The organism is Pontimicrobium sp. MEBiC06410 (genome assembly GCF_053601615.1).
Genome location: NZ_JBSHNT010000134.1, coordinates 57,672 through 100,296 on the forward strand (window position 1 = coordinate 57,672; position 42,625 = coordinate 100,296).

The 42,625-nt window shown below is 30.0% G+C and carries 39 protein-coding genes, 1 other RNA gene and 1 pseudogene (1 of these 41 running past the window's edge); 20 read left to right on the forward strand and 21 right to left on the reverse strand.

All coding sequences use genetic code 11. From position 1 onward, the window contains the following. Both ACVC08_RS03255 and ACVC08_RS03260 read left to right on the forward strand, forming a co-directional pair. Positions 1-71 carry the final stretch of a serine hydrolase gene (locus ACVC08_RS03255; protein WP_452600971.1) on the forward strand. It extends 868 nt beyond the left edge of the window, so the window shows 71 of its 939 coding nt (coding positions 869-939); its start codon lies beyond the left edge, outside the window; its stop codon occupies positions 69-71. Beyond that, entirely contained in the window at positions 68-2,902 is a 2,835-nt protein-coding gene (locus ACVC08_RS03260) for an Npt1/Npt2 family nucleotide transporter (protein WP_452600972.1), read from the forward strand. Before ACVC08_RS03255 ends, ACVC08_RS03260 begins: the two co-directional genes overlap by 4 nt. A 14-nt stretch (positions 2,903-2,916) precedes the next feature. On the opposite strand, the gene ACVC08_RS03265 is transcribed toward ACVC08_RS03260, so the two are convergent. The 6 genes from ACVC08_RS03265 to ACVC08_RS03290 all read right to left on the reverse strand — a co-directional run bounded on the left by ACVC08_RS03265 (position 2,917) and on the right by ACVC08_RS03290 (position 10,967). Then, positions 2,917-4,218, reverse strand: coding sequence for a serine hydrolase (locus ACVC08_RS03265; RefSeq protein WP_452597451.1), 1,302 nt, complete (start codon positions 4,216-4,218; stop codon positions 2,917-2,919). Positions 4,219-4,220: 2 nt separating this feature from the next. Then, entirely contained in the window at positions 4,221-7,118 is a 2,898-nt protein-coding gene (locus tag ACVC08_RS03270) for a PEP/pyruvate-binding domain-containing protein (protein WP_452600973.1), read from the reverse strand. 306 nt (positions 7,119-7,424) lie between these two features. Continuing rightward, positions 7,425-8,006: a tRNA isopentenyl-2-thiomethyl-A-37 hydroxylase MiaE gene (gene miaE, locus ACVC08_RS03275; protein WP_452600974.1), complete on the reverse strand. Its 582-nt coding sequence runs from the start codon at positions 8,004-8,006 to the stop codon at positions 7,425-7,427. Further along, positions 7,993-8,562 carry a hypothetical protein gene (locus tag ACVC08_RS03280; RefSeq protein ID WP_452597163.1) on the reverse strand — a complete coding sequence of 190 codons (570 nt, stop codon included), beginning with the start codon at positions 8,560-8,562 and terminating at the stop codon, positions 7,993-7,995. Before ACVC08_RS03280 ends, miaE begins: the two co-directional genes overlap by 14 nt. A gap of 74 nt (positions 8,563-8,636) precedes the next feature. Beyond that, complete coding sequence (locus ACVC08_RS03285) at positions 8,637-10,367, reverse strand: DNA polymerase III subunit gamma/tau (protein WP_452600975.1); 1,731 nt, start codon at positions 10,365-10,367, stop codon at positions 8,637-8,639. A gap of 309 nt (positions 10,368-10,676) precedes the next feature. Further along, entirely contained in the window at positions 10,677-10,967 is a 291-nt protein-coding gene (locus ACVC08_RS03290) for a hypothetical protein (protein ID WP_452600976.1), read from the reverse strand. A gap of 232 nt (positions 10,968-11,199) precedes the next feature. Between ACVC08_RS03290 and rnpB the strand changes: the two genes are divergently transcribed. The 13 genes and pseudogenes from rnpB (at position 11,200) to ACVC08_RS03355 (ending at position 25,277) form a co-directional block, all read left to right on the forward strand. After that, positions 11,200-11,506, forward strand: an RNA gene (gene rnpB, locus ACVC08_RS03295) — RNase P RNA component class A. 362 nt (positions 11,507-11,868) lie between these two features. Further along, positions 11,869-13,209, forward strand: coding sequence for a microtubule-binding protein (locus ACVC08_RS03300; protein WP_452596917.1), 1,341 nt, complete (start codon positions 11,869-11,871; stop codon positions 13,207-13,209). Positions 13,210-13,450: 241 nt separating this feature from the next. After that, a complete protein-coding gene (locus ACVC08_RS03305; RefSeq protein ID WP_452600977.1) occupies positions 13,451-14,506 on the forward strand; it encodes a hypothetical protein in 1,056 nt (351 codons plus the stop codon). A gap of 88 nt (positions 14,507-14,594) precedes the next feature. Next, a pseudogene (locus ACVC08_RS03310) lies at positions 14,595-14,918 on the forward strand (four helix bundle protein). Positions 14,919-15,067: 149 nt separating this feature from the next. Continuing rightward, positions 15,068-17,026 (forward strand): AAA family ATPase, encoded by a 1,959-nt coding sequence (locus ACVC08_RS03315; protein ID WP_452600978.1) that lies wholly within the window; start codon positions 15,068-15,070, stop codon positions 17,024-17,026. A gap of 28 nt (positions 17,027-17,054) precedes the next feature. Next, on the forward strand, positions 17,055-17,501 hold the full coding sequence (locus ACVC08_RS03320) for a hypothetical protein (protein ID WP_452600979.1): 447 nt from the start codon (positions 17,055-17,057) through the stop codon (positions 17,499-17,501). A gap of 84 nt (positions 17,502-17,585) precedes the next feature. Further along, on the forward strand, positions 17,586-18,821 hold the full coding sequence (locus tag ACVC08_RS03325) for a DUF6638 family protein (protein ID WP_452600980.1): 1,236 nt from the start codon (positions 17,586-17,588) through the stop codon (positions 18,819-18,821). Between the two features lie 82 nt (positions 18,822-18,903). Then, positions 18,904-20,055 carry a hypothetical protein gene (locus ACVC08_RS03330; RefSeq protein WP_452600981.1) on the forward strand — a complete coding sequence of 384 codons (1,152 nt, stop codon included), beginning with the start codon at positions 18,904-18,906 and terminating at the stop codon, positions 20,053-20,055. Positions 20,056-20,113: 58 nt separating this feature from the next. After that, positions 20,114-20,638 carry a hypothetical protein gene (locus ACVC08_RS03335; protein ID WP_452598463.1) on the forward strand — a complete coding sequence of 175 codons (525 nt, stop codon included), beginning with the start codon at positions 20,114-20,116 and terminating at the stop codon, positions 20,636-20,638. A gap of 58 nt (positions 20,639-20,696) precedes the next feature. After that, on the forward strand, positions 20,697-22,469 hold the full coding sequence (locus ACVC08_RS03340; RefSeq protein WP_452600982.1) for a hypothetical protein: 1,773 nt from the start codon (positions 20,697-20,699) through the stop codon (positions 22,467-22,469). After that, complete coding sequence (locus ACVC08_RS03345; protein ID WP_452600983.1) at positions 22,470-22,976, forward strand: hypothetical protein; 507 nt, start codon at positions 22,470-22,472, stop codon at positions 22,974-22,976. 118 nt (positions 22,977-23,094) lie between these two features. Next, on the forward strand, positions 23,095-24,738 hold the full coding sequence (locus ACVC08_RS03350) for a MutS-related protein (RefSeq protein ID WP_452600984.1): 1,644 nt from the start codon (positions 23,095-23,097) through the stop codon (positions 24,736-24,738). Between the two features lie 50 nt (positions 24,739-24,788). Continuing rightward, on the forward strand, positions 24,789-25,277 hold the full coding sequence (locus ACVC08_RS03355; RefSeq protein WP_452600985.1) for a hypothetical protein: 489 nt from the start codon (positions 24,789-24,791) through the stop codon (positions 25,275-25,277). A gap of 7 nt (positions 25,278-25,284) precedes the next feature. On the opposite strand, the gene ACVC08_RS03360 is transcribed toward ACVC08_RS03355, so the two are convergent. Both ACVC08_RS03360 and ACVC08_RS03365 read right to left on the reverse strand, forming a co-directional pair. Continuing rightward, entirely contained in the window at positions 25,285-26,238 is a 954-nt protein-coding gene (locus ACVC08_RS03360; protein WP_452600986.1) for a bifunctional helix-turn-helix transcriptional regulator/GNAT family N-acetyltransferase, read from the reverse strand. Between the two features lie 602 nt (positions 26,239-26,840). Next, positions 26,841-27,863: a formimidoylglutamase gene (locus ACVC08_RS03365; RefSeq protein WP_452600987.1), complete on the reverse strand. Its 1,023-nt coding sequence runs from the start codon at positions 27,861-27,863 to the stop codon at positions 26,841-26,843. Positions 27,864-27,973: 110 nt separating this feature from the next. Here ACVC08_RS03365 and ACVC08_RS03370 point away from each other — a divergent pair, with 110 nt between their 5' ends. Beyond that, positions 27,974-28,861: a chromosome partitioning protein ParA gene (locus tag ACVC08_RS03370; protein ID WP_452600988.1), complete on the forward strand. Its 888-nt coding sequence runs from the start codon at positions 27,974-27,976 to the stop codon at positions 28,859-28,861. A 68-nt stretch (positions 28,862-28,929) separates the two neighbouring features. Here ACVC08_RS03370 and ACVC08_RS03375 read toward each other — a convergent pair whose 3' ends face one another. Together ACVC08_RS03375 and hutI are read right to left on the reverse strand one after the other, a co-directional pair. Beyond that, entirely contained in the window at positions 28,930-29,493 is a 564-nt protein-coding gene (locus tag ACVC08_RS03375; protein WP_452597867.1) for a hypothetical protein, read from the reverse strand. Beyond that, the gene (hutI, locus tag ACVC08_RS03380; RefSeq protein ID WP_452600989.1) at positions 29,477-30,712 is read right to left on the reverse strand and encodes an imidazolonepropionase; all 1,236 of its coding nucleotides are present in this window, start codon (positions 30,710-30,712) and stop codon (positions 29,477-29,479) included. The genes ACVC08_RS03375 and hutI overlap by 17 nt, the downstream gene beginning before the upstream one ends. 193 nt (positions 30,713-30,905) lie before the next feature. Here hutI and ACVC08_RS03385 point away from each other — a divergent pair, with 193 nt between their 5' ends. Beyond that, positions 30,906-31,625 carry an OmpA family protein gene (locus ACVC08_RS03385; protein ID WP_452600990.1) on the forward strand — a complete coding sequence of 240 codons (720 nt, stop codon included), beginning with the start codon at positions 30,906-30,908 and terminating at the stop codon, positions 31,623-31,625. After that, entirely contained in the window at positions 31,600-31,818 is a 219-nt protein-coding gene (locus ACVC08_RS03390; protein WP_452600991.1) for an OmpA family protein, read from the forward strand. Before ACVC08_RS03385 ends, ACVC08_RS03390 begins: the two co-directional genes overlap by 26 nt. A 17-nt stretch (positions 31,819-31,835) precedes the next feature. Here ACVC08_RS03390 and ACVC08_RS03395 read toward each other — a convergent pair whose 3' ends face one another. Together ACVC08_RS03395 and ACVC08_RS03400 are read right to left on the reverse strand one after the other, a co-directional pair. Further along, positions 31,836-32,132 carry a hypothetical protein gene (locus tag ACVC08_RS03395; RefSeq protein ID WP_452597870.1) on the reverse strand — a complete coding sequence of 99 codons (297 nt, stop codon included), beginning with the start codon at positions 32,130-32,132 and terminating at the stop codon, positions 31,836-31,838. Between the two features lie 63 nt (positions 32,133-32,195). Further along, the gene (locus tag ACVC08_RS03400) at positions 32,196-33,659 is read right to left on the reverse strand and encodes a TlpA family protein disulfide reductase (RefSeq protein WP_452600992.1); all 1,464 of its coding nucleotides are present in this window, start codon (positions 33,657-33,659) and stop codon (positions 32,196-32,198) included. A 246-nt stretch (positions 33,660-33,905) separates the two neighbouring features. Here ACVC08_RS03400 and ACVC08_RS03405 point away from each other — a divergent pair, with 246 nt between their 5' ends. Then, positions 33,906-35,525 (forward strand): ABC-F family ATP-binding cassette domain-containing protein, encoded by a 1,620-nt coding sequence (locus ACVC08_RS03405; RefSeq protein WP_452600993.1) that lies wholly within the window; start codon positions 33,906-33,908, stop codon positions 35,523-35,525. A gap of 204 nt (positions 35,526-35,729) precedes the next feature. Here the strand turns inward: ACVC08_RS03405 and ACVC08_RS03410 are convergent, their stop codons facing one another. The 6 genes from ACVC08_RS03410 to ACVC08_RS03435 form a co-directional block, all read right to left on the reverse strand. Continuing rightward, positions 35,730-35,969 carry a DUF2007 domain-containing protein gene (locus ACVC08_RS03410; RefSeq protein ID WP_452599379.1) on the reverse strand — a complete coding sequence of 80 codons (240 nt, stop codon included), beginning with the start codon at positions 35,967-35,969 and terminating at the stop codon, positions 35,730-35,732. A 306-nt stretch (positions 35,970-36,275) separates the two neighbouring features. Next, complete coding sequence (locus ACVC08_RS03415) at positions 36,276-36,749, reverse strand: hypothetical protein (protein WP_452600994.1); 474 nt, start codon at positions 36,747-36,749, stop codon at positions 36,276-36,278. 69 nt (positions 36,750-36,818) lie between these two features. Further along, complete coding sequence (locus ACVC08_RS03420) at positions 36,819-37,382, reverse strand: hypothetical protein (RefSeq protein ID WP_452599377.1); 564 nt, start codon at positions 37,380-37,382, stop codon at positions 36,819-36,821. Positions 37,383-37,428: 46 nt separating this feature from the next. Continuing rightward, positions 37,429-38,160, reverse strand: coding sequence for a hypothetical protein (locus ACVC08_RS03425; protein WP_452599376.1), 732 nt, complete (start codon positions 38,158-38,160; stop codon positions 37,429-37,431). A gap of 301 nt (positions 38,161-38,461) precedes the next feature. Then, complete coding sequence (locus ACVC08_RS03430; RefSeq protein ID WP_452600995.1) at positions 38,462-39,103, reverse strand: hypothetical protein; 642 nt, start codon at positions 39,101-39,103, stop codon at positions 38,462-38,464. Positions 39,104-39,145: 42 nt separating this feature from the next. Beyond that, positions 39,146-39,673, reverse strand: a complete 528-nt coding sequence (locus ACVC08_RS03435) for a hypothetical protein (RefSeq protein WP_452600997.1) — start codon at positions 39,671-39,673, stop codon at positions 39,146-39,148. Here ACVC08_RS03435 and ACVC08_RS03440 point away from each other — a divergent pair. Further along, positions 39,663-39,812, forward strand: a complete 150-nt coding sequence (locus ACVC08_RS03440; protein ID WP_452600998.1) for a hypothetical protein — start codon at positions 39,663-39,665, stop codon at positions 39,810-39,812. The two genes, ACVC08_RS03435 and ACVC08_RS03440, sit on opposite strands and share 11 nt — an antisense overlap. 522 nt (positions 39,813-40,334) lie before the next feature. Here ACVC08_RS03440 and ACVC08_RS03445 read toward each other — a convergent pair. The 3 genes from ACVC08_RS03445 to ACVC08_RS03455 form a co-directional block, all read right to left on the reverse strand. Continuing rightward, positions 40,335-40,496, reverse strand: coding sequence for a hypothetical protein (locus tag ACVC08_RS03445; protein WP_452600999.1), 162 nt, complete (start codon positions 40,494-40,496; stop codon positions 40,335-40,337). 92 nt (positions 40,497-40,588) lie between these two features. After that, positions 40,589-41,131: a hypothetical protein gene (locus tag ACVC08_RS03450; protein WP_452601000.1), complete on the reverse strand. Its 543-nt coding sequence runs from the start codon at positions 41,129-41,131 to the stop codon at positions 40,589-40,591. 88 nt (positions 41,132-41,219) lie between these two features. Then, positions 41,220-42,625, reverse strand: a 1,406-nt coding sequence (locus ACVC08_RS03455; RefSeq protein WP_452601001.1) for a hypothetical protein, incomplete at its 5' end; no start/stop codon positions are given.

Genomic DNA, 42,625 nt, shown 5'->3' on the forward strand with positions numbered 1-42,625 from the left:
AGCCATTAGATAAAATTTTGAAAAGAACAATAAAAAATAAAAAAGCTAAAACCCATAAGATTAAAAATTGATACTTAAAAAGCTTTTAAATAAAACATTTGGATTAAGAGATGGTGAAATACACATCTCTTTTTTAATGCAATTATATATTTTTTTAATTATAACTGTATTACTAATAGTAAAACCTACAGTTAATGCTTTATTTATATCTCAATTAGGGGCAGACCACTTACCATATGGATATCTACTATTAGCAATAGTAGCGGTAGTCGCTTCTTATTTTTATAATAAAGCTATTCGGTTATTTTCACTAACAAAAGTTACAGTTTCTACTTTAGTTTTCTTCAGTTTAGGCTTTTTGTCCCTAAGTGTTTTACTACACTTTTCTATGCTTAATAATTGGGTGCTTTATATCTATTATTTAGGAGTTTCACTATTTGCAGTAATTGCAACGTCTCAATTTTGGATACTAGCTAACATAGTGTACAATTCTAGAGAAGCAAAACGATTGTTTGGTTTTATTGGAGCAGGAGCTATTGCAGGAGGTGTTTTTGGAGGGTATTTAACAAGCTTAGTCGTTTCAACTTATAGTAACAAAGTTGTAATGGTATTGGCCGCAGTTTTAATTTTGTGTTGTATTCCTATTTTGCACAAAGTATGGACTTTAAGGCTTAGGGTTATGAATATTTATGTTAGAAAACAACGTAAATTTAATGATACAAATACAGTACAATCCTCACTTAAAATAATATCGAACTCTAAACACTTAACGTACTTGGCATGCATTACAGGAATAGGAGTAATGGTTGCAAAATTAGTAGATTTTCAATTTAGCGACTTTGCAAGTCGTACAATGCCTAACTCTGAAGATTTAGCCGCTTTTTTTGGGTTTTGGTTTTCAACATTTAATGTGTTAGCACTTATTTTACAATTATTTTTTACCAATCGAGTATTGAGTAGGTTAGGAGTATCATCTACTTTACTCATTTTACCACTTGGTATAGCTTTTGGGAGTTTATTATTTTTAACGTTTCCTGAGTTATGGGTACTCGTAATAATAAAAGGTATAGATGGTAGTTTTAAACAATCCTTAAATAAAGCTGCTTTCGAGTTATCTATAATGCCTATCCCTTTAAATATAAAAAAACAAGCTAAATCATATATAGACGTTGTTGTAGATAGTATTGCTACGGGAATATCTGGTTTTATGCTTATTTTTCTTATAAGAAAGTTAGATTTAAGTACATCCTATATTAGTGTAATTGTTCTACTCTTGGTTTTTATCTGGATTATACTAATCTATAAATTAAGAGAGGCATATTATAATTCATTCAGAAAAAATATACAAACCACAATATTAAAAAGCGGAGATGCTTTAAATGAAAACCGAAAAACAGAAACAACTATCACTGCAGCTAGGCGGATTTTAAACGGAAATAACGAAACAGCTATTTTGAACCTGTTAGACCGTTTAAGCAACTACAAAATGAAAACCTTAAAAAGTAGTGTCGTAAACCTATTAAGTCACCCTTCTAATACTATTAAAAAAGAAGCAATTAAACAGTTATACCTCTACGATAAAATAAATGAAATTGAAAAAGTAAAGAAATTAATTAATGAAAATGATGACGATTTGGTATATGTAGCTTTAGAGTATATTTTAAACCATGAATCAACCTCAGAAACAGAGTTCTTTAATACTTATTTAAATCATGAGAAAGATTATATAGCAAATGCAGCATTATTATGCTTAGCCAAAGAAGCCTCAGATGATAAAGTTTTGGCGGTTAAATTTAATTTAAAAGAAAGACTAACCGAAAAAATAGATACATATAATAGAACCGAAAAAACTAGAGAAGAATCTATAGCCGAGTTATTAATTGCTATAGCATATTCTGGTTTAATAGAGCACTTTTCATTTATTGAAACACATTTAAAAAGTGAAAATGTTTACTTAAAAGCATATGCTATAAAAGCGGCAGGAATTAGTAAGTATGAAAATTTTATAGAATCAATATTATTATGTGTTTCTGAAAAACAATACCGTAAACGAGCAATAAAAGCTCTTAAACGATTTGGACCAGAAATAACAAATACAATACTAAGTTTAGATAAAACCCAAGAATTAAATCCCAAAATAAAACGTTACATACCTAGAATTGTTGAATCGTTTAAAACGCAAAGTGCAGTATATGTGTTAATGCGTTTAATGAGAAGTCGAGACTTTATGACACGCTGTGAAGCCTCTCGTTCTTTACTTAAATTAAAAGGTAAACAAGTAAAACTTATTTTTAATCCTAGACAATTAAAAGGTTTTGTTTTAAAAGAAATTAAACAATATAAAAATGCTCTAATAGCAATCGATTCGTTAAATATGCTACTAGATAAGCAAAGCCTTCAAGACTCTAAAACAGATAAAGAGATAGAACTTTCGATAGCTAGACAAAATATTGTAGATATTTTGCAAGAACAGTTAGAAACAAGTTTAAAAACTATTTTTGAATTATTAGCAGTTTTATACGATACAACAGATATAAAAATGACTTATTCTGGCTTATTAAGCGATGTAGAAGACGCTAAAATAAATGCAATAGAGTTTTTAGATAATCTACTTAAAAGCCAATTAAAATTTAAGTTAATTCCAATATTAGAACATTATGTTTTAGGAAATATTGGAGCACAATCTCCATTAAAATTAAAAGTATTAAATGAAAAAGCTTGCCTAACATTATTAGTAAAAAGTAGAGGTAAACGCATAAAACTAGAAGTATTATACTTAATTAATATTTTAAACGATAAAAGCTATAAAGGATTAGTTAAGTCTATGCGAAAGCATCCTAACGCCGAAGTAAAATTCTTTACTTTTGAAACCTTAAACAAGCTAAATGGCTTTAAAAATTAATTTTCATTACAGCTTTAATCCTCTTCATCTTTATAGTTTTCATCTAAAGCATCAATATCATTTTCGTTATTTTTTGTAATTAACGCATCAATTTTGCTTGCTAAGTACATGTGTGCACCTGCAGAGTTTTTATTTAAAACATTAGACATTAAACAAACAATATATTTAGTTCCGTTTGGATGTTCTACTATAATTACAGAGTTCATGTAGTTAAAGACGTTACCAGCATAACTTTTACAATTAGGGTCTTTTTCTCGGTCACATTTATAATAACTTCCAGATTTAAAATACACGGCAGCACTATCTAAACGACTAGATTTAGCATAGCGAATACGACGATCTGTTAAATATAACATGCGCTTCATTTCTAAACTAGACTGTTTATCTACTATTTTACCTTGTTCTAACTTTACCAAATATTTCATTAAACCTTTAGGCGTACCAATACTACCACCTTTTCTGCCAACATATTTTCCAGCAGGTCGTGTAAACATACCACCTAATCTCCAATCATCTTCATTAATACCTAAATCTCTTAGAGGCTCGTTTACAACACTATTTGCTAAATTAGTTAAAGAGTCTCGAGGTGTTTCTTTAAAGTAATTTTCCCCTTCTTCTTCGGTTAAATTCACGTAATCTGGCCCATAAGCAGCCATAAGCATAGCTTCGCGGTACATAACGCTTGCAGCGCCATTATTACTTACAGAAACCATGTGGTCTAACCATTCAAATAACGAAAATTTGTCACTAGCGCGAACTTGTCTTTTTGTTAATTTATCATTTTCAATATCATAAATAGGAACAGTATGATGATCTCCTGTTCCCCAATAACGAGATGAAACTTCTATGTCTTTAAGGTACATAATACGGTCTTCGAAAGAGTTAGGGCACACTTTTGCCATTTGAGTGAATACAGCATTTAATACAGCAATTTTTCCCACGCTTCCAGGTTGATACCCTACATTTTCTCTATATGCTGCATATTTTAAAGCCTTAGGGTTGGACATGTCTAGGATAGCAACAGAATAGGCTCCACTGGGGATTAAACGTTTTACGCTTCTTGTAAATTCATCATCTTCAATTAAAAGCTCATTAATACTGTCTTCATTTCGAGAGGTTAAACTTAAATTAATGTCTGCTAGAGTTTTATAGGCGCCGTAAGGAATACGATTATATGGAATACTATCCATTTTCATTTTTTGTATTTGATATAAACGTTTAATTCCTGTACGCTCATAACCATCAATTGGATAAGGAATAAAACCAAAAGATAATAATATACATAGACTAATACTTATATAGAATAACTTTTTCATAACTACAGTGTTTCAGAAAGATTTATTAGTTGGTTTGTTTTAATTTGTGGAGAGATTGAGATTAAATATTCAGAACTTTTTGCTTGTTTGTTTTCTACAAATGGTCGTATTTGAAATAGCCATAACTTATTATTTTTAAACCCAAACTCTACATCGTAAGCCTGTTTACTATCTTTAGCCTCTTTTGTAATTGTATTTCTAATTTTGCTAGCTAACGTTCTAATATCTGTTATATTTTTGCTATTTAAAATAGGAGTATTAAAAGCTGTATTGTGTTTTTTAACACCTCCATAATTTGGTAACCTAATATAGTCAGGTTGTCTTGCAGGAGCTAAAAGTGTATTTGATGTTGAAGTAATTAAACGAGTCTCTGCACTTTGCCCATCTACAGCTCCACCAGCTCCACGACTAAAAGCAACAGTTAAATCATCATCATTTCCTGAATTAATACCTTTGGTAATCATAACTCCAGAATAATCAACATCCACACTTGGGATTATTAAAATTGAAGGAAATACATTTTCAGGATTACTTAAATATTTTTGTCTCCATTTAAAACTACGTTCTGTATACGCAGAAGCCCAAACGCGTTTTATACCTTGTATAATATCGGTTTCATTTTTAATATTGAATAAAGTAAGATTTAAACCAGCGCCAGTAAACTCTTTTAAATCTTCCATATTAGTATCACTACGTAAAAATACGGGAACATTACCAATAGAGTTTCCAAAGGAAGAGTTGAAATTTTGTTTTAAATCTTTAGTAAACTCCATAGATAAAGGCATTTCTATAATAGCTTTATGAAGTTTATCTAGAGCGTCTAATTGAAATTTTTCAACTTCATTATCGCTTTTGCCACTAGCTCTTAATTTTTTAGCAGTCGTAAAAGTAGTATTTAAATAGTCCCAATAACTTTTATTTTGATTGGGCATTTGTTGATTCATATGCGACCTAAAGATCCCGAAAGGAATAATTAACCCTTCTACAACTTGATCTGGAAATAATTGTTTTAACTCACCCAAGTTTGCTGCTTTTGGACCACATAATTTACCAGAATCTTTGGCGTTTACATTACGCATATTAATAACTTTAGAGACGTCTAATCTAATTTGATCTACTGGTACTTCAATTATATTTTTATTACGCTCTTTTTTACTAAACAACTCCTGTTCTTCTCTAGACATATCCTCTTGAGATTTTAAAATAATATTCCCTTTATTAGAAACAGCGTAAAAAACATGAGTACCATCATATTGTTTTAAAGCTTTTAAATTGTCGTAAGATAAAGCTGCGTTGGGAATACCTAAATTTCTTGCTAACAACTGCACGTGCGAGACCAAGTTGCCTTCAGATACAGTCATAATACCAGCTACTGGTTTCAGGTCGTGAGGCGGTTTTTCAAAAATATAAATATTATTTGTTTTTACTTCAACAGCATCAGGATCTCCATCAACAACCACAAGTTTACCAAATGCATATCCTGGGTTTAAACCGCGAAGAGAACTTTGGTTTTCAATAGACATTACTTTATTGTTAATATTCGATTTTTTTGCTACAAAAGCACCAAAATCACTAACGGTAATACCAAGGCTTAATGCTACACTACTTCGTATTCTATCATCTATAAAACTATAAGTAAGAGGCTCAAATTTTGTGTAACGGTCTACTTCTTCTTGGTAGTGTGCTTTTACCATAGAGGCACTCCATTCCAAAACACTTCTGCCAGTAATTAGTAGGTTGTTTAACTCTTCAATAGTTAAACTATCCTTAGTTAATTTATCGTTTAACTGATTTTCTATTGCGTTGTATTCCCATATTTCTATTAAACCAGTACCCAAGGCTGCACATGTTAAACTACTAATTTTATCTAAATTATCTGCAACAGTTGTGGTTTCCCAATTCTGAGCTTCTATAAGTAAAATATGCTCCAATTGATTTGATAAATCTAGAAGTGTTAAACGGTTTTTACTATTAGAATAAGTATTTATGTTAAGTCTAATTTCATATAATACATTTGCAATTTCGGTTATTAAACTGGATTTAGGCAAATTATCTGCCTTAACAAAGTTCAGAATAGTATTTGTTGTAGAATTTGAAGCTGGCAAGTGCAATAAGTCCTTTTCTAAAGATTTAAAATTTATTGGTGCATAAAATTTACGCATAGTAGTTACCAAGTCGTCAAAATCTTTTTTTAATTCTGTGGGGATTTTATTGTTTTTAATAAAGTCTGTAACTAATTTAATATCTGTAATTTCTGGTTGCCCATGGATTTTTATACGAATATCCATGAAAGACTTTAAGTCTTCCGAAATTGTTTTACTCTGGCTTCTCATTAATTGAGCAATATTATCATCACCATTATGGGGGATGTCCTTTAATGCTTGACGAATTAAATAATAATGAGATTCTATAAGCTGGTCGTCTTTTAATAGGGATTCAAAAAAATCTTTTCCCCAAGCCTCTTCATCTTCACTTTGTAAAGCACCACGATAGTATTGAGCTTTACGTAATATCCAACCATCATCTATACTAGCTAAATATTTTCCTAATTGGTATTGTTTAAGCCTACTAAAGTTGGCGTTTTTATCTAAAAAATCAGAGGTTTTTGCGTCTGCCAAAATCTCGCCAAAAAATAAATGATTGGTTTTTCTCAATGCTAAAGCAGATTCTTTAAAGCTAGCATGCTGTATACCTCCACCAATACTATCTGGGCAAGGATCTTTTGGCTCACGTTCTGTACCATCTTTACAAAACCATTTTATACGATGGTATGGACCTCGTGCATCTTGTTTATAAGCCTCTATAAGTTGTGTTACTTGTTTTGTAGATTTTTCTTGTGCAATAAACGCTTGAAGGTTAATAAAAAAAAGAATAAAGGTAAATAGACTTACTTTATGCATAGAATAGAATGTTAGTTAGTTTTTGCTTACATAGCAAAAGTAATTGGAACTTAATAAGAAAGTTAGCTCAATCACATTAAGTGTTTGCTTAAATGAAATAGGAACTTATTGTTAGTTTAATAGAATGCTTTTTAAGTTTTTATTTTGGTAGAATTACTAAAAAAGAGACGCCCCTTTATACCAAAATCTGTTTCCTTAAAGGTAATGCATTTTTTATTTATAAGAAACTTCACTCATTGTGTGTTTTGAGTGAAGTTCACTTCTTATATTTAATATAAGTGAAGTTTAAAAATAATTGAACCAATTTTATCCATGTATGGTTTCCGATTTACTCAAGTTTTTCATTATATCTGCTTCAAAAAGCAGTAAATCTTGCCATTTTTTATCGACCTCTTCACGGTCTCCATATTGTCTTGCAAACCCTAAAAACATAGTATAATGATTAGCTTCACTAACCATTAGTTTTCTGTAAAACTCTGCTAATTCTTTGTCTTCTAGTTCTTCTGAAAGTAAACGAAAACGTTCACAGCTACGAGCTTCAATTAAAGCGGCGTACAATAAACGATGCACTAATTGTGTTGTCCTACTTCCTCCTTTGGGAAAGAATTTTATAAGTTGAGAAACGTAATCATCTTTACGGTCTCTACCTAAAGCCCAACCATTTGCAATAATTTTATCATGAACCATTTTAAAGTGACTTATTTCTTCTTTAACAAGAGCAATCATTTCTTGAACCAAATCTGTGTATTCAGGAAAGCTTACAATTAAAGAAATAGCAGTACTCGCTGCTTTTTGTTCACAAAACGCATGATCGGTAAGTATTTCTTCTATATTTTTTTCTACAATATTTACCCAACGTGGGTCTGTTGGTAATTTAAGTCCAAGCATGATTTGTTTGTTTTATTTTAAAATGTCCTTTTTCATCAATAATTATATAGTAAGAAGGGCAATTTATGGTTTTATCAGGAATACAGTTAGAAATGGCTAAATGTATAGTGTTGGTTTCTAAAGACTTTTCTTCGTTTATAGCTAAGCCTTTAGTTATAGAACTGTTTAATTTGGAAATATTTGGAATGTATTGTTTTAAAAAAGAATCGTCTATAGTTTCATTGAAAACTAGCTTTTCATCTTTAAAAATAGAGACTTCAGAGATAAACTCTCTATATTGTATATTATGAGTTATCGATTCTTTTTTTAATTGTTTAGTAATAGAATTAGTCATATCGCTAAACGTTTTTATTTTTACTTTATATCCATTACTTAAAATGGTATCCGTAACAACTTCTGTATAGTGTTTAGGAATGAACTCTGTGTGCTTTGAAAAAGACTCTAATAGATTGTGTTGCTTTAAAACTTCTGCATTACTAAGCTTTGCACGGTCTCTGCCATCACAACTAATACATACAATAGCAATTAAAAGTAATAAGGGTAATAATTTGCGCATGATAATAGAATTAAGTGTTAAATTTAATAATTTAGAAGGTATGGTATTTATATTTTAACACTAAGTTACAAGTGTTAAATATCTAAATCAAAAAGACCACGTAATAATTCAATATTAGGGTTAATCTCTTTTAGTTTTTCATACTTTTCTTCCGCAGTATAAGCAAAACGTTTTTGTACGGCTTCATTAACAGTAATATTTAAGCTTATATCGTAATTTTTTAGAGACTTACGTAAATATTGCATTAAATCGAACTGTTGCCTTTCTACTTCAACTTTATTTGTAGAGTTTGGAAACTCTAAATAAATGGTAGTACCTTTTAGTTTTGGTGTATCTATGCCTAAAATTGAAGCTAAGTTCATTTTGCCATCTGCTCTTAACTTATTTATAAACGTATGCCATACAGGCATTAAATCGTCTACATCAAAAGGTTCTCGTGGCAAGCTGGCTTCATCTACAATAGTATCTTTCTTTTTAGAAACATGTTCCTTTTTTGCACGAATGCTACTTAAAGACAACCCAGAACTAGCACGTTTATTTCTATCTAAAACAATTTTTGGTGGTGTATTACTTGCAATAGCAGTTTTTATAGCCGGTTTTGGTATAGATGATACCGTTTTACTACCAATTTCTGTTGTTGTATTTGTTTGAGAAGTAACAGCAGGTTTAGAAACAGGAATAGGTTTTATCCCTAACTTTTTAAAGTAAGATGGTGGAATTATGTAACGTTTGCTATTTTTTTTTTCTCCATCGAAAGTGATAGAGGCAAGTTGCATTAAACAAAGTTCAACGAGTAGGCGTTGATTTTTGCTCGTTTTATACTTTAAGTCGCAATCGTTAGCTAATTCTATTCCTTTTAATAAAAAGGTTTGTGATGCTTTTTTAGATTGTTCTAAATACTTTTCCTTGGTTTGTTCTCCAACTTCTAATAAAGGAATAGTAGAAGGGTTTTTACAAACCAATAAATCTCTAAAGTGAGACGCTAAACCAGCAATATAATGGTGGCCGTCAAACCCTTTAGATAAAGTCTCATTAAACTGTATTAATAAATCTGGTATTTTATTATCTAAAATTAAGTCGGTACTTGTAAAATACGTTTCGTAATCTAAAACATTTAAGTTTTCGGTTACCGCTTGTCTCGTTAAATTCTTTCCTGAAAAACTAACGACACGATCAAAAATAGATAAGGCATCACGCATGGCGCCATCTGCTTTTTGAGCGATAATATGTAAGGCGTCATCCTCAGCAGTTATGTCTTGTTCGCTAGCAATATATTTTAAGTACTCTTTAGCGTCTTTAACCGTAATACGTTTAAAATCGAAAATTTGACAACGTGATAAAATGGTTGGTATAATTTTATGTTTCTCGGTAGTTGCTAAAATAAAAATACAATGTTTAGGCGGTTCTTCTAGCGTCTTTAAAAACGCATTAAAAGCCGCTTGAGATAACATGTGTACCTCATCAATAATATAAACCTTGTATTTACCAACTTGAGGCGGAATTCGAACTTGGTCTGTTAAACTTCTAATATCGTCTACAGAGTTGTTAGAAGCGGCGTCGAGTTCAAAAATGTTAAATGCATAATCTTCATCGCCAGTTTCGCTACCATCACTATTAATCATTTTAGCTAAAATACGCGCACAACTCGTTTTACCAACACCACGAGGTCCTGTAAACAGTAGGGCTTGCGCTAAATGATTGTTCTCAATAGCATTTAATAAGGTATTTGTAATGGCTTGTTGCCCAACAACGTCCTTAAACGTTTGGGGTCTGTATTTACGTGCCGATACTACAAAGTGTTCCATGTAAGAAATGCAAAATTATTAACGAAACAAAGTTAAAAAAACGGATGAAAATTAAGAATTCTAAGAGGGCAATTTATATATAGTTATTAACAATAAAAATAGTGGTTTTTATGAAGATTAGAATACATAAAACGAAGTGATTAATGTAACATACGTGTTGTAGTAAATTAAAATATTATCCAGCTTTTCAATTTTTTATATTTAGTTGCTAACTTTTCTACTCAAGAAGTATTACGTCTTTACAAATATCCTTTAATTATTCGATTAGTCGCTTGGTTTCTAAAAAGGTATGTATGATGTGATAATTAGTTAGTTTACTTTAATCCATTTGTTATTTTTAAATTCGAAACTCAAGATGTTTTTTCCTTCCATTCTACCTCCAGAACAAGCTGGCTCCCAACAAGTAAATTCTGTAAACACACCATTCTCGGTTCTTGTAACTCCTCGCATGCTATCATCAACGACCCAAAAGGATTGCTTTCCATTAGTTCGTTTAAAAACTTTAACCTCGTAAAGTTCTGACCAGAATTTAATTTTAAATTCTTCTGACCCGTCAATAATCTTAATTCTTTTTGTGCATTCAGGGTCCCGAATGACCAATAAATTGTCAGTTATTGATATTTTGATTATTACATTTTCGTTCTCTATTTTATAAAACCCTCTTGGTAGATTACTTCCAAGCGTATATATAATAATGACAGATGATAGAATGATTAATGTTTTTTTCTTCAATACTCTTCTTTTAAGAGAATTTAAAAATAACAAATTAAACCATACAAAAAGCAACAAATAACACTTGTTAAATTGCATTTTATTAATGTACATTTGCATCCAAGCAGATCGCCTTATCGCGTCCCGATACATTTGGGATGAGGAAAGTCCGGACACCATAGTGCAATATAGTGGTTAATGGCCACCAGTCGTGAGGCTAGGAAAAGTGCAACAGAAAGAATGTACAGGTAATGCTGTAGTGAAATCAGGTAAACTCTATTAGGTGCAATGTCATGTATACCAACGTTTGAGCGTGCACGCGCGATTGTTGGAGGGTAGGCAGCTAAAGTGTGCTGGTAACAGTATACGTAGATAAATGATAAGGGCTCGTAAGAGTACAGAATCCGGCTTATAGATCTGCTTTTTTTTATTCCCACGTAGGAGGGAATCTCCTTAATCAAAACCATAAGCGTCAGTTCGAGTGGTCCCGATATTAATCGGGAGCGTATCGAGAACAGGTCGATTAACGGCTACTGATTTACGATTTTGAAAGTTAAAGTAACATCATTCTGAACTTGTTTCAGAATCTCACATCATTTTCAAATTTCACTAGACATAACAAATTCCATCAAAACACACAAAAATTACCTTTTCTAATAATTCTAGACCAAACTGTAACAATTAACTAAAACTTAACACATATAAATTGAGTGTAAAAATTTCAGAACTAATAATTTTTAACGAAATTGCTAAACTAAATTTGTTCAACCAATAAAAAACGCGATATAATATGTCTGATGATTTTGATTTATTAGAAACTAATACTAACGAGAAAAGTGAAAAGGTAGATGTAAATTGGGGCAAAGCTATAGATACAATGAAATCTAAGCTAGCACAAGAGGATGACCCCGAAAGTCGTCAAAAAATACTAAATGCAACATTAGACGATGTTGTACAAATGGCAGAAAAGGACAGAACAACACTTTTAGATGCAATTAAAGATTTAACAGACTACCAAGACGAGGTTGGTATTTTATTCGAGCGTTTTTCTGCATTAAACGAAACAGAACAAAAAGTTATCGACGATGCACAAAAAGCATTAGACAGAGCAAAAATAGAACTAGAAGATGCACAAAAGGTGCCAGACACTTGGTGGAACAATCTTTGGGGGCGTAAAAGCAAAATAGCTAAAGCAGAAGACACATTAAAATCTGCAGAAAAAGTACGTGCTGGAGCAGATAACAAAGCTAAAGCAATGTTCCAAGAACGTATAGAAAAAGCAGACGTACAAACATTATTAAGCGAACTATCGTATAAATCTCAAGCAGCAGTAACCCGATTAAAAAACCGCGAAGTAGAAATAAAAGAAGTAGAAGAAAAACTTAAAGACGCTATAGTAGAAGCCTCTAAAAACCACACCAAAGCCTTAGAGAAAAAGAAAGAAGTAGAAGATAAGTTAGAAGAACAATACGCATTACTAAAACAAGCCAGACAAGAATTAGAAGATATTGCCGATAAGCAATCTGCAGAATATGCAGAATCTATTGGTAAAATGACAGCTTTAGAACAAAAAGTAGAAGAGCTGGAAGGTCTTAAAAATGCCTACACAACTTTAGCAGCATCCAAAGATAGTTTTGTACATAAGCATAATTTAACCATAAAAGTATTAACCTCTTTACGTAGTAACTTACAAACGCATAGAGCAAAATTAAAAAGTGATACAGAAGAGCGTTTAAAGTACTATGATGGTTATGTAGTAGCATTAAAAGCGAGAACAGATCAAGAATTTGCTGCAATATTAGAGCACTTAGGTGTAAAAACAGACGAACATATTGGAGAAACATTAGCGTCTATGCACACAGCAAGTGCAAAAGCACGTCAAGAAATGATGGATAATATTCCAGTACACGAAAAAGTAATGCAAGGCGTATACAGTAGCTATGCAGAGGCCTTACAAGAAATTCGCGCAAAAGATGGAGACATACAAAAGAATTTTGCAGAGCGTTACGGTATAGATATGAAAGAACTTTTCGAAGATTACTATGCAGCACAACCAGCACCACAAGGAGGAGATGGAGACGATGTGCCACCGCCACCAAAACCAGCCGCAGAAGACGATATGTTGAGCTAAGTTCTCACGAAAGAGGGAATCTCTTAAAAATATAAAAGAGATTATAAAAATAATTTGGGCGTTACCTCCAATATAATTGGAGGTCAGGCTTTCCGCTATATCTTTTTTCTAAAAAGAAAAAAGGATGCCGCTGCAATCCTTAACGCAGAGCTAGCCTAAGACAGTTTATTAATTAAAAAATATAAAATACCTAAGCCTTCGTTTTTTTAACGCTTTATAAAATTAAGAACATCAAAAAATAATGTCTGTAAATCACATTGTAACCCCTTTAGATTCGGCAGTTCTAGACAGCAAAGAACAATATGTATTCTACCACAAAAAAGTAGACTTTGCATTAAAAGAATTAATAGTAAGTGTACAACAGAAAGCATTGTGTACACCTCAAGAAATGGTGTTTTTTAAACAATACTGCGACCTTTTATTGTACTCTATAGAAGCCATGCGTATAAAATATATGTACGATGAAGAAGATAACATGAAGGTAGATTTAACCGATTCGGGATTTCCTAATTATTTAGAGTTTAGGTATTTATATAACGATTTGTCGTTAAGAGATAATTATATAAATAAGCTGAAAGATGTAAGTGAGTTACAAGACGAATTTCTAGACCAATTATTACGTAAAAAAGAACCCATACGTAAAGATAAACTCTTTCAAGCCGCTTCTATAGTATATTACACATCGGTAGAGCAGCAATATATATTTAACAGATTTGTACAAGGTAAAATAATAAAAGCGCCAGAAGATATTGCAACAGAATATATGACGAGTTGGAGTTTTTACGATGTATCACTAAACAGACCGTTTATTTGTTTTATGTATTTTGATTATGATGGAAAAGACCCACTAAAAGAGAAAAATGAAATATACAAGACATTAAAAGCCATAGCCGATCGAAAAATGCCATTAGACACGATGGCATACGGAATAGACAGAAGGCTGAAAAATGTATTTCCAAAGCATATAAAACGAATAGATTTAGGACCATTTCATAATGTATTTGCAAAAGATGAAAATGAGCTAACACACTCTATTTTAGAAAGTATTGCTAAAAAAGAAATCCCATTAGAGTCCTATGCACTATCTTTAAAAATAGACGAAGTATTTTCAGGAAGCACCTTTAGCGAAGGCGGGTACTTTACTAAACAGACCTTGCAAAAATGGAGTGACATTTTAAAAAGTAAATATGTATTCGCGCCCCATAGAATTATTCAATTACTCTATAATAAAAACCCAGAAGTAATGAATAAACTAGCTAAACCACCGTTTCAAATTGCAGATATGAAAGTTAAGTGAGCAGTGAGTAGTGGGCTGTTAAATAGTGAAAATAAGTAAATGCGTTTTAAAACATTATTAGCATATCAAAAAAGGATTTGAGTTAGCTATGAATATATTCCAAATAACTAAAACATTTCCAAAATCAGAGTTATTTAGTTTAATATCTCAAATTAATAGCTCTAGTAGAACTGTTTGTTCAGCAATAGCTAAAGGTTATAGAAAAAGACAATATGAAAAGTATTTTAAAAGTAAAATGTAAGATGCAGATAGTGAAAATTCAGAAACCCAATTGTGGTTAGACTTTGCACTAGCATGTGAATACATTTCAAAAGATAAAAAAGTAGAATTAGAAGATAAAAGTATAGAAGTATGCAAGCTTTTAAACTATATGATTAATAATCCCGATAAATTCGGAGTAAAAAAAGGATGATATAGTAAGCAGTATGCAATAGGTAGTAAGTTAACCCTGTTAAAAAACACGTTCGAGTAAGCACTGTATACTGATAACTGAATACTGAAAACTAAATAAACTGGAGTCAGTACTGTGTACTGCAAACTGTAAACTGAAGACTAAAAAATATGGAACATAACTCAACCTTCCCTATAAAGCAAAACGAATTAAATATGCTTCGTGAAGAAGCGAGTGGCTATTTAAAAAGTATACAATGGGAGCAAGGACAGCGAGCAAAAAATAAAGATAAGGACGCCAAAGACGAATCGATATTACTGTATCTATCTCGTGCCAATAATGGAAGTGGCGCAATAGAGATTACCTCTGTGTCTAAAACCATTTTAGCATTAAAAAAGCGCTTATTACCAGATTCAGTAGCCTTACCATTACGATTAAACCAAACCTTACATGCAGTACAAGAAGGTTTAACATTAGGGATTTGGATAAAAGATAGTTATTACGATGCCTCAGGGTTATCTGCATTAAACGAGCGTAAAAGCACTTTAGATACTAACGGAAAGCGAGAATTCGAGAGTAAAATGCATACTGCTACAGCATTCATGCTATTCGCAACAGCTTATCATATATTACACACGTTAAAACCACATGCTTCAGACGATTTAAGTGTGATGAAGCAAAAGTTTGCAGGCTTACCAGAAGTCTCTTTTCTATCACCATTAAAAGGAGTAGCCTGTAACTTATTCTATTTCGATAAATATTTAGGCCATCCAGACATTATAAAGTCCGATAAAGATGTCATAGATTTTACAGTAGTCTATTTTGAAGCAGTAATAGACGAAATTCAATTACGAAAAAGTAGTTTAGAATATACCGAAACTATAGAAGATCGTACTTATAAATTAGAAAACTCAGAATTTGCAATATCTGGCTGGAGTAATGTGTTTTCTGGAGCAGCAAAAAGTGTAGAGTTTAATAAAATTAAGTTCGAACAAATTGTAGGAAATCGTGATGCAAAACACTTTGCAAGACGTTTAACAGAACGTATGTTAAGTTACGATTTCGAGGCAAAGAAAAACCCGTTTCAAGAATTAGGCGGATTCATGCCCGTATTTATGGGTTACGGAATCCCAGGAACAGGAAAAAGTATGCTTATTGCTGCAATTGCTACGCGATTAAAAGAACATTGCGATAATCTAGATATTCCGTTTTTATTCCACCCCATGCCAGATACTTTAATAAGTACATTTCAAGGAGGCTCTGCCGAAAAAATGGTAGAATGGATGAAACCAATGCAAGACCCTTCAAAATTAATATTTGCACCAATAGATGATGCAGAAAATAATTTACAAGAACGAACAGCTCAAGGCGTTTCGGCAGGTGTAAAAGAAGTTATAGGCGTATTTTTGCGTTATACAGAAGGTGCTTATGCAGTAAACTACGGGAATAGTTCTATAGGTTTATTTACTAATTTACCAGAAATGCTAGATAAAGCCGTTATTTCTAGAGTACAAGGCCGATTTAAAATAGATGGTGCAAGAACAGAACACGATTTCTTAGATCAAGATCATTTATGGTGGCGCAAACTGGAAGACACGATGCCAGATTTTATAAATATGGTAAAACCTACCGATTATACCTTTTTACAAGACCAAGGCTTAGCTAAAAACATGGGAGATATTTTAAACAGTGTAGAAAAACCCTCAGAAGCAAGAGTACTAGAAGCCTATGCAAAAGCAGAACATAAACATAATGTAAACAATCATCAATTTTTTGCAACCCTGTATAAAGAAATTCAGACTATATTTCCGTTCTTCTCGTCAAGAGATGTTAGAAATATACAATCGGCAATATCATTGCGTTTAACCGATTTCGATTTAGAACAAGATTGGTTCGATAATCCTGAAATATATTTCAAAAAAGATTACGAAACCAAGTTTAATATGCTTCAGGAATTAATGAAAGCAAACATGAAAGGCTTAAACTTTTCAGATATTAGAAGACAAGAAGTAGTACGTTATTTAGATAACGTGGCAACCATTGCAGATACCGATTTTAAACGAAAAGTAGATGCTAGAATAAATCAATTAAATATTGAAACGAAAGCAAGAGAACAGTTTGGGAAATAATTAAATAGGGTTTATCCAATCATTAATAATGCAAAAAGAAAAAGAAGAACTAGACATTATTATAGAAAAACTAGAAGCTATGAGTTCTGTTGAAGATGCTTTTTTTCTCTATGATTATGAAATAAGTATTAAAAAAAGCGGATTTATTCATTCTAATAAAGAAGGTTTAATTCTTTATGCTAAAGAATTATTAAAGGCATCAAAACGATTTGAAGATTTTAAGTTGAATAAAAGTGAAGAGGAAACTATTTTTTTAGAAACATCTGATTGGTATCTTCACGGGAAAAAACGAATAATTCCTTATATAAAACCAATTTATAAGAGTAGAAAATTATTAAAAGAACCTATATCTTTTAAAGAGAAAATAAAAGAGAAAATTTCTTTAATATCTTATTTTCTCACAATAATAATAATAGTAGGTTTAGTTTTTATTGGTTTTTTACAAACTATAGATTGGATTAAAAATTTAATTTAATCTATGTTAAAAAAATAATAGAGTATTTCTAAATAAAACATTAAGGTATCACTCTTTTTAAAACGAAACAAATTAAAATTTGCAATGCAAAAACTAGAATTAGCAAATCTATACAGAAGTGAACTCATTCCCATTAGTGGAAAGCTAGTTGAGCGCTATAATAAATGCTTAGTTAAATTAGGGTTTACCGAAACAAAATTAAAAACCTTTTCTATAGATGGAATAGGGTGGAGTCCAGAAATAGCAGAAGAAAAAGGTAATTTGTTGTATTTAAACAATGGAGAAGCCAATCCGCATGGTATTATTATTTCTCCATTACAGAAAGGGAAACCAGTTTATGTGTCGTTTCATACGTTCGATAGAGAAATGATGCAACATGTATTTAAAGCTTATGGAGATAAAATAAATAATATTACAAGAGATTGTGCTATTTGCTTAGATTTTGACCAAAGTATCGATGCGTTTTATGAGCCTTTAGACGTTTTAAAATACAATAAAGTATCTATACATTTTCACTTAATAGACAACCTAGATACCATACAAAAAGAGCAACAACAACTTGTTCAAAAATTTAAAGAAGGAAACAATTTTATAGATGAAAATTTACAAAAAGAACTTTTAGACTCAGCCTTAAAATATGGTGATTTAAGGACCAGAGATTTAGAATTAAAGGAGCTAGAGTATACTACCAATTCGTTTTATACTAAGGCATTTGGAGGTGTTTATTTATTACGAGATTTTATAAAGGATATTATTGTTTTTGAAAACGAAAAATGGTATAAAGAAGCTATAAAAGATACAATACACGATGTGTTAATTTATCACATAGATCAGCCAGAGCTAATAGCAAAGTTATTAAGCCATGATATTATTGAGTGTGATTTAGATAGAGCAGTTACTACATCGCGTTACGAACGCATTAAAAAATATGAATTATCAAAATCGTTAGAAAAACCACAACACCCAATACAAGATATTCTAAATGACCAATTGTTGTTTAAGAGTTATTTAAATAAAGTAGATATCGATAGTAGAAAACGTATTATGGGAGTAGAGCGCTATCTAGAAAAAATAGAAACCAGTAACCAATATAAAATTGCAGATATAGTAGATGCAAAAATATACCAAGCGTTGCACGAACCGCATTCGTCTATAAGTGCAAAGTATCATGATTTATTATGGAAACTATTAGTTAATATTTCTCCTAAAGATATTTTATTCCTGTATTGGTACGATAAAGAACAATTTTATAAAGCGTATGATACTTGGGATGACTCCATGAAAGATTGGGTAATTGAAACAATTAGTAACAATATTTAGAAAAATCATACTAATAAGTCGAAATGTGAGAGATAGAAGTTTAAAAAATATAGACAAATTTTATATATTAAAGAATAATACATTGAAAATTAGGCTATTATTATTACTGTTAACCTCAAGTTTTGTTTTTGCTCAAAACGCTAAAATAGATGAGGCTAACATGAAGTTTAAAAATAAGGAGTATAAAGAAGCTCAAGCAATATACAATAATTTTATAGATGAATTATCTTACAGAGAGCATGCAAATTTAGGTCTATGTTACTATGTGGAAAGTGAGTATGAAAAAGCTGTAATTGAATTTAAAAAAGCCGCAGATAATAATGATTCTCAGGGTTTAAGATATTTAGGATATGCTTACGAAAATGGTTTTGGAGGTTTAAATCAAGATTATGATAAAGCAATTGAGTTATATAAAAAAGCAATTCTTTTAAATGATGATGTAGCGACATTTAATTTAGGTTATTTATATGCTAATGGTAAAGGTGTTGATAAAAACTATGAAAAAGCTTTTGAATTATATACCAAAGCATCAAAGCAGGGACACGCTAGAGCTATGAATAACTTAGGTAATATGTATAAAGAAGGATATTATGTTGAAAAAGATTTAAAAAAAGCATATAATTTATTTCATGATTCTGCTAAAAAAGGAGACGTATACGGTATGAATAATTTAGCTCAAATGTATGAGCAAGGGAATCATGTAGATAAAAACATAAATGAAGCTATTCGTTGGTATAAATTTGCTAGTGATAAAGGGAATTCTGCTGCCCAAAACAATTTAGGGGTAATATACTTAACAGGAAATGGAGTAGAAAAAGATTATAAAGAAGCATACTATTGGTTTGATAAGGCTGCTTCACAATTGGAAATAATGGCTATGGTAAATATTGGTAGAATGAAAAGGCAGGGGTTAGGAATGGAGAAAGATTTTGATATGGCACACAAGATTTTCATATATGCTGCTGAACGTCAAAATCCATATGCATTATATGAACTTGGAAATATGTATTATAATGGCGAAGGAGTTGGTAAGGACTATAAAAAAGCCTTTAAGTGCTATAAACTTTCTGGAGAAAGAGGTATGCTGGATTCTAAAATTATCGTAGCATATATGTTAGAAAAAGGAGAAGGAACGAGTAAAAATCTTGAAGAAGCTATAAAGTGGTATAAAGATGCAGAAAAAAATGGAAGTGTATATGCCTCTAAAAAGATAAAAGAATTAAAAAATAATTAAGTCAGGAGGCAGAAAAGGTCAAACTTTTAGCTTTCGACTTTAAACTAAATCAAATACTATGATGTCACTCGAAATAATAATATTTATCATTTCCATTTTATTTGGAATCATCTTATACTGGAGAGAGTCTAAGAGTAATAAAGTGTATCGTTTCTTCAATAAAGTATTCAATTCAAAAGAATTACAAATGAAGGAAGACGATAAAAAAGGGTTTATATACAAACAGAACCTCTTATTGCGTTTGGTTTATATTGTAGCTATTTATATCGTTGCTATTATTATTATCAGACTATTAATCCCAATAGATTTAGTCACCTTATCATTATTTGCGTCTAGTATTTTTGGAACCCTTGCTGGAACATACCTTGCACATTTTGTAATAAAATCTGGAGATGTTATAGAAGATAAATCGGAATCCTTAACAGAAATGGTAAGCGGTACAATAGAAAAAGGAAAGGACTTTATTGAGGATATAACCAATAAAGAGAATACTCCCGAAATAGAAGAAAAAGCTCCAACAACGGAGCCTAAAAAACAAGAGAAAAGTGCAAGAGAGCGTTTAAAAGATAAAGGCTATATGTAGTTTGCTATAAAAATCAAATAAAAAAAACTTACCAATTAGAACACAAAATACAGTTTCAATGTTAAAAAAATACTGGAATAAAGGCGGAAAACAAAAACGAATAATTATACTATTATCGTTAGTATTAATTATTGCGCTATTCTTTTTAAGAGACGATTACCAACCGGCATTACTGTTTATTAGAAAATTTATTTTTATAATATTATTATGTGCTATAGTATTATTTTTTGGATTAAGAAAATTTAGAAAGACAGCATCTACAGGAAGGCGATTAGGAATTTTAGGAATTTTATTAGTGTTTTTTGGACTTCTATATTTTGTAGGATGGCATTTTAAAATGTACGATTATATGAAAACATATAATGTGTTTAATGATTTAAACCGTGTAGAAATAAACGAATTACCATTAACACAAAATGAACGCATACAACCCTTACGAAACATATTTTCAATGGCTAACGAAAGTGTAGGAGAGACTAAAGATGTCTCATTACCGCACTTAGTACGTGTAGACGACGAAAATAAGTGGACAATGGCCATACAACCAAGCGAAAAGTATGCGTGGCAAGCTATGAATGATAATACCGAGGAAGTCTTTGCGGTATCTAGTACAACACCGTTTCCTAGATTTTCTAGCGATAATCGTATACCAGTAACCTTTTCAATAGGAGAATCTTTAAAATTTAGTAGAAACACCTATAATGCAGTAGTACAGCGTTTTAATCCATGGATGTTATTTAACTATGAGCCTAGTGATACCTATTACATGAAAAACGATACAGGGCAATGGGTAGAAGTCGTAAGTTTAATAAAATGGAAAGGCTTTTTCTTTCCATATCCAACCTTTGGAGGGGTTATGGTTATAGATAATGGAGCACATTATTTTAAAGATTATTTAGAGCGTGTAGCAATAGGAAAAGGAACCTACATTAGTCCTGAAGAAATGAAAAACCATCCATATTTAACACGCCAAAATACTGTAGCAGAAAAAATTTCTCGCTTACAAGCCGAATCTTTAAAGTTTTTAGGAGGTTTTAGCGATCCGTTACCATGGAATATGAAAACAGCTGTAAAAATTCCTGATTTATCTAAAGATCAAAACGAACAGCCTTTTGTAACCGATTTTAATTTTTCAGACACAGGTATAGGTGCTTACAATGGTTTATACCACTGGTTTGGTTTAGAGCCGGTAGGAGATGAGCGAACCAGTTTAACCTATAGCGTATTTATTCCTGCAGATGGAACAGATAAACTGTATTATTATGACCATGCCTCTAAAAAGCAAGGCTATGCCGGTGTATCTGCAATGCCTTTAAAAGTTAAAGAATCTAGAAAAGAATATGATTGGACAGCAAATACTCCTGTAGAATTTAGGCCATATATAAAAAATATTGCTGGACGTAAACGCTTATTCTTTTTAGGAACCGTTTCTGCGATAAATGATAAAGACTCTGGGCAATTTGATGGCTCTGCAACTCCAGATTTAGTATTGGTAGATAGTGAGTACAGAGATGTCGTTTGGATAGATGTAAAACACCCAAGTCAATGGGAAAAAAGTGTTTACGATCAATTAAATGAAGCCTGGCGCTCTAGTGAAGGTATTGGAGAGTATTTTGTTGAAGAAACTAAAACTATAGAATTTGGTCAAACAACAGATAATACTATTGCAATAGACTCTACAAAATTAGAAGCCTTAAAAGCTAGTGGAGGAGAAGATGAAGCAATACAGGTATTACAAAATAAAATAGACTCTATAAAAAAGGCTAGAGAAGAAGATGAGATTTTAAAACTGCAACGTAAAATAGATTCTATAAAGTCTAGCAAAGAATAAATGAAAGCTAAACCATATTGGCTTTTAAGTATAATTATTACTGGACTATTTTGTGCTTCGTTATATTCTAGTTTATTCTATAATAAAAATGAAGGATTAGATGTATTAAAAATGAAATTAGAAAATGATCCTGATTTTATGTTTAATATTAAAATAATATTTGACTCTATTAGAGCTCCTTTATTCTTGCTTATACCTCTTTTGGGACTATTGTTTAAAAACAAAATTGGATGGATATTAATAGCTCAATATTTTTATTTTTTAGTATTTAATCTTTTTATAGGTTTATTTAAAAATTTTCAAGAATTTGAATATATCTTATTTTTTATTGTAATTATATTATTCATTACTACTATTATTTATTTTTTGAATAGAGAATCACTTTGTACTAATCATTTTAAAATAAAAAGAGGTCATTTATTAGTGCTTAATAGTATTGCACTAGGTATAGGTGTCTTTTTTTCAATATCTCTATTTCTATATAAGTATGCTTACTGGATTAAATAATTGTGGTTAATAAGTAAACTGTTTTTTGTAACAAACATTATTATATTAAGACCTATTAATAAATAGAGGTGAGTATGTTAACTGCACCTCTCTTTTATTAAAAAAAGCATCTTAAAATATGAATTGGATACTAGGTGTCTGTATAGTTTTAATTATTATTTTCTTATTAAATAATCGCTCAAAAAAAAGAAAGCTAGTAAAGCTTAAACATAGGTTATTAAAAGAATGGGGGAAACCTAAAACGGAAAGCTACTATAATTTTGATATTATTGGAGAATATTTCAATAATAATGAACACAAAGGCGAAGCCTTTCATCTCATTTCAGACAAAACTCACCAGGATTTAGACATAAATGAGATCTTTAAATTTATAGATAGAACTACTTCTAGAATAGGACAGCAATACCTTTATTTTAAATTAAGAACAATAGGTAATATTAAAGACTTATTAGCTTTTGATAAGTTAACAACAGTTTTTCTTCGAAATAAAAATATAAGAATAGAAAGCCAATTAGAACTCTCTAAATTAAATACACGTAATGCTTACGATTTAGAACGTTTAATACATGAAGATAAAATTGAGAAACCTAAATTATTATGGTTAGCCTATTCTTTAACTGTCGTTACACTGTTATTAATTGGCCTCGGGTTTTATTATCCAATAAGTTTTCTTTTTATAGTACCTATTTTTATTACGAATCTCATTTTACATTTTAGTAATAAAAACAATATAAACCATTATTTAAGTGGAATAAACCAAATATCTAGGGCGCTTGAAGTAGCAAAAAACCTTGCAAAATTTAAAGAAATAAAAGCGCACTATAATACCTTTCCATTTTTAAAGAAGATAGAAAGGATAAAGCTAAAAACAGAGTTTTTAGGCTTTAATGTAGATTTAAGTAATGAGTATATATTTGCAATATGGATGATGATAGAATCGTTTAAAATTCTATTTAATATTGAATATATTTTATTTAATAGTTTCCTAGACGATATAAAGAGTGAAAAACAAAGTATAGAAGCCTTATTTTTATTTATAGGAGAAATAGATGCTGCCATTTCTACTGCCTCATTAAAAAGCAGTGATGTAACATTATGTACCCCAGAGTTTATAAAGAGTAAAAAAATAAGCACAGAAAAGATAATACATCCATTAATTAAAAATTGTATTCCTAATAATTTAGAATTAAATAACAAAAGCATGTTACTTACAGGCTCTAACATGTCTGGAAAAACTACTTTTATTAGAACTGTAGCAGTAAATAGTATTTTGGCACAAACCTTAAACCTTTGTTTTGCTAAAGCGTATAAAGCACCATTTTTTAAAGTATATTCATCCATACGTATAACTGATGATTTGTTTGAAAATACCAGTTATTACCTAGAAGAAGTACTTACATTAAAAACGTTAATAGATGCATCACAAGAAGAGCCCCCATGTTTATTTGTTTTAGATGAAATTTTTAAAGGGACTAATACAGCAGAGCGCATTTCTGGAGGACAAGGTATTTTATCGTATTTAAATAAAGGAAATAATATCGTTTTTGTATCCACTCACGATATAGAATTAACCGAGTTATTAAAGAAAGAAAATTACGAGTTATTTCACTTTTGTGAAGATATTAATAAAACCAATTTAGTGTTTGATCATAAACTAAAAAAAGGAAAGCTAACAACGCGTAATGCTATTAAAATAATGGAATTATACAACTATCCAGAAGTCATTATCGAGCAAGCTAAACAAACACTAAAAACGGTTTAAATTATGTAACATTATCTATTGTTTACAGACCTATAAATAAAGGAATTATTATGGGGTTAATGGGATTTGGAATGGATAATAGAGTGCATAGAAAGAGGCCTAAAAAACCATATAAAATTTCTAATATAACTTCGTTTGTGCCGCTTCAAGGCTATTCGAGAAAATTTACATTGAAGAAAAATGAAAAAGAGAAAAGCCAACAAAAAGGAGCTTTAATACTTTTAATAGTACTAATAATAAGTTGTTTCTTTTTTATTGAAAGAAACCACTTTGTCAAATACCAAAAAGAACACAATGAATTAATGGATATACGTAAAGCCATTGATAATAATATTGCATTTCGGTTTTTAATGGAATCTGGAATAAGTAGATTACATAATAATAACGTTTTAGGTGCTTATTCCGAATTTAAGTTAGCCTACAAAATTTATCCAGAGAATGAAAAACTAAAACAATTAATTATAGAAACTGCTAGTGTACTTTGCGCTAAAGAAGAAGCCTATTGTAACGATTTAGATAATTACCTTACAGCAAATTAACTGTTAATTATAAAGGATATTCCATTTTAATATTACTGCGTTCGTAATGATTATCTTTTTCCAGAGGGACTTCTATAAAACCATACTTTCTATATATATAAATGGCATTTTCTAAAATTGTACTAGAATACAGTAAAAGTTTGCTAAACTGATGCTGTTTTGCAAAATCTATACAATGTTGCATTAATTTTTGCCCTATTTTATGACCTCTGTGTTCAGGAGAAACAGCCATTTTTGTTAATTCGTAGCCATTTTCTTCACCATCAATAGGCATTAAAGCAACAGTGCCAACAATTATATCATTTAGTTTGTAGAAAAAGATATAGCCACCTTTATCTATAATATATTTGCTAGGTTTGCTTAAAACTTCTTCATCAAACGGTTCCACATAAAAATAGGTTTTTAACCACTCTATATTTAAATTATAAAAGAATTTAGAGTATTCAGGTTTAAAGTTTATAATATTTAAGTCTTTCTGTGTGTTTGTTTCTACCATTTCAATTATAGTTTTACTAAAACTTTGAGTATTTAATTTGTCTTCAAGAGTATTTAAATGTTCTATTAAAGAGCAAGAACTTGTTAATGTATAATCTTTAATAACTGTATCTATACAATTCCAAAGCGGCTTTAGCTTTTGGATTAATAAAACTCCTTTTTTAGATAACAAAACAATTTTCTTGCGTTTATCTACCTCATCACTTTTTATAATGACTAAGTCTTTTTTTATAAGCTTATTTATAGATTGCGTTATTGCCGGTTGCGATAAGTTTAGAGTATTTTTTATTTCGGTATTTGTAACTCCCTTTTTATTGGATATAATTTTAAAAACAGGAAATAAATAGGGATCAAAGTCTATTTTAAAAAAATCGTACACTATCTGTGTTTCTTTCATTAAATAATCACTTAGTCTTTTTAATCTAGACCCCAAACCTAATTCTCCAAAACCTCTTAGTGCATCCATTAATATATGTATTTATATAAGTACTTATGTAAAATTAGTAAAAATAGAACGATATAAAAACAATTTTAATGTTTTTTTTGAAATGAATTTATTTTGACTTCTTAGCTTTTACCAAGATGATAAGGAGCAAAAACGTCTCTATAGATGTGATACTTTTTGAAAATTATAGTGATAGCTGTGAGTGAAAAAATAACAAAATGTGGGCGAATTTGAACCATTTTTAAAAAAATAGAAAAATCAAGATGAGTTCTAATAACAATTTTGTGTAAAATAGAGCAGAGGCCGATTGATTATATAAAAAAGCATTCTTTATATACATCGCATAATAGATTTAGGGTGATCTAATTTGTGTGTATGATTTAAGAATGCTTTCTAATCAACCAAAATATAATAGCAAATGTTTCTTTCTAGGGACTTAAAAGTTTATTTTATGTTTCATTTACACCGTAAATTTATGGCAAATACCATAAACAATACAATGATACAAAAAATAAAATTAAAATATCGATGAAAAACATAAAAACACGATGAAATGTATTGTTTGTAAGTTAAAACTCTAGTCAAAACATTGTATTTTAGTTTTTTAGGCGAAAAAACACGTTCTAATACTTAATATTACTTCTAATAAAATCTGTGATTAAATAACTTATAAGTTTACCAACTTGATTTGCTGTTTTTTTTGTAGGAGCTGCTTCACATATATGGATATAACTTACTTGCGACGTATTACCAAAATAGCTTACAAATTGCCTTGCTTTATCAACAGAAAAACCGCTTGGTGTTTTCGCACTACTAGGTATGTTTTGTATTGCATCGCAATCAATCTCTAATCCAAAGGGTTTAGATTTTATATGCTGTAAAGCACGTTGCATTTCTTTTTTAAACTTTAATTCTTTTCTAATGTCTATGGCCTCATAAGTATTATAGTCTAATGCATTTGTTGAATCTAAAACATCTATAATAGATTGAGAAGTATAGTTTTCATGTAAACCAAAAACAAAATAATTATTTAAAAAACCTTCTGTATAAGCGTAAGAAAAGCCATTACCACTATGTCTTCCTTCCTGTGCTCTAAAATCTGTGTGAGCATCAAAATTAATAGCATTAATAGCGTGTTTTTTAGCTAAAGAAGTTCCTTTTATGTTACCATAAGCATTATTATGACCACCTCCAATAAGTATAGGTATTTTGCCTGCGCTAACAATATTGTAAACTATATCTGTTACCTGTTTATCTATGGTATCTACAAGTTGTCTTGCCTTACCAATATCTTTAGACTTATTTTGATTTAATGTAGAAAGTTGATTTAACTCCTCTTCAAAATTTAAATGCCCAAGAAGTAATACTTTATTTGCATGTGTAAATACATTACTTTGCGTATTTAACAAAATTTTAATTGTTGCATCCCAAGCCTTTGAAGTTCCTGATTTTCCGTGGTTTGCGAATACACCTACGTCTTCTGGTAAACCAATAATGACATAGCGGACATCTAAATTTTTAATAGACTCGTATATGTTTGTGGTTGGAGGCAATAAAGTAATATGTTCACCAAATTTGCTTTCACCTTCTCGTTTGTTAAGTATTTTATTTACTTTCGAGGCATTAAATAAAATAAGTTTGTCCATATATTTTTAAATTAATTTAAAACGAAATAAAATTACAGATTTAATTTATTTTAGATGCAAAAAAACAAATATTAAAATAGAAATTGTATTTCCCCAAAAAACAAATAATTATGACGAACAACACAAAAAGTATAGGTTTAAAAGTCGCCTTAGGTATAGCGATAGCTCTATTTATTGGAGCAGCTGCATTTTCTTTTTCTTTAAAAAAGGATAAGGACGAAACAGAATTACAACTTACAGAAGAAAAAGCTGCAGTAATGAAAGATCTTACTGCCATGAATGCAAAATATGAAACAGCAATAAATGAAAGTGATATTGTTAACCAAAATTTAATTGATGCAAAAGAGCGTATTCAAGGTTTAATAGATTCCTTGAGTGTATCTGAAGCTAATATTAAAAGCTTATGGAGATATAAAAAGAAATACTTATCACTTCAAAAAGAAATGGATGTATTACTAGAAGAAAATGATAAGCTTAAAGTAGAAAATCAGTTATTAGCAACAACGCTAGACAGTACAAAAGTACAATTAGAAGAGCGTGTTATGTTTACAGATTCTCTTTTAGTACAAAATACCGCGCTTGCAGATGTTGTAGAAAATGCCTCTGTACTTAATGCTGTTAATTTAAAAGGCTTTGGTGTAATTGAGCGCACATCTGGAAAATTAATTCCTACAGAGAGAGCAAAACGAAGCGATAAACTTAGAATATGTTTTACAGTAGCTAAAAACAGATTAGTAGAAACAGGTGACAAAGAATTCTATGTACAAGTTATAGATCCTAAAAACAACATATTAGGTACAAATGATCAAGTTATATTTGGAGAAGAATCGCTAAATTATAGTGTAATTAGTAAGTTTAATTATGAAGATGATAATTTAGATATATGTGAATTTATAGGTAAGAAGAATAAAAAAGATAAATTTGAAAAAGGGACTTATAAAGTAAACGTTTTTAATGGAAAAGAGCTAGTTACAAGTACTCAATTTTCTTTAAGGTAATACTTAGATTAAGTATTAATTAATTATTTCATAAACCTGAAAGTAAGTGCTATTACTTTCAGGTTTTTTTATTGGTTTAATGCAGCTATACAACGTTCTCTAATATGCCAAAGCTCTGTAAGCGTATAAGGGATATGATGCATTTTAATCCAGTTTTCTAAAAAAGCCTTGTGTAGATTAACTTTATAATCTCCAATTTGTTTAGGCATAATATAGACTTCTTTTAATAGGCTTTTCTCAAAAGTAATTTCAGAAGTTACAGTTCTGGTTACATCCAAAATGGAATGTTTTATCTTTAAGTATGTATGAGCTTCAGGAATGTACTCTAAATTATAATATTTTAATACAGAGCCAACACCATTGGTATTAGTTTCATTCATTTTATAAATACCTATACACAACATAACATCATGTTGATTATTTTCTATAGCTATTTGTTTTAAAAAGGCATGCTTAGTAGAACAAGTACCTTTATTTTCTAATAAAACTAAGTTATAATTACTTCTATCAGAATTTCTACCATAGGGTAACCCTTTAATATAATTACAAACAGCATCAAATGTTTTTAACCCTTTTGTATAACAAGCTTTAGAAAGCCCCTCAGAGTAATTTACATTAAATACATTCTCCATTTATAATTACCTGTTCAATATGATTATCTCCAAAAGCATAAGGCAAATAATTATAACTAGGTATAGCTTTAGTTATCATTAAATTTGCTTTTTTTCCTTTGGTAATACTTCCATATTCATTAGCTATTCCCATTGCATATGCTCCATTAATAGTAGCAGCATTAATAGCTTCTTCAGGAGTTAGTTTCATTTTTATACATGCGGTGCTTACAACAAAGTTCATATTTCCAGAAGGTGTAGAACCAGGGTTATAATCTGTAGCTAGTGCTAATGGTAATCCAGCATCAATAATTTGCCTTCCTGGCGTATACGGGATACTTAAAAAATAAGAACATGAGGGTAAAGCTACCGGCATTGTTTTACTATTTTTTAATGCTTCAATATCATCAGGGTTTAATTCTTCTAGATGGTCTACACTAAGTGCATTATACTTTACGGCCAAAGCAACACCTCCAAAGGCATTAAATTGATTAACATGAATTTTTGGTGTTAGATTATAAGCTTTAGAGGCTTTTAATATTTGCTCGGTATCTTCTAAAGAAAAGTAGCCTTTTTCACAAAAAACATCTACATATTGTGCCAATTCTTCTTTAGCTATTTGTGGCAACATATCATTTATAATACTATCTAAATAACCTTGTTTATTATCTTTATAAGCTTTAGGCACTGCATGAGCTCCTAGAAAAGTAGCTTTTACTTTTAATGGAAACTCTTTTTTTATACGTTTTATTACCCTAAGCATTTTTAATTCTGCATTGGGTGTTAAGCCATATCCCGACTTTATTTCTATAGCTCCTGTTCCCATTTGCATAACAGCTTTAACACGTGCTACAGATTGTATATATAACTCTTCTTCACTTGTGTTTTGTAGCGTTTCAGCACTATTTAAAATACCACCACCACGCTTTGCTATAGCTTCGTAACTTAAACCATTTATACGGTCTACAAATTCTTGTTCCCTATTGCCAGCGTATACAATATGTGTGTGTGAGTCGCACCAAGTAGGTAAAACAATTTTACCAGTAGCATCAATAGTTTTTTCTGCTGTAATACCTTGTGCATCTTCCATTTTACCGTAATCTATAATAGTATCATGGGCTATTAAAAGGTAAGCATTTTTTATGCTAGGTAGTTCTTGCATTGCTTTACCCGATACATTTTGAAGTCCAGATTCTCTTACCTGTAGAAGTTCTTTTATATTAATTATTAGTGTAGACATGTAATGCTTTATATAGTATAATTAAGTGCATAAATTTAGACATAAAATAACGAGTAAAAAAGATTAATTATAATTAGCTGATTTTTAAATATACTCTTGAATTGCATAATTATGGTATAACTCGTTTATTAACGATATAAAATATTATTTTTATATGTGAAATAATGAATAAATACGTACCTAATATTACTAAATGAAGGCTAAACTTAATATGTTGAAATGTTTAATAACTATAATAGTTATATTATCGAGTAGACTTGGATTTTCGCAAGATAATACAATCCATAAGGATAGTTTAATTTTATATTACGAGAGTAATAAATATAAAGTACCAGCTAGTGCAGAACAAAAGATAAAGCAAAAGCTTTTAAATAGAACAATAAAACGTATAGATATATATGGTTATACAGACTATGTTGGTAGTAATGTATTTAATGATGCTTTAGCTTTAAAAAGAGCCCAAATGGTAAGTAATATTGTTAAGAAGTATAGTGCTATAGATGCTTTGAATATAATATCTATGGGAGAAACTTATAGTAGACAGGATAGTACTAATTATCCTAAAGGAGTGTTAGAAGACCGAAAAGTAGTATGCTATATTAGTTATACAGATACATTAGAAGATATTAAGTTACAAACCTCTCCCGAAAACTACTTAAAAAAGCTAAACACATTAAAAATAGGAGAAAGTATAGTTTTAAGAAATATTTTATTTTATTTGGGTAAAGCTATTATTATACCGTCTAGTCTTCCTGAATTAGAACTTTTATTACAGACCTTAGAAAATAATCCAAACTTATATATTGAGATTATAGGGCATGTTTGTTGTGGAAGTTATGATGAAATTGAGAATAAAGAGAAATACGAATACGAAACGGAGTATGAATATGAAGCTGTTTCATATACCAACTAGTTACGATTATAATAAAACCTTATCACTAAACAGAGCTGAAGCTATTAAAAGACATTTAAAGTATAAGGGAATAGATCCTAAAAGAATTGTAACTAAAGGCATGGGGTTTTCTAATCCATTATATTTTCCAGAGAAAAGCGAAGACGATAAATTGTCTAATAGAAGAATAGAAGTAGTAGTTCTAAAAAAATAACGAGTAAAATGAAGTTATTAAAGTACTACACTTAAACTTTCGGAGAAATCTGTATTATATATATTTATAGCGACAACAAGCATTATAATTATGCCTAATAAACTAATACACCAATTGTATTTTTTTAAAACTAATCTTGAAGCAAAATAAATAAATAAGGTTATTACACCTATAATAGCAGGAATCCATTTAATAATAACCGAAGCCATACCAATGTTAGAGTAATCTACAGAAAAAGTAATTGAACATGCAATAATTTCTACAATAATTATAGCTATAGCATTAAACTTTACATCATTTAATTTTTGATTCATTCGTTAGTGTAGAGATTTAATAAAATAAGAGTTATTGAAAAAGTTAAATGTAAAAATAACTTTTTAATTTAAGGTATTTACAATTAAGTCCTCTTTATTAAGAAGCCCCAATAGTTCTTGCTCAAAACTTATAGTAAACATATTCGCTTTAGGATTAATAATACGTTTATTTTCATCTACTAAAAAAATCTTAGAAATTGGCCTAATAGACAAAACCTCTTTTGATTTTTTGGGGAACTTAAAACGAAACTCTCTGTCTTTATTTTTTACTCCAAAATGATTTAAAATACTGGCTTGCTCCAAGTAACTAATAGAATCTATATTTATAGCAAGGAAATCTACCTCAGGATATTTAATTTTAAGTTGTTCTGCCCTTTTATGAGAACTTATAATTTGAACCTTACTCTTTGCTGCCCAAAAATAAATAACAGTAGGTTTATTAATTAAACTAGTTAAATTAACTTCTTTATCATTTTTATCTAATAAAGTAACAGAAGGTATTTTATAACCAGGACTTAAACGCTTATAAACATTTACAGTTCTTGCAACATTGCGTTTTAAGTACTCGTTGGTACATTTTTCTTTAAAAGAGTTAAATAATTCATCATAACCATGATCACTTTTAGAAATATCTACAAAATGTATCATCGTATAATATAATAATCTGTTTTTTTGGAATTCGTTACCTATACGCTCATTTATAATCTTTAGCTTATCTAAATTATAATCTACAGAATATTCGTTGTATTCTTTTTCATCGGAATGTTCCATATGCGTTTGAAACGCAATATTTGTAACATGGAATTTTAAGAAATTGGTATAAGGAGGGTAATCTTCTAATATTTCATTATTATAATCTACAGTTTTTCTGTAATCGTAAAAATCGTCAGGAAGACTATTAAAAATGTCTAATTCGGACTTTCTATAATTGGCAAAAGGATAAAACTCTTTTCTAGAATAATAATTGTAGTTAATATTTGCTTCGGCAATAGCATTAAAAAGTTTGGTTGTTTTATGCTTAGCTTTAAATTTTTTTAATTTCGCTAACTTTTCATCTCTAATAACCTTTAGTTTTTCTTCAAAAGGCTCAGGGTCTAATTGGCTAATAGTTAAAATTTTCTTTTCGTCCTCTTCACGTTCAGTTTCAAGAAAAAGATCTATTAGGTAGTTGTTTTCCTTAGCACCAATACCTGTATAAACTAACGATTCATCAAATTCTATAGTATTTATCCTAAATAATAAACTGTCTTTAGGTTGAATAAGGATAAACTGTGTTTCGTGCCCATCGTAAAAATTATATAAACCAGGAGTAAAGTCTGTTAATTCGTACGCAAATCTATTATTGCTATCTAAAGTTATTGTATCTATAACTTCTCTAGATTTTATTAATAATAAATGATCAGAGTTAGGGTTTATAATTTCACCACCTATAAAAGCCTTGGTTTGCTTACATGTGTCTTCTTCTTTCTTACAAGTAAAAAGCGCAAGCGAAGTTAAGAGTAGTATATATATAGACTTAAAATTCATTTAGTAAACTGGGTAAATGTTTATAGTTAGTTATAACAAAAATATGTTTTGAAACTTTGTTTTGGTGTTAATGCGTTGTTAAATTGAAATATTTTTTCATAAATATTTATAATATAAATACATAAGGTAAATTATTGTAAATAAGTAAGTCTGTTTTTAGTATAGTAAAGAGTAGATTATAAAATAGGATTTGTTCGAGATATTGGAAGTTATTTTTTACTTTTGCAAAAAATTAAAATACAAATAATGTTATCAGTTTCAAACCTATCTGTACAATTCGGTAAACGTGTACTTTTCGATGAAGTAAATACAACTTTTAATAACGGAAATTGTTACGGTATTATTGGTGCCAATGGTGCTGGGAAGTCTACCTTTTTAAAAATAATATCTGGAAAAATGGAGGCGACCTCTGGACACGTACATTTAGAAGCAGGAAAGCGAATGTCTGTGTTAGAGCAAAACCATAATAAGCATGATGAAGATACTGTACTAGAGACTGTAATAAAAGGAAACCAACCGTTATTTAAAATTAAATCTGAAATAGATGCTTTATATGCAGACTATACAGATGAAAATGCAGAAAAAATAGGAGAACTTCAAGTACAATTTGAAGAAATGAATGGTTGGAATGCAGATAGTGATGCTGCAGCCATGCTATCTAACCTTGGTATTAAAGAGGATTTGCACTATACATTAATGGTAGATTTAGATGGTAAGCAAAAAGTACGTGTATTATTAGCACAAGCACTTTTTGGTAATCCAGATGTTTTAATAATGGATGAGCCTACCAACGATTTAGATTATGAAACTATTGGTTGGTTAGAAAACTTTTTAGCCAATTACGATAACTGTGTCATAGTAGTTTCGCACGATAGACACTTTCTAGATGCAGTTTGTACGCATATTAGTGATATCGATTTCGGAAAAATTAATCACTTCTCTGGTAACTATACCTTTTGGTACGAGTCTTCTCAATTAGCAGCAAGACAACGCGCACAACAAAACAAAAAAGCAGAAGAAAAGAAAAAAGAATTAGAAGAATTTATACGTCGTTTCTCAGCCAATGTTGCAAAAAGTAAACAAGCAACAAGTAGAAAGAAAATGATAGACAAGTTAAACATCGATGATATAAAACCAACATCGCGTCGTTACCCTGCTATAATTTTTGAGCGTGATAGAGAAGCTGGCGATCAAATTTTAAATGTTGAAGGCTTAAGTGCATCTGTAGATGGAGAAGTGCTGTTTAAAAACATTGATTTAAACTTAAATAAAGGAGATAAGGTTGTTTTATTTTCTAGAGACTCTAGAGCAACAACAGCATTTTACCAAATACTAAATGGAAAAGAAAAAGCAGACGCTGGAAAATTTGCTTGGGGTGTTACAACAACACAATCGTACTTACCATTGGATAACAGTGAGTTTTTTAATAACGAATTAACATTAATCGATTGGTTACGTCAGTGGGCAACAACAGAGGAGGAAAGAGAAGAAGTTAACATTCGCGGTTTTCTTGGTAAGATGATTTTTAGTGGAGAAGAGGCCTTTAAAAAGTCGTCTGTATTATCTGGAGGAGAAAAAGTACGTTGTATGTTATCTCGTATGATGATGATGAGAGCAAATGTGTTACAATTAGACGAACCTACAAACCACTTAGATTTAGAGAGTATTACAGCATTTAATAACTCATTAAAGAATTTTAAAGGCACAGTTATATTTTCTACACATGATCATGAGTTTGCGCAAACTGTGGGAAATAGAGTAGTAGAGCTAACACCAAATGGTGTTATAGATAGGTTTGCAACATTCGATGATTATATGCAAGACCCTAAGATAAAAGAATTAAGAGAACAAATGTATACTGTTTAAGAAACGAACAGTATTTGCTCTAGTATAAAAAAGAGGCTGTCTAAAAAGTCAAATTCTCGTCAAACCGAACCAATTTCGGTTTCTCATAACAATTGAAAACTATGTTTAATGAGATTCTGAAATGAATTCAGAATGACGTTTTTAAAACTTTTAAGAGAACCTCTTTTTTACGTTTACTATTCTTAACAGAAAATAATAAATACGTTAAGCCGTTTCCATTTCAGAGCGAACACTTTCTACTATTTCAACAGCTTTGTCTATTTCGTTTTCATGCACATATAACTCCTGTAAACCTTGAGAAGCAGAACCAAAACCAGCGAGTCTTCCCGATTCTGAATCATCTTTAATAATAGGACTAATATCTATATTTAAAAGACGATCTTTAATTAATTGAACAATAATAAAATTTCCTGTGAATACTTTTATATAATTTGAGTCTGACATAATGTTACTGTGTTTAAAGGTTATACTTAAATATACAAAAATTAGTCCAGATTTACTAGTTTTTTAATACTGTTAAAGGTGTTAAAGCTTTGTGAAATTTCTAAAAACAGCTTCAATAATAATTATTGAAGCTGTTTCTTTTTTTAACGATCTAGGGCATCGCTATAATTATTCTTAGTTGTTACTTTATTTCTCTTGTAGATTAAGTATAAGAGACAAATAAAATTTAATAGAAGTAATATTATGAGAATTATGCACACAAACTTATCTTGTTTGTTAAACATAATTTTAAAAGTTAATCTATTATTATTTAGATTTTGATTTTAAAAGAGTGGTATCTTTTACCCATTTTCCGCCTGCTCTTTCCATAGCCTTATCCAATTGAAGAAAATATTGTCTTAATTGTTTTTCCATTTCTGGGGTAAAGGATCCTAAAGAATCTTTTGTTTCTTCTCCTGTGAATTGAAAACCAACTTCTCGACCTTTATGTACTCTTTCCATAATTAAAGCTACATGAGTTTTACCTCTCGAATACTTTTTAGCAAAAAAAGAATCTAAACGATTATTAATTTTAGAAACTTCTACAGTATCTATTAAAGTTTTATAAGCCTCATTAATAATCAATTCATCATTTTTTAAAGTTTTATATTCGAGATTTGTTAAATTTAATTTGGATTTAAGAACTTTAAGCTTATACCTATTAGACAACTCATTAGAAGGTTTAAAAAGACTACAGCTTGTTAAAAAAAGAATTAGAATTAATACTATATTTTTTTTCATATATAATGTGATTGTTTAAAATCTAAAAAAATATTCAATTGAAAAAAATGCATAAACTATAAGTATTAATTAAAGTGAGTCTTTCTTGCTTATTTTTTTTAAAGAATCTTTCTTTCTTATATACTTTTTTAATTTAATTAAATGTAAAGAATCTGAATCATTATTATGAATAGAATTAGTAATCGAGGTGTCTGTTATCATTTCAAAACCTGCATCTATTATAGAATTTTCATAACTATTAAAAAGCTTTTTTAGTTCTTTTTCAATATTAGGGTTATAAGTCGTAGTATCATTTTTATCTACTTCTCCTGTAAATTCAAAATCAAATGCAAGTCCTTTATTTGCTCTTTCTAAAATCAAAGATACGCAAGTCGCTTTTCTTGTATATTTTTTAGCAAAAAAAGAGTCTAAACGCTTATTGATTTTAGCTATATCTACGGTGTCCTTTAACGTTTTATAAGCTTCATTTATAATTGAATCATCGTTTTTTAACGCTTTGTATTCGACTTGTGTTAAGCTTAATTCTTTTTTTAGTACTTTTAATTTTTGTTTGTTATTTATCTTTTTAGATGATTTTAAAAGAGTACAACTAGTTAAAAGTAATAATGATATAAAGATTATATTTTTGTTCATAAAAGAAAAATCAATAAATATTTTATAATATAGTTATAAAAAATAATTAGTTCCCATTCATTGTTCCACTAATTTTACTGCCATCTGTAGCATTCATTTTAAGTATAAATATTTGATCTCCACCTTTAGAAAAATCATAGCCAAATAATTTTCCTGAAACTGTTGAATTTGAATACATTGTTACTGTTGAAACATAAGACTCCCTACTAATAGCATAATCCTGTTGAGTATAACTAAGCTGTATATTTGCGAAAGGAGGTGTAAGTGATGTTAAATTAGCAGAGGATGTAACATTTAAAACTTCATAATCAGAAAAGCCAATATAGTCTGTTCCTAACTGTTGTTTAACTCTAACAGAAAAATCAGTTAAAAAAGAACCAAATTCAAATTTTGCTATTTTTTGATTTTGATTATCTGTGGGGTCATCTTCTATTGTTAAATCCACTTCAAACGTACCAAAAATACTGTTTTTTAATGCTTCTAAATCTTCAATAGACGTGATTCCTAATTCATCACTAGGAGTTTGGCAAGGTGGCAAATCAAAAATTTCACGAGTTATAATTTCACTAGAAACAATAGTAATGGCTTTAATAATATTGTTTTCGTTTTTTTGTACAGATAATGTCCTGTAAGGTAAACCGTAGAACTCTTTTGTCTCATTAAAGCTTATGAGGTAATATGTTCCTTCTTCAATATATTTTTTAAAATCGTATCTTATAACCTCTTTAAAAACTAAAAAATCTTTTCCTAAAAATTTCTCAAAGGCTATGTTATCCATAAAATTGCTGTTTGTGTTTAAAGTTAATAGTATTAATAATAATTTAAATCATAGAAAGGATTATTTATTCTAAAAACAGCCTCAATAATAATTATTGAAGCTGTTTCTTTTTTTTAACGATTTAGGGCATCGCTATAAATTATTCTTGGTTATTACTTTATTCTCTACGCCTTTTATAAATTAAATATAAGAGACAAATAAAATTTAATAGAAGTAATATTATGAGAATTATGTATAGATTATAGGGTATTCCATACATATATTTTTAATAAATAAGCCCTTTAGGGAAAGGGCTATTGTGTTAATTTAAAGAATCTTTTTGTTTTAATCTTATTAAAGAATCTCTTACTCTGTTAAGTTCTATTAGCCTGTAATATCGTTCAGGATCTTCTATTTTCATTTTAGCTTTGTATAAAGAATCTTTTCTTTTTATGTGTTTTTTTAATTTAATACGATAAATAGAGTCTGGTTCGTTTCTTCGTCTGGAATTAATTAAAGAGGTGTCAGTAACCCATTGACCTCCAGATTTTTCAAAAGACTGAGCTTGTTTGATAAAAAACTTCCTTAGTTCTCTTTCTTTTTCTGGTGTAAAAGGTTCTTTTTCTCCTTTGTTAACTTCAATATTAATGTTGTAGAACGGTGTATCTTTAGTTACACGGTTTAAAATTAAAGCAACGAATGTTTGATGTCTTGTATATTTTTTAGCAAAAAAAGAATCTAAGTTTTTATTTATATCTAACTTATTTACTTTGTATTTAAGAGTTTTATATGCTTGATTAATAATAGAATCGTCATTCTTTAAAGTATTAAATTCGTTATTTGTTAAATTCAATTCAGTTTGTAATACTTTTAGTTTTTGTTCATTACTGAGAATTTTAGAGGTCTTAAGCGACGTACAACCGTTTAATAGAATAAACAAGATTAAAATTAATGTTCTTTTCATAAGATGTGCTTCTGTATATTTCTACAATATAGTTAAAATGATTTAGTCTCCATTCATAGTACCTTTGCCAATTTTACTTCCATCTGTGGCGTTCATTTTTAACACGAATATTTGATCTCCTCCGTATGTTGTAGATGATCCTGCTACGGTAGTTTTTGTAACTGTATTAGTATAAACTGTAACTGTTGTCTCGTATGATTCTCTACTTACAGCAAAATCTTGTAAACTAAATGATGTAATCTCGTAACTGTGTAAAGGAGAATTTAACATCATTAAATTTGCTGATGCTGTAACATTTAAAACCTCATAATCAGAAAAAGTAACATAATCTTGACCTAACTTGTGCTTTACACGAACAATATACTTTACTAAACCAGTAGTAAAAACATATCTTGTTATTACCTCGTTTTGGTCGTTAGGTTCTTCATCTTCTGTCTCGTCTGATTCGTGATATCCTACTACGCTGTCTTTTAATTCCTCTAATTCCTCTACAGTGGTTAATCCTATTTCTCCTTCTGGGTGTGGGCAACCTATCTCATAATTACCCTCTCCTAGAACAGTGTTCATCATAGAAATTAATTCAGCAGGTGGTGTTATATCTGAACAATCTTCCTCATCTTCCTCACTAATAAGAGGACAGTCTGGACACAATACAGGAGTAGTACTTGGCTCTACTGTAGTATTAGTATTAGTTCCATTACTACCATAACCACCGCTTTGGTTTCCGCCTGGATTACCGTTTGGGTTACCATCGGTATAACCTGTGCTACCACCGCCATTACCACAACTTTCCTGATTAGAGGTTAATACAAGTCTACAGATGATGCATTAGATAGCGTTATTAACTTCTAATAAAACAGCTTCAATAATTATTATTGAAGCTGTTTCTTTTTTTTAACGATCTAGGGCATCGCTATAAATTATTCTTGGTTATTACTTTATTCTCTATGTCTCTTATAAATTAAATAGAAGTAATATTATGAGAATTATGTACACAAACTTATTGTTTATTAAACATAATTTGAAGTTTCTTTTAATGGCGTTAATTTTATTTTAAAGAATCTTTTTTCTTTTAATTGAGTTCTTTATCTAGTTATAAGACAATGTTTTGGTCTTTAAAAACTTTACACATAAGTCTACAAAGATGCATTAGATATTGTTATTAACTTCTAACAAAAAAGCCTCAAACTATATTTGAAGCTTTTTTATATCAAAGAAGATGCAATAAATATTAATTTTGATGTTGTCGCTTTTTAATAAAAACTTTGGCTATAAATGCTATTATCATTAAACCTAATAGTATATATTGAAGAATACGATAATCTCCATTTTTATCATAAAATTGAATAATTAAAATTAAGGCTAATGGTATATATATTAAGTATTTTTTCATCTTTTATATAGTTTGATTTTCTTATAATTCTTCACGACAATTGTAATAGTATTGGTTAGCTTGATTAGAACATCTTTAAAACTTATAAATTTTCAATCTACTTTACTAAACTTGATTGAACTTCTACCTTGTTTTTGATTTAACAAAGCTTGTATTTGATATTCCTTGTTTTCCCAAACAATTAAAAAAGGGTTATCCTCGAATTTTCCGTCTTTTAAGTCCAATGAGTATTTTTTTGCACTATCTATGCTATTTCCATTTTCATCTTTACTAATAGTTTCATTTTCGAGGGTTCTATTAGCTATTACTTGAATAATGTTAGGTTTTCCATATTGGGCATTAATTAAATCAAAAATTTTACGGTTTATAATTTCACTAGAAATAATAGTAATAGCTTTAATTGTATTCTTTTCATTTTTTTGTACAGATAACGTCCTGTAAGGCAAATTGTAAAACTTCTTTGTTTCATTAAAACTTATGAGGTAATATGTCCCTTCTTCAACATATTTTTTAAAATCGTACCTTATAGTCTCTTCAAAAACTAAAAAATCTTTCCCTAAAAATTTCTCAAACTCTATGTTATCCATACTGTTGTTTATATTATAAATTAATAATATAAATAAAAATTTAATCATAGTAATAATTTATTGTTTAGTTATACATAATATGATATGTATTTACGCTAAAAATAATGATAATAATTTAATTGAAAAAGAGATACAATTAACAATCATACGGGGCACTCACTCCTATAAGAGCCTTTAAATATGGAGCTGGGCTAGGTATAGCAAAAGGCGCATTATAGCTAAAAGACCCACCAATAAGGGATAATTGATACTCTAACACTTCTAAAAAATGTATTTTTAATTGTAGGGCAGTAATATCTGGATTGCTAATAAAGTATGCTTCTCCCGCATCCATTGCATTATTTACAGCAAGTGCTGTAAGATTAGCTGCTTGACTATTTGTCATCCATGCAGGCATTGTAAAATATATTAAGTCTATAGGTACGGTAATATCTCCATAATAAGGACTCCCATTAGGTCTAATGCCTGCCGTATAAAAAGTATTATTAAAATTAGTTACAGCACAACTTCTTTGAAGTGCTCCCGGTGGTTTCGCAAACTCAAAACTTCGGCAATCTGCTCTTAAAAAAGGATTGGCATCTGGGTTAGCTATTAATACATATATATCATTTATAGCTTGTTGTTGAGATTCTTCGTTACAACCACCTTCTTGTAGTACCTGTTCAATTTGATTAACTAAGGTTTGTGATTGAGATTGCAACCAAGTAGACATTTCTGGTGTAAAATTAGTTAATTCTTGTAAAGAGTTTAAGCATACTTCATCTTCTTCACTAATAACTGGACAGCCTGGGCACAATACAGGAGTAGTACTTGGCTCTATACCTCCACCATTACTAGTGGTTTGGTTAGAACCGTTTGGGTTGCTGTTGGGGTTGCTATCTGTATTTGTACTACCACCGCCATCTCCACAAGAGGTTTCGTTAGAGGTTAAAACCCAACCCCCACTAGTTGCAGCTTGATTTGGATTACTCCAATAATCGCAAGCTGCTCCATCTGCGTAATCATGTTGTCCGCTATCACACAAATTTCCTGCTTCCCATTCGTAAGAGTACACGGTACAGGTTTCGGCATCGGAGTTTACTTTATCGAAAATAGTGTCTGAAATATCTTCTAGCGTGATATACGTAATTTTATCCTCTACATCAACAATCTCTCGGCTTGCTAATGCATTACGCTCGTTTGGTGTTATGTTATATTGTACTAAAGAGACTTTAAAACTGTGGTCTTCCTGTTCTTGTAATAATAGGTTTTCTAATACCCCATTATTCTCTGTTCTGTAAACGCCAAAGGTGTAGTTTTTTAATCCGTTACTATTTGTTATTACTTTAGCATAATTGGTATTAATGGTAAAGTCGTATTGTGCATTGTAAACAGTTTTATTGGCTTTGCTTTCTATGCGTTTAGTTTCTGCTTTATTTATTATGCGCATTAAGTTTTTATCGTTTTCAATGGCTTTAGTGTTAAGCCTAGAAATGTTAACATTACTTTTTAATGCTGTTTGTTGTACTTGTAAAGTATCGTCTTCTTTTTGGCAGTTAAAGG

What these genes read in the sequence shown, in the direction of transcription:
- ACVC08_RS03285 (WP_452600975.1), bottom strand. Translation starts at nt 10,367, where the DNA reads ATGGAACACTTTGTAGTATCGGCACGTAAATACAGACCCCAAACGTTT.
- ACVC08_RS03375 (WP_452597867.1), bottom strand. Translation starts at nt 29,493, where the DNA reads ATGGAGAATGTATTTAATGTAAATTACTCTGAGGGGCTTTCTAAAGCT.
- ACVC08_RS03265 (WP_452597451.1), bottom strand. Translation starts at nt 4,218, where the DNA reads ATGAAAAAGTTATTCTATATAAGTATTAGTCTATGTATATTATTATCT.
- ACVC08_RS03385 (WP_452600990.1), top strand. Translation starts at nt 30,906, where the DNA reads ATGAAGGCTAAACTTAATATGTTGAAATGTTTAATAACTATAATAGTT.
- ACVC08_RS03400 (WP_452600992.1), bottom strand. Translation starts at nt 33,659, where the DNA reads ATGAATTTTAAGTCTATATATATACTACTCTTAACTTCGCTTGCGCTT.
- ACVC08_RS03345 (WP_452600983.1), top strand. Translation starts at nt 22,470, where the DNA reads ATGAAAGCTAAACCATATTGGCTTTTAAGTATAATTATTACTGGACTA.
- ACVC08_RS03360 (WP_452600986.1), bottom strand. Translation starts at nt 26,238, where the DNA reads ATGGATGCACTAAGAGGTTTTGGAGAATTAGGTTTGGGGTCTAGATTA.
- ACVC08_RS03415 (WP_452600994.1), bottom strand. Translation starts at nt 36,749, where the DNA reads ATGAAAAAAAATATAGTATTAATTCTAATTCTTTTTTTAACAAGCTGT.
- ACVC08_RS03320 (WP_452600979.1), top strand. Translation starts at nt 17,055, where the DNA reads ATGCAAAAAGAAAAAGAAGAACTAGACATTATTATAGAAAAACTAGAA.
- ACVC08_RS03410 (WP_452599379.1), bottom strand. Translation starts at nt 35,969, where the DNA reads ATGTCAGACTCAAATTATATAAAAGTATTCACAGGAAATTTTATTATT.
- ACVC08_RS03395 (WP_452597870.1), bottom strand. Translation starts at nt 32,132, where the DNA reads ATGAATCAAAAATTAAATGATGTAAAGTTTAATGCTATAGCTATAATT.
- miaE (WP_452600974.1), bottom strand. Translation starts at nt 8,006, where the DNA reads ATGCTTGGACTTAAATTACCAACAGACCCACGTTGGGTAAATATTGTA.
- ACVC08_RS03335 (WP_452598463.1), top strand. Translation starts at nt 20,114, where the DNA reads ATGATGTCACTCGAAATAATAATATTTATCATTTCCATTTTATTTGGA.
- ACVC08_RS03445 (WP_452600999.1), bottom strand. Translation starts at nt 40,496, where the DNA reads ATGAAAAAATACTTAATATATATACCATTAGCCTTAATTTTAATTATT.
- ACVC08_RS03450 (WP_452601000.1), bottom strand. Translation starts at nt 41,131, where the DNA reads ATGATTAAATTTTTATTTATATTATTAATTTATAATATAAACAACAGT.
- ACVC08_RS03390 (WP_452600991.1), top strand. Translation starts at nt 31,600, where the DNA reads ATGAAGCTGTTTCATATACCAACTAGTTACGATTATAATAAAACCTTA.
- ACVC08_RS03370 (WP_452600988.1), top strand. Translation starts at nt 27,974, where the DNA reads ATGACGAACAACACAAAAAGTATAGGTTTAAAAGTCGCCTTAGGTATA.
- ACVC08_RS03315 (WP_452600978.1), top strand. Translation starts at nt 15,068, where the DNA reads ATGGAACATAACTCAACCTTCCCTATAAAGCAAAACGAATTAAATATG.
- ACVC08_RS03425 (WP_452599376.1), bottom strand. Translation starts at nt 38,160, where the DNA reads ATGGATAACATAGCCTTTGAGAAATTTTTAGGAAAAGATTTTTTAGTT.
- ACVC08_RS03280 (WP_452597163.1), bottom strand. Translation starts at nt 8,562, where the DNA reads ATGCGCAAATTATTACCCTTATTACTTTTAATTGCTATTGTATGTATT.
- ACVC08_RS03435 (WP_452600997.1), bottom strand. Translation starts at nt 39,673, where the DNA reads ATGATGAACACTGTTCTAGGAGAGGGTAATTATGAGATAGGTTGCCCA.
- ACVC08_RS03305 (WP_452600977.1), top strand. Translation starts at nt 13,451, where the DNA reads ATGTCTGTAAATCACATTGTAACCCCTTTAGATTCGGCAGTTCTAGAC.
- ACVC08_RS03325 (WP_452600980.1), top strand. Translation starts at nt 17,586, where the DNA reads ATGCAAAAACTAGAATTAGCAAATCTATACAGAAGTGAACTCATTCCC.
- ACVC08_RS03355 (WP_452600985.1), top strand. Translation starts at nt 24,789, where the DNA reads ATGGGGTTAATGGGATTTGGAATGGATAATAGAGTGCATAGAAAGAGG.
- ACVC08_RS03365 (WP_452600987.1), bottom strand. Translation starts at nt 27,863, where the DNA reads ATGGACAAACTTATTTTATTTAATGCCTCGAAAGTAAATAAAATACTT.
- ACVC08_RS03300 (WP_452596917.1), top strand. Translation starts at nt 11,869, where the DNA reads ATGTCTGATGATTTTGATTTATTAGAAACTAATACTAACGAGAAAAGT.
- ACVC08_RS03430 (WP_452600995.1), bottom strand. Translation starts at nt 39,103, where the DNA reads ATGAAAAGAACATTAATTTTAATCTTGTTTATTCTATTAAACGGTTGT.
- ACVC08_RS03405 (WP_452600993.1), top strand. Translation starts at nt 33,906, where the DNA reads ATGTTATCAGTTTCAAACCTATCTGTACAATTCGGTAAACGTGTACTT.
- ACVC08_RS03340 (WP_452600982.1), top strand. Translation starts at nt 20,697, where the DNA reads ATGTTAAAAAAATACTGGAATAAAGGCGGAAAACAAAAACGAATAATT.
- ACVC08_RS03270 (WP_452600973.1), bottom strand. Translation starts at nt 7,118, where the DNA reads ATGCATAAAGTAAGTCTATTTACCTTTATTCTTTTTTTTATTAACCTT.
- ACVC08_RS03350 (WP_452600984.1), top strand. Translation starts at nt 23,095, where the DNA reads ATGAATTGGATACTAGGTGTCTGTATAGTTTTAATTATTATTTTCTTA.
- ACVC08_RS03420 (WP_452599377.1), bottom strand. Translation starts at nt 37,382, where the DNA reads ATGAACAAAAATATAATCTTTATATCATTATTACTTTTAACTAGTTGT.
- hutI (WP_452600989.1), bottom strand. Translation starts at nt 30,712, where the DNA reads ATGTCTACACTAATAATTAATATAAAAGAACTTCTACAGGTAAGAGAA.